General features: G+C 60.1%; 36 protein-coding genes and 1 other RNA gene (1 of these 37 only partly in view). 10 read left to right on the top strand and 27 right to left on the bottom strand.

The genetic code is table 11. From position 1 onward, the window contains the following. Positions 1-162: 162 nt before the first annotated feature. On the bottom strand, positions 163-522 hold the full coding sequence (locus NHU87_RS22895) for a DUF6124 family protein (protein ID WP_253552689.1): 360 nt from the start codon (positions 520-522) through the stop codon (positions 163-165). Between the two features lie 227 nt (positions 523-749). Here NHU87_RS22895 and NHU87_RS22890 point away from each other — a divergent pair, with 227 nt between their 5' ends. The 5 genes from NHU87_RS22890 to NHU87_RS22870 all read left to right on the top strand — a co-directional run bounded on the left by NHU87_RS22890 (position 750) and on the right by NHU87_RS22870 (position 8779). Next, positions 750-1910 carry an efflux RND transporter periplasmic adaptor subunit gene (locus NHU87_RS22890; protein ID WP_253552682.1) on the top strand — a complete coding sequence of 387 codons (1161 nt, stop codon included), beginning with the start codon at positions 750-752 and terminating at the stop codon, positions 1908-1910. Continuing rightward, positions 1907-5008, top strand: a complete 3102-nt coding sequence (locus NHU87_RS22885; RefSeq protein WP_253552681.1) for a multidrug efflux RND transporter permease subunit — start codon at positions 1907-1909, stop codon at positions 5006-5008. The genes NHU87_RS22890 and NHU87_RS22885 overlap by 4 nt, the downstream gene beginning before the upstream one ends. A 10-nt stretch (positions 5009-5018) precedes the next feature. Beyond that, positions 5019-5696, top strand: coding sequence for a heavy metal response regulator transcription factor (locus NHU87_RS22880; protein WP_253552680.1), 678 nt, complete (start codon positions 5019-5021; stop codon positions 5694-5696). Beyond that, complete coding sequence (locus tag NHU87_RS22875; protein ID WP_253552679.1) at positions 5686-7050, top strand: heavy metal sensor histidine kinase; 1365 nt, start codon at positions 5686-5688, stop codon at positions 7048-7050. The genes NHU87_RS22880 and NHU87_RS22875 overlap by 11 nt, the downstream gene beginning before the upstream one ends. Before the next feature lie 232 nt (positions 7051-7282). Next, complete coding sequence (locus NHU87_RS22870; RefSeq protein ID WP_253552678.1) at positions 7283-8779, top strand: sensor domain-containing diguanylate cyclase; 1497 nt, start codon at positions 7283-7285, stop codon at positions 8777-8779. Positions 8780-8972: 193 nt separating this feature from the next. On the opposite strand, the gene lpxC is transcribed toward NHU87_RS22870, so the two are convergent. The 18 genes from lpxC to rsmI all read right to left on the bottom strand — a co-directional run bounded on the left by lpxC (position 8973) and on the right by rsmI (position 28487). Beyond that, entirely contained in the window at positions 8973-9884 is a 912-nt protein-coding gene (gene lpxC, locus NHU87_RS22865; RefSeq protein ID WP_007939852.1) for a UDP-3-O-acyl-N-acetylglucosamine deacetylase, read from the bottom strand. Positions 9885-9996: 112 nt separating this feature from the next. Beyond that, positions 9997-11190 (bottom strand): cell division protein FtsZ, encoded by a 1194-nt coding sequence (ftsZ, locus tag NHU87_RS22860; RefSeq protein WP_095051261.1) that lies wholly within the window; start codon positions 11188-11190, stop codon positions 9997-9999. Between the two features lie 95 nt (positions 11191-11285). After that, a complete protein-coding gene (ftsA, locus tag NHU87_RS22855; RefSeq protein WP_253552676.1) occupies positions 11286-12545 on the bottom strand; it encodes a cell division protein FtsA in 1260 nt (419 codons plus the stop codon). A gap of 15 nt (positions 12546-12560) precedes the next feature. Continuing rightward, positions 12561-13427: a cell division protein FtsQ/DivIB gene (locus NHU87_RS22850; RefSeq protein ID WP_253552674.1), complete on the bottom strand. Its 867-nt coding sequence runs from the start codon at positions 13425-13427 to the stop codon at positions 12561-12563. Positions 13428-13431: 4 nt separating this feature from the next. Beyond that, positions 13432-14391: a D-alanine--D-alanine ligase gene (locus NHU87_RS22845; protein ID WP_253552672.1), complete on the bottom strand. Its 960-nt coding sequence runs from the start codon at positions 14389-14391 to the stop codon at positions 13432-13434. Continuing rightward, entirely contained in the window at positions 14388-15848 is a 1461-nt protein-coding gene (murC, locus tag NHU87_RS22840) for a UDP-N-acetylmuramate--L-alanine ligase (protein ID WP_253552670.1), read from the bottom strand. Before murC ends, NHU87_RS22845 begins: the two co-directional genes overlap by 4 nt. Continuing rightward, a complete protein-coding gene (gene murG / locus NHU87_RS22835; RefSeq protein WP_253552668.1) occupies positions 15841-16911 on the bottom strand; it encodes an undecaprenyldiphospho-muramoylpentapeptide beta-N-acetylglucosaminyltransferase in 1071 nt (356 codons plus the stop codon). The genes murC and murG overlap by 8 nt, the downstream gene beginning before the upstream one ends. Then, the gene (ftsW, locus tag NHU87_RS22830; protein ID WP_253552665.1) at positions 16901-18118 is read right to left on the bottom strand and encodes a putative lipid II flippase FtsW; all 1218 of its coding nucleotides are present in this window, start codon (positions 18116-18118) and stop codon (positions 16901-16903) included. Before ftsW ends, murG begins: the two co-directional genes overlap by 11 nt. After that, a complete protein-coding gene (gene murD, locus NHU87_RS22825; protein WP_253552664.1) occupies positions 18115-19461 on the bottom strand; it encodes a UDP-N-acetylmuramoyl-L-alanine--D-glutamate ligase in 1347 nt (448 codons plus the stop codon). The genes ftsW and murD overlap by 4 nt, the downstream gene beginning before the upstream one ends. Before the next feature lie 5 nt (positions 19462-19466). After that, complete coding sequence (gene mraY / locus NHU87_RS22820) at positions 19467-20549, bottom strand: phospho-N-acetylmuramoyl-pentapeptide-transferase (protein WP_007904350.1); 1083 nt, start codon at positions 20547-20549, stop codon at positions 19467-19469. Then, on the bottom strand, positions 20549-21916 hold the full coding sequence (locus NHU87_RS22815) for a UDP-N-acetylmuramoyl-tripeptide--D-alanyl-D-alanine ligase (RefSeq protein ID WP_253552663.1): 1368 nt from the start codon (positions 21914-21916) through the stop codon (positions 20549-20551). The genes mraY and NHU87_RS22815 overlap by 1 nt, the downstream gene beginning before the upstream one ends. After that, a complete protein-coding gene (locus NHU87_RS22810) occupies positions 21909-23372 on the bottom strand; it encodes a UDP-N-acetylmuramoyl-L-alanyl-D-glutamate--2,6-diaminopimelate ligase (RefSeq protein ID WP_253552662.1) in 1464 nt (487 codons plus the stop codon). The genes NHU87_RS22815 and NHU87_RS22810 overlap by 8 nt, the downstream gene beginning before the upstream one ends. Further along, positions 23372-25111 carry a peptidoglycan D,D-transpeptidase FtsI family protein gene (locus tag NHU87_RS22805; RefSeq protein WP_253552687.1) on the bottom strand — a complete coding sequence of 580 codons (1740 nt, stop codon included), beginning with the start codon at positions 25109-25111 and terminating at the stop codon, positions 23372-23374. The genes NHU87_RS22810 and NHU87_RS22805 overlap by 1 nt, the downstream gene beginning before the upstream one ends. Further along, positions 25111-25404, bottom strand: coding sequence for a cell division protein FtsL (gene ftsL / locus NHU87_RS22800; protein WP_038981628.1), 294 nt, complete (start codon positions 25402-25404; stop codon positions 25111-25113). Before ftsL ends, NHU87_RS22805 begins: the two co-directional genes overlap by 1 nt. Further along, a complete protein-coding gene (rsmH, locus tag NHU87_RS22795; RefSeq protein ID WP_437180850.1) occupies positions 25401-26348 on the bottom strand; it encodes a 16S rRNA (cytosine(1402)-N(4))-methyltransferase RsmH in 948 nt (315 codons plus the stop codon). Before rsmH ends, ftsL begins: the two co-directional genes overlap by 4 nt. Beyond that, complete coding sequence (gene mraZ / locus NHU87_RS22790) at positions 26345-26800, bottom strand: division/cell wall cluster transcriptional repressor MraZ (RefSeq protein WP_003205355.1); 456 nt, start codon at positions 26798-26800, stop codon at positions 26345-26347. The genes rsmH and mraZ overlap by 4 nt, the downstream gene beginning before the upstream one ends. 353 nt (positions 26801-27153) lie before the next feature. After that, positions 27154-27507: RNase P RNA component class A (gene rnpB, locus NHU87_RS22785), an RNA gene on the bottom strand. Positions 27508-27581: 74 nt separating this feature from the next. Beyond that, positions 27582-28487 (bottom strand): 16S rRNA (cytidine(1402)-2'-O)-methyltransferase, encoded by a 906-nt coding sequence (gene rsmI / locus NHU87_RS22780; RefSeq protein WP_162130595.1) that lies wholly within the window; start codon positions 28485-28487, stop codon positions 27582-27584. A gap of 177 nt (positions 28488-28664) precedes the next feature. On the opposite strand from rsmI, the gene NHU87_RS22775 reads away from it, so the two are divergent. The 4 genes from NHU87_RS22775 (at position 28665) to NHU87_RS22760 (ending at position 32111) form a co-directional block, all read left to right on the top strand. Continuing rightward, entirely contained in the window at positions 28665-30476 is a 1812-nt protein-coding gene (locus NHU87_RS22775; protein WP_253552661.1) for a penicillin-binding protein activator, read from the top strand. Beyond that, entirely contained in the window at positions 30476-30838 is a 363-nt protein-coding gene (locus tag NHU87_RS22770) for a YraN family protein (RefSeq protein ID WP_253552660.1), read from the top strand. The genes NHU87_RS22775 and NHU87_RS22770 overlap by 1 nt, the downstream gene beginning before the upstream one ends. 104 nt (positions 30839-30942) lie before the next feature. After that, entirely contained in the window at positions 30943-31536 is a 594-nt protein-coding gene (locus tag NHU87_RS22765; RefSeq protein WP_007904374.1) for a phosphoheptose isomerase, read from the top strand. Further along, on the top strand, positions 31533-32111 hold the full coding sequence (locus NHU87_RS22760) for a BON domain-containing protein (protein WP_095632532.1): 579 nt from the start codon (positions 31533-31535) through the stop codon (positions 32109-32111). Before NHU87_RS22765 ends, NHU87_RS22760 begins: the two co-directional genes overlap by 4 nt. 121 nt (positions 32112-32232) lie before the next feature. Here NHU87_RS22760 and NHU87_RS22755 read toward each other — a convergent pair whose 3' ends face one another. Both NHU87_RS22755 and purL read right to left on the bottom strand, forming a co-directional pair. Next, positions 32233-32544: a Nif3-like dinuclear metal center hexameric protein gene (locus NHU87_RS22755; RefSeq protein ID WP_007905538.1), complete on the bottom strand. Its 312-nt coding sequence runs from the start codon at positions 32542-32544 to the stop codon at positions 32233-32235. Between the two features lie 20 nt (positions 32545-32564). After that, a complete protein-coding gene (gene purL, locus NHU87_RS22750; protein WP_253552659.1) occupies positions 32565-36461 on the bottom strand; it encodes a phosphoribosylformylglycinamidine synthase in 3897 nt (1298 codons plus the stop codon). A gap of 274 nt (positions 36462-36735) precedes the next feature. Here purL and mltF point away from each other — a divergent pair, with 274 nt between their 5' ends. Beyond that, a complete protein-coding gene (gene mltF, locus NHU87_RS22745) occupies positions 36736-38196 on the top strand; it encodes a membrane-bound lytic murein transglycosylase MltF (protein ID WP_253552656.1) in 1461 nt (486 codons plus the stop codon). Positions 38197-38324: 128 nt separating this feature from the next. Here the strand turns inward: mltF and pdxJ are convergent, their stop codons facing one another. The 6 genes from pdxJ to lepA all read right to left on the bottom strand — a co-directional run. Then, on the bottom strand, positions 38325-39071 hold the full coding sequence (gene pdxJ, locus NHU87_RS22740; RefSeq protein WP_008004962.1) for a pyridoxine 5'-phosphate synthase: 747 nt from the start codon (positions 39069-39071) through the stop codon (positions 38325-38327). Positions 39072-39122: 51 nt separating this feature from the next. Next, positions 39123-39812 carry a DNA repair protein RecO gene (gene recO, locus NHU87_RS22735; RefSeq protein WP_253552655.1) on the bottom strand — a complete coding sequence of 230 codons (690 nt, stop codon included), beginning with the start codon at positions 39810-39812 and terminating at the stop codon, positions 39123-39125. A gap of 172 nt (positions 39813-39984) precedes the next feature. Further along, on the bottom strand, positions 39985-40887 hold the full coding sequence (era, locus tag NHU87_RS22730; RefSeq protein WP_008073130.1) for a GTPase Era: 903 nt from the start codon (positions 40885-40887) through the stop codon (positions 39985-39987). Further along, positions 40880-41569 (bottom strand): ribonuclease III, encoded by a 690-nt coding sequence (gene rnc / locus NHU87_RS22725; RefSeq protein ID WP_052966248.1) that lies wholly within the window; start codon positions 41567-41569, stop codon positions 40880-40882. The genes era and rnc overlap by 8 nt, the downstream gene beginning before the upstream one ends. A 184-nt stretch (positions 41570-41753) precedes the next feature. Beyond that, positions 41754-42608, bottom strand: coding sequence for a signal peptidase I (lepB, locus tag NHU87_RS22720; RefSeq protein ID WP_008073129.1), 855 nt, complete (start codon positions 42606-42608; stop codon positions 41754-41756). Between the two features lie 5 nt (positions 42609-42613). Further along, positions 42614-43745, bottom strand: the 3' portion of a protein-coding gene (lepA, locus tag NHU87_RS22715; RefSeq protein ID WP_253552654.1) for a translation elongation factor 4. Its footprint extends 668 nt past the window's final position; only the last 1132 of its 1800 coding nucleotides appear in the window; the start codon falls outside the window, past its right edge; it ends in the stop codon at positions 42614-42616.

Here is a 43745-nt window from a genome sequence, read left to right as displayed (position 1 = left end):
CTTTCTTTCATGGAACCTCCAAATTGGCGAAATCATATCGCCCTTAAGAGGTGTCCGGAATTATTAGGCCAGATCAGCCTTGCCCGCGAAGAGGCCCTCACGAACACCACAAATCTCAAAGCCCGCTGACCGTCACTGGTCCAGCGGGCTTTTTTCATTGTGCTACCCCTGCGGATCCACCTGATCCAGTACCCGGTTCACCGACAGTTCCGCCAACGAAATCATCTGCTGAATGCCCAAGGCCAGATTGCACGCCGGCCCAGTGAGATCGAACGCCAACTCACTGGCCATGACATTCGCCGAAGCCAGGGTTTCACAGGCATGGGCCAGCAGGGTTTCGGAATCTACGTTGGGCGCGACGACGAAGATCGTGCTTGGACGCTGGTCGGCTTTGGCCTTTTTCTCGGATGATGGAGCGAGATAGTGATCGAGTGCACGGATTGCGGCGTCGTGGAGTTGTTTGGAATTGAGGCAGGCGTAGGGGGAAACGGGCCGCCATCGCGAGCAGGCTCGCTCCCACAGTGGATTGGTGTATTTCTGGGGGAGATTGGGCGGCTGTCAGGCCGCCTTCGCGGGCAAGCCTCGCTCTTACAAGTGGGGCAGCGTACATTTGAGAGAAATTGGGCGGCTATCAGGCTCCAAACTGACAGCGCCGTCAGTTACCAGTCACTCTCCTGACGGGCTAACAGGTTTATAAAGGAAGGATAAACCGACAAAACTCCGACCACTCTGCCCGGCGCCCCACTCGCATGCGAATTGAGAAAAAGACCGCCCTGTTCGCCGCCCTTCTGATCATCCTGGCAGCGCTGGGCGTGTGGTACGCCGCCAAACCCGCCACGACCAAACCAGCCACCTCCACCGCCATCCCCGTGCGTGTGGTCAGCGTCGCCGAAAAAGACGTGCCCCGCTACATCAGCGGCATCGGCTCGGTGCTGTCGTTGCACAGCGTGGTCGTGCGTCCACAGATCGACGGCATCCTCACCAAGCTGCTGGTCAAGGAAGGCCAACGGGTGAACAAGGGTGATCTGCTGGCCACCATCGACGACCGTTCGATCCGCGCCAGCCTCGATCAGGCCCGGGCCCAGCTGGGCGAAAGTCAGGCGCAACTGCAAGTGGCTCAGGTCAATCTCAAGCGCTACAAACTGCTGAGCGTCGATGACGGTGTGTCCAAGCAGACCTACGACCAGCAACAAGCCCTGGTCAACCAACTCAAAGCCACCGCCCAAGGCAATCAGGCCTCGATCGATGCCGCTCTGGTGCAGCTTTCCTACACACAGATTCGCTCCCCGGTCACCGGTCGCGTCGGTATTCGCACAGTGGATGAAGGCAACTTCCTGCGCATGACTGACACTCAAGGCTTGTTCACAGTGACCCAGATCGACCCGATCGCCGTGGAATTTTCCCTGCCGCAGCAAATGCTGCCGATCCTGCAAGGCCTGATCAACGATCCACAGCACACGCCGGTCAAGGCTTACATCGGTGCCGACACCGACGGCGAAACCGGCAACCTGCTGGGCGAAGGTCATCTGACCCTGATCGACAACCAGATCAACGCCAACACCGGGACCATCCGCGCCAAGGCCGAATTCGCCAACCCTGCACAGAAACTCTGGCCGGGCCTGCTGGTAACGGTAAAGATTCAGACAGCGCTGGATAAAAATGCGCTGGTGGTGCCGCCCACCGTCGTACAACGTGGCCTCGATCAACATTTCGTTTACCGGGTCAATGGCGACAAGGTCGAAGCCGTTCAGGTGCAGATGGTTTATCAAGGCAGCGGCCAGGACATCATCAAAGGCGTGAAACCGGGCGATGTGCTGGTCAGCGACGGCCAGTCGCGGCTCAAACCTGGCTCGACCGTGCAAGTAGTGACCGACCCACCGCAAGTGGTGCAATCGGAGCCGAAACCATGAAGGGCCATGGCTCTGTTTCCGCGTGGTGCATCGATCATCCGGTGGCGACGGTCCTGCTGACCTTTGCCTTGGTGCTGCTCGGTGTCATCGCCTTTCCGCAACTGTCGATTGCGCCACTGCCGGAAGCGGAATTCCCGACCATCCAGGTGGCCGCGCAACTGCCCGGCGCCAACCCCGAAACCATGGCCTCGTCGGTGGCCACGCCACTTGAAGTGCAATTCAGCGCCATCCCCGGCGTGACCCAGATGACCTCGAGCAGCGCGCTGGGCTCGACCATTCTGACCCTGCAATTCACCCTCGACAAAAGCATCGACACCGCCGCGCAGGAAGTCCAGGCCGCGATCAACACCGCCGCTGGCAAACTGCCCAAAGACATGCCGAACCTGCCGAACTGGAGAAAGGTCAACCCGGCCGACAGCCCGGTGCTGATCCTCAGCATCAACTCGCCGCAACTGCCCGGCACCGAAGTCAGTGACCTGGTGGAAACCCTGCTCGCCCGTCAGATCAGTCAGATCGACGGCGTAGGCAATATCAACATCACCGGTCAGCAACGTCCGGCGATCCGCGTGCAGGCGTCGGCGGACAAACTCGCCGCCATTGGCCTGACCCTGGCGGACATTCGCCTGGCGATCCAGCAGACCAGCCTCAACCTGGCCAAGGGTGCGTTGTACGGCGAGTCGAGCATTTCGACCTTGTCCACCAACGACCAATTGTTCCACCCCCAGGAATACGGTCAGTTGATCGTTTCCTACAAGGACGGCGCACCGGTTCATCTCAAGGATGTGGCCAAAGTCGTCAACGGTTCGGAAGATGCCTACATCCAGGCCTGGGCTGATGGTCAGCCGGGGGTGAACCTGGTGATTTTCCGGCAACCGGGGGCCAACATCGTCGAGACCGTCGACCGTATTCAAGCGGCCCTGCCGACGCTGGAGGCCATGCTGCCGGCCTCGGTGCAGGTCAAGGTGTTGATCGACCGCACCCAGACCATCCGCGCTTCGTTGCATGAAGTGGAAATCACCCTGCTGATCGCGATTCTGCTGGTGGTGGCGGTGATGGCGCTGTTCCTGCGGCAGTTGTCGGCGACCCTGATCGTGGCGTCGGTGCTCGGTGTGTCGCTGATCGCCAGTTTTGCCCTGATGTACATCATGGGCTTCAGCCTGAATAACCTGACGCTGGTGGCGATCGTGGTGTCCGTCGGGTTTGTGGTAGACGATGCGATTGTGGTGGTGGAAAACATTCACCGCCATCTGGAGGCCGGCGACGGCATGCGCGAGGCGGCGATCAAGGGCGCCGGCGAGATCGGTTTTACCGTGGTCTCGATCAGTTTCTCGCTGGTGGCGGCGTTCATTCCGTTGCTGTTCATGGGCGGTGTGGTCGGCCGGCTGTTCAAGGAATTCGCCCTGACCGCCACCTCGACCATCATGATTTCCGTGGTGGTGTCCCTGACGTTGGCGCCGACCCTGGCCGCGCTATTCATGCGCGCGCCGGTGCATCACGCCCACGACAAACCGGGTTTCGGCGAACGCTTGCTGGCGCTGTACGAGAAAGGCCTGCGCCGGGCCCTCGCCCATCAGAAATTGACGATCGGGGTGTTCGGCCTGTCCCTCGGCCTGGCGGTCGCCGGGTACATTTTCATACCGAAGGGTTTCTTCCCGGTGCAGGACACCGGTTTCGTTCTCGGCACCACCGAAGCAGCGGCGGACATTTCCTACGGCGACATGGTGAAAAAACACCTGGCGATGGCCGAAATCGTCGCCGCCGATCCCGCCGTCGAGACGTTCTCCCACTCGGTTGGTGTTTCGGGCAGTAACCAGACCATCGCCAACGGACGCTTCTGGATTTCGCTGAAAGAACGTGGCGACCGTGATGTGTCCGCCAGCCAGTTCATCGACCGGATTCGCCCGCAGCTGATGAAAGTCCCGGGCATCGTTCTCTATTTGCGAGCAGGCCAGGATATCAACCTCAGCTCCGGCCCGAGCCGCGCCCAGTACCAATACGTGCTCAAGAGCAACGACGGTGCCCTCCTGAGCACCTGGACCCAGCGCCTGACGGAAAAACTGCGCAGCAACCCGGCGTTCCGCGACATTTCCAACGACCTGCAACTGGGCGGCAGTATTACCCACATCAGCATCGACCGCAGCGCGGCGGCGCGTTTCGGCCTGACCGCCAGCGATGTCGACGAAGCGCTGTACGACGCCTTCGGTCAGCGGCAGATCAACGAATTCCAGACCCAGACCAACCAGTACAACGTGATTCTGGAACTGGACACCAAACAGCGCGGCAAGGCTGAAAGCCTCAACTATTTCTACCTGCGGTCGCCGCTGAGCGGGGAAATGGTGCCGCTGTCGGCCCTGGCGAAATTCGATGCACCGACCATCGGCCCGTTGTCCATCGCTCACGACGGGATGTTTCCGGCGGCTAACCTGTCGTTCAACCTGGCGCCCGGCGTCGCGTTGGGCGATGCGGTGATCATGCTCAATCAGGCCAAGACCGACATTGGTATGCCGACAGCCATCAGCGGTAATTTCCAAGGCGCGGCCCAAGCGTTCCAGAGTTCACTGGCCAGCCAGCCGTGGCTGATTCTGGCGGCCCTGGTGGCGGTGTACATCATTCTTGGCGTTCTGTACGAGAGCTTCGTGCACCCGCTGACGATCATCTCGACCCTGCCCTCGGCGGGGCTCGGGGCGGTGATCATGTTGTGGATCTGCGGCCAGGACTTCTCGATCATGGCGCTGATCGGGTTGGTGTTGCTGATCGGCATCGTCAAGAAAAACGGCATTCTGATGATCGACTTCGCACTGGACGCCCAGCGCAACCGTGGCCTGGCGCCGGAAGAGGCGATCTATGAGGCGTGTATGACGCGCTTCCGCCCCATCATCATGACCACCCTCGCCGCGCTGCTCGGCGCCCTGCCGCTGATGCTCGGCTACGGCACCGGCGCCGAACTGCGCCAGCCATTGGGCATCGCGGTGGTAGGCGGTTTGCTGGTGAGCCAGGCGCTGACGCTGTTCACCACTCCGGTCATATACTTGTGGCTCGAGCGGCTATTCCATCGACCTAAACCAGCACCGATGTCGGTGCAGGCGACCACAGACTGAGGCGGGGGGCATGCGCGTTCTGATTATCGAAGACGAACAAAAAACCGCGGACTATTTGCATCGCGGCCTGACGGAACAGGGCTACACCGTGGACCTGGCTCGCGAGGGCGTCGAAGGCCTGCACTTGGCGCTGGAAAACGACTTCGCGGTGATTGTCCTCGACGTCATGCTACCGGGCCTCGACGGCTTCGGCGTACTGCGGGCGCTGCGGGCGCGCAAGCAAACCCCGGTAATCATGCTCACCGCCCGCGAGCGGGTTGAAGACCGCATCAAAGGCCTGCGCGATGGCGCCGACGATTACCTCGGCAAACCGTTTTCCTTCCTCGAACTGGTGGCGCGCCTGCAAGCGCTGACCCGTCGCAGCGGCGGCCACGAACCGGTGCAAGTGAGCATCGCCGACCTGTGGATAGATTTGATCAGCCGCAAGGCCACCCGTGCCGGCACACGCCTGGACCTGACCGCCAAAGAGTTTTCGCTGCTCAGCGTGCTGGCGCGAAGGCAAGGGGAAATTCTCTCGAAAACCGCCATCGCCGAGATGGTCTGGGACATCAATTTCGACAGCGACGCCAACGTGGTCGAAGTCGCGATCAAGCGCCTGCGGGCCAAACTCGACGGGCCGTTCGAAGAGAAACTGCTGCACACAATTCGAGGCATGGGTTATGTGCTGGAGAGCCGTAGTGTCCAGTAACTCGATCGCGCTGCGCCTGAGCGGGATGTTCACGCTGGTGGCGCTGCTGGTGTTCCTGTTGATCGGCGGTGCGCTGTATCAACAAGTCGACAAGGGTTTGGGCCTGCTGCCCGAAGCTGAGCTGGATGCGCGTTACAGCGTGCTCGAGTCGGCGCTCAACCGTTACGGCACGCCCGAGCATTGGGTGAAGATCAACGCCAAACTCAAGCTGCTGAGCGAAGAAGACAAGCGCATCCGCTTTTGGGTAGTCAGCGGCAATCCCGCTTATGAATACGGCCAACCCGACGCGCCGATCCGAGCTTTCGCCCAAGGCCCGTTGGGCATGCGCGACATGGAATTGCCCGACCATCCATACCCGCTGAAAGTGCTGGTCACTGAGTTGCCAGCCAAGGACCAGCGGCCGCCGTTGCGCTTCATGATCGGCATCGATACCGAAACCTTTTACGAGACGCAGCACCACTTGCTGATCGCCCTGATCAGCCTGGCGATCGTGGGCGTATTGCTGGCCTCGCTACTCGGTTACTGGGTGGCGCGGATCGGCCTCAAGCCGCTGATCAAATTGTCGCAGGAAGCCCAGCGTCTGGCGCCACCGCGACTGTCCGGGCGCCTGCAACTGTCGCCATTGCCACCGGAACTGAATCAGTTCGTCAGCTCGTTCAATGCCACGCTGGAGCGGGTCGAACAGGCCTACTCGCGACTGGAATCGTTCAACGCCGACGTGGCCCATGAACTGCGCTCGCCGCTGACCAACCTGATTGGCCAGACCCAGGTTGCGCTGACCCGCGGGCGTTCGGCCGAACACTATTTTGAAGTGCTGCAATCGAATCTCGAAGAGCTGGAACGGTTGCGCTCGATCATCAACGACATGCTGTTCCTCGCCAGCGCCGACCAGGGCAGCAAGGCCACCAAACTGACGTCTACCTCACTGGCAGACGAAGTGGCGACGACGCTGGAGTATCTGGATTTCATTCTTGAAGATGCACAGGTTCAGGTCCAGGTCAGTGGCGATGCACAGGTGCGGATCGAGATCGCCCATTTGCGCCGGGCATTGATCAACTTGCTGAGCAACGCGGTACAGCACACCGAGCCCGGGCAAGTGATTCAGGTACGGATTGAAGTCGAAGAGCATCAGGTCAGCATCGGCGTCGCCAACCCCGGATCGCCGATTGCCAATGAGCACCTGCCGCGATTGTTCGAGCGCTTCTACCGGGTCGATGCGTCGCGCAGCAACAGCGGCAACAACCATGGTCTGGGGCTGGCAATCGTCAAGGCGATTGCGCTGATGCATGGTGGGGATGTGTTTGTGCGCAGTGATCATGGGATGAATACGTTCGGGATTCACTTGCCGGTCTGACTGGCCTCAAAAGATCGCAGCCTTCGGCAGCTCCTACAGGGGGGATGCATTCCAATTATCGACTACCCGCTGAATGTCTTCTAAGCTTTCATTAGCAAATGGCCAGCATGTTTTGCTGGCCTTTTTTTTATCCGCCATTTATATAGGCGCTCTGGACGCGACCGGTTCCTGGGACTCTGCCCGATTCTTGTAAAAGAACTTTCATAACGCCTTATTTGCAGAAGTCAGAACCATGAGTGTGAGCAGTGCGAAATCTCAACATCCGGTCCGTTCGACACGATCGGAACGGCTTCTGGTTCTCGGCAGTGTGCTGTTGGTGATCGCGATACTGAGCATCGTGGCGTTCCTGCTGATCCGCGAACGCGCCCATGCCGAATTGTCCGCCGCTCGTGCCGCCAACAATATCGTGCAATTGATCGATGCCGACGTGCTGCGTAATGTCGAACTCTATGACGTGTCGCTGCTGGGGTTGATCGCTGCCTCCCAGCGAGAAGACCTCAAGAGCGTTTCTCCAGCCATTCGCCATCTGGCCTATTTCGACCGCGCCACTGCCGCGCCGTACAAAGGCAACATTTTGTTGCTCGACAATAAGGGCGACGTGATCGCCGACTCGGCCTCGGTGGAGCCCAGGCAGGGCAACTATGCCGATCGCGAATACTTCCAGTCTCACGTGAATAACCCGGACCTGGACATGTTCATCAGTCCCCCCTTCAGAGCCAGGCCGCCCGAACAGGATTGGCGCATCAGTTTCAGTCGGCGGGTGAATGGCCCCCAAGGTGAGTTTCTGGGGGTTGCCGAAGCTGCCATGCGGCTGAGTTATTTCGATCAGTTGTTCAACAGTTTGAGCATCGGCCGTGACAGCACGGTCAATCTGATCAGCAAGGACGGGACGCTTCTGGCTCAGCAACCACGTCTGGCCGAAGAGCTGATCGGCAAGAACTTCAGTAACCGTCCCAATTTCCAGCGCATCGTCAAAGAAGGCAACGGCAGCTTTACCAGCATGTCCGATCGCTACCAGGACAAGCGTTTGTACACCTTCTCCAAGGTCGGAAATTTGCCGTTGATCGTTATCGTCGCGTTGTCCAGTGATGAAGTCTTTGCGGCCTGGAAGCGAACCGCAGTGGTGGTCAGCTCTGCAACCATGGCCCTCTGCGTGAGCCTGTTATGGCTGACCTGGTTGCTCCGCCGAGAATTGCGTCGGCGCCACAGTGCCGAGCAGGAGCTGGCACAACTGGCCGCTACCGACGCCTTGACCGGTCTGGCCAACCGGCGAAGCCTGGATCAGGCCCTGCGCCATGAATGGTTCCGCGCCCAACGTTCCGGTCTGCCACTGTCGTTGTTGATGGTTGATGTCGATCACTTCAAGGCGTTCAACGATCGCCATGGCCACCAGGGCGGCGACGATGCCTTGCGCTTGGTGGCTAAAGTGATCAGCAGCCATGTTCGACGACCGGCGGATCTGGTCGCCCGTTATGGTGGCGAGGAGTTTTCGGTGATCCTGGCTGAAACCGACAGTGCCGGCGCGCAACAGATTGCCGACAACATCCGCGCCGCGGTGGAGCAGTTGCCATTGGTGGGGAGCGATGTGTCGCCGATTACTGTCAGTATCGGTATCAGCACCTGGACGACGGCAACCGACATCAGTCTGGAGCAGTTGCTGTTTGCGGCGGACAAGGCGCTGTATCAGGCCAAGGAAAGTGGGCGGAATCGGGTGGTTGCAGCAGCCTGAGATCTACGGTGTGGCGGCCGGCTCTTCGCGGGCAAGCCTCGCTCCTACAGGAACGAAGTGTATTTAACTTCCACACTCTGTAGGAGCGAGGCTTACCCGCGAAGAGGCCATGACAGACACCACACCACTTTCCCGCAGCCATAAAAAAAGGCCACCCGAAGGTAGCCTTTAAAAAACTAGAGAGGTTTTTTGCTTACACGGCCGCAACAGGACGCATGTAAGAGATCGGTGCAGTGCTGGCGTCTTCGAAAGTCACGACTTCCCAAGCATCTGTCTGCTCAATCAACTTGCGCAGCAGCTGGTTGTTCAATGCATGTCCGGACTTGAAGCCCTTGAACTCACCAATCAGGCTATTGCCCAGCAGGTAGAGGTCACCAATTGCATCGAGGATCTTGTGCTTCACGAATTCGTCTTCATAGCGAAGGCCGTCTTCGTTCAGTACACCATCCGCGTCGACCACAATAGCGTTTTCAACGCTGCCGCCGAGTGCGAGGTTGTGCTTGCGCAGATACTCGATATCACTCATGAAACCAAAGGTACGGGCGCGGCTGACTTCTTTTACGAACGAAGTGCTGGAAAAATCCACGCTTGCACTTTGTGTGCGGTCACGGAAAACCGGGTGATCGAAATCGATCTCGAAGCTCACTTTGAAACCTTCGAAAGGGACGAAAGTGGCGCGCTTGTCGCCGTCTTCCACTGTCACTTCCCGCAGGATCCGGATGAACTTCTTGGCGGCGTCCTGTTCTTCCAGGCCGGCCGATTGAATCAGGAATACGAAGGGTCCAGCGCTACCATCCATGATCGGGACTTCGGACGCGGAGAGCTCGACGTAGGCGTTATCGATGCCCAGGCCAGCCATGGCCGAGAGCAGGTGCTCCACCGTGTCCACTTTGACGTCACCGTTAACAAGCGTGGTCGACATAGTGGTTTCGCCAACGTTTTCCGCGCGGGCAGGAATCTGCACCACAGGGTCGAGGTCAGCACGACAAAACACAATGCCGGTGTCGACGGGCGCTGGCTTGAGGGTCAGGTAGACCTTCTCCCCGGAGTGCAGGCCGACACCTGTGGCACGGATAATATTCTTCAGGGTGCGTTGTTTTATCATGGCATGGGCCGCTTCAGCGCAAATTGCGAACTGGTATCAACAAAGGCTGGCGATGATAGCAGACCAGACCTTTGCTGAACACCAATCACCCTAATACCCCTGATACATTTCATCAATCGGCCTGACGACGCAGGAAAGCCGGGATGTCCAGGTAGTCCAGGTCATCTTGCGGGTTCATCTTCGCGGCAGTCGCAGCACCGGCCTGAGCCTGGTTGCGCATGACGGTCGGACGGTCCAGGTCACGGTAGTTCACCGCAGGCTGTTCTTGACGAACAGGGGCTTGTTGTTGTGGCTGGGAGGCCATCGAGGTGTGAACGGTATTGTCGATGACCTTCACAGGCTTCTCGATTTTAGCGCCTAAACCGGTGGCAACAACAGTCACGTGCAGCTCGTCGCGCATGTCCGGATCGATAACGGTACCGACCTTGACCATCGCGTGCTCGGAAGCGAAGGCTTCGATGATGCTACCCACGTCGGAGTACTCACCCAGGGACAGGTCAGGACCGGCGGTGATGTTCACCAGGATGCCGCGTGCGCCTTGCAGGTTCACGTCTTCGAGCAACGGGTTGCGAATGGCCGCTTCGGTGGCCTCGCGTGCACGGTTCGGACCGCTGGCGCAGCCAGTGCCCATCATCGCCATGCCCATTTCGCTCATCACGGTACGCACGTCGGCAAAGTCGACGTTGATCATGCCCGGACGCTTGATGATGTCGGAGATACCGCGAACGGCACCGGCCAGTACATCGTCGGCCTTGGCGAAAGCCGACAGCAGGCTTGCGTCTTTACCGAGGATGGTCAGCAGCTTCTCGTTGGGAATGGTGATCAACGAGTCGACGCTTTCAGACAGCAGACGAATACCTTCGTCGGCCAGCTGCATGCGCTTGCGGCCTTCGAACGGGAACGGACGGGTCACCACTGCAACGGTGAGGATCCCCATTTCCTTGGCCACTTCGGCAATGATCGGCGCAGCACCGGTACCGGTACCACCGCCCATGCCAGTGGTGATGAACACCATATTGGTGCCCTGCAGGACTTCGGCAATGCGCTCACGGTCTTCGAGAGCGGCCTGACGACCTACTTCAGGGTTGGCGCCGGCGCCCAGACCTTTGGTCACGCCGGTACCCAGTTGCAGGATGGTCCGCGCGCTGATGCTTTTCAGCGCCTGGGCATCAGTGTTGGCGCAGATGAATTCAACGCCTTCAATGTTGCTCTTGACCATGTGATTGACAGCGTTGCCGCCGCCACCGCCAACACCGATAACTTTAATTACCGGGCTTGCGGGGATGTTGTCTACGAGTTCGAACATTTTCCCTCTCCTTACGTTCTCTAGTTTTTTTCGCCTACTGCGTTTTGCTGCCTTTACCGCTTGTCGCTTGAAACTTGTCGCTTGAAACTGCTTTGTCAGAAGTTGCCTTGTACCCAGCTCTTGAAACGATCGAGCAGGGCAGCTTTGGGTTCTTCATTGCTGTAGCTGTCGCGGCTGCCGATGCCCGAGAACGAAATCCCGTCGGACTGCTTCTGCAGGCCGTACATCAACAGGCCAACGCCAGTGGAATAGATCGGGTTGCGAACCACGTCGTCCAGGCCCTTGACGCCATGCGGCACGCCCAGGCGAACCGGCATGTGAAAGATCTCTTCGGCCAGCTCGACCGCGCCTTCCATCTTCGACGTACCACCAGTCAGCACGATGCCGGCCGGGATCAGGTCTTCGTAGCCGCTGCGACGCAGCTCGGCCTGGATCAGGGTGAACAGCTCGTCGTAACGCGGCTCGACCACTTCGGCCAGGGCCTGACGGGACAGCTCGCGTGGTGGACGATCGCCGACACTCGGCACCTTGATGGTTTCACCGGCACCGGCCAGTTTGGCCAGGGCGCAGGCGTAGCGAATCTTGATTTCTTCGGCGTACTGGGTCGGGGTACGCAGCGCCATGGCGATGTCGTTGGTCACCTGATCGCCCGCAATCGGGATCACCGCGGTGTGACGGATCGCACCTTCGGTGAAGATCGCGATGTCGGTGGTGCCGCCGCCGATGTCCACCAAGCACACGCCCAGCTCTTTCTCGTCGTCGGTCAGGACCGAATACGCGGAAGCCAACTGCTCGAGAATGATGTCGTCGATTTCCAGGCCGCAGCGGCGCACGCATTTTTCAATGTTCTGTGCGGCGTTGACGGCGCAGGTGACCACGTGAACCTTGGCTTCCAGACGCACGCCGGACATGCCCAGCGGCTCGCGAACGCCTTCCTGGTTATCGATCACGTAATCCTGCGGCAGGGTATGCAGCACGCGCTGGTCAGCCGGGATCGCCACAGCCTGGGCAGCATCGAGGACGCGCTCAAGGTCGGCGGAACTGACTTCGCGATCACGAATCGCCACGATGCCGTGGGAATTCAAGCTGCGGATGTGATTGCCGGCCACGCCGACGAACGCCGAGTGGATCCGGCAACCGGCCATCAGCTGCGCTTCTTCGATAGCGCGCTGGATCGACTGGACGGTGGACTCGATGTTCACCACTACGCCTTTTTTCAGGCCGCGGGACGGATGCGTACCGATCCCGACGATTTCGAGCGTGCCGTCGTCCGCGACCTCGCCTACCAGCGCCACCACCTTGGAGGTGCCGATATCGAGACCGACGATCATTTTGCCGCTTTGCACGTTTGCCATGGGGTCCTGCCTCTCTTAATTCTTCGCGACAGCGGGTTGAGCTGTCGTGGGCGCTACAGGTTCCCGCCAGCCAACAGCGAGGCCGTTGGCATAGCGCAGATCGATGCGCGCAATGTTCGTAATCTGCTCTTTGAGCGTCTTGTCATAGATGGCAATGAAGCGGCGCATCCTTTCCACCAGCTTGCCGCGTCCCAGCAGCAGTTCGATCCCCGGGCCCGCGCTGCCGGCGCCGGTGGTCAGGAACCAACTGCCTCGTTCACGCAATTCCAGGCGTGCAATCGAGAAGCCCAATGGCCTGAGCATCTGGCTCAGCACCTGGTATTGCTGCATCACTTGCTGCTGAGCCCGCTGCGGACCGAACAGCTGTGGCAAGTGTTCGTAGTTCGCTAGCTCACGCGGGGTGAACGCCTGTCCCTGGTTGTTCAACAGCGACTCATCGCCCCAACGGGCCACCGGCAGTTGTTCTTCCAGGCGAATCACTACTTGATCCGGCCATACCCTGCGCACTTCGGCGTGGGCAATCCATGGCATCTGTTCAAGCTCGGTGCGCATGCCCGCCAGGTCGATGGTGAAGAAGCTCGACGCCACGTAAGGGGCGATCCGCTGCTGCACCGCTTGCTGACTGATGTAACTCAAGTCGCCCTGAACCGCGATCTTGCTGATCGGCCGGTCGGCGTACGGCAGCAAACGCTGTGCGCCTTCATAAGTGCCGAACCCCAGCGCGACCAGCAGCACGGGCCAGAACAGACTTTTCAGAAAACCAAAGTTGGCTTTCGGCAGGCGCGCGGACATCGGCTCTTTGGCCACCATTCGGCTGGCACCCCGCGGCACCGGCTTGCGGCCGGGTGCGGAAGGCTGATGTCTAAGCTGTGCGCCTTGCATCGTCTTAACCTCTAGCTTCTTCAACACTGGCGGCCAGAATGGCCAGAACCAGTTGCTGGAAATCCAGGCCGGCGGCACGGGCCGCCATCGGCACCAGACTGTGATCGGTCATGCCCGGTGCGGTGTTGACTTCCAGGAACCAGAACTGCCCATCGGCGTCCTGCATCACGTCTGCCCTGCCCCAACCGGCGATACCCAGCGCCTCACAGGCTTTGGCCGTGAGGTCCATGAGTTGTTTTTCTTTGTTGCTGTCCAGGCCACACGGAATCCGGTACTGGGTATCGGAAGCCACGTACTTGGCGTCGTAGTCGTAGAAGCTGTGGGTCGTGCCTAGGGCGATTGGAGGCAACACCTGGTCACGCAGGGTGGCGATGGTGAACTCCGGACCTTGAATCCATTGCTCGACCAACACTTGCGAATCGTAGGTACTGGCCGCTTTCCACGCGTCGATCAATTCCGACGCGGAAGTCACTTTGGCCATCCCGATACTGGAACCTTCATGGGCCGGTTTGACGATCAAAGGGAAGCCCAGTTCCGTGGCCGCCGAAATACAATCGGCCTCGCAGCTCAGTACCGCATGGCGTGGCGTCGGAATACCGAGGCTGTGCCAGACCTGCTTGGTGCGCAGTTTGTCCATGGCCAGTGCCGAGGCCAGAATGCCGCTGCCGGTGTACGGAATGCCCAGGCATTCGAGCAAGCCCTGCATGCTGCCGTCTTCACCGCCACGACCATGGAGGATGATGAAAGCGCGATCGATTTTTTCGTTCAGCAGACGCTGCAGCAGGTCATCGCCCACATCAAGACCAAAGGCGTCCACGCCGGCGCTTTGCAATGCTTCGAGCACCGCGTTACCCGATTTCAGGGAGACCTCACGCTCGGCACTCTTGCCGCCGAACAGCACGGCGACACGGCCGAAGTCTTTCGGCGCGACAGTGGAGACGAGGTTGGCGTAAGCAGCAGTCATTTCAACTTCCCCACGCTTGGCGCGGCAACCGCGCCAGCGAACAACGGACTGTTCAATAGTTTCGGTGCGAGACCGCCGATATCACCGGCGCCCTGGCACAGCAGAATGTCGCCGGCACGCAGCAGCGGCTTGACGATCGGTGCGAGGTCGACACCACGCTCGATATAGATCGGATCGAGCTGACCGCGCTGGCGAATGCTGTTGCACAGCTTGCGGCTGTCAGCGCCCGGAATCGGCTCTTCGCCGGCCGGGTAGACTTCCATCAGCAGCAAGACGTTGGCGTCGGCCAGCACATTGACGAAATCGTCGTACAGGTCGCGTGTGCGGCTGTAACGGTGCGGCTGGTAAACCATCACCAGACGGCGCTCCGGCCAGCCACCGCGCACGGCTTTGATCACGGCCGCAACTTCGGTCGGGTGGTGACCGTAGTCGTCGACCAGCATTACGTTGCCGCCTTCAACCGGCAGTTCGCCGTACACCTGGAAGCGCCGGCCAACACCCTGGAACCCGGACAGGCCCTGGACGATGGCTTCATCGCTGACGCCTTCGTCGGTGGCGATGCAAATGGTCGCCAGCGCGTTCAGCACGTTGTGGTTGCCCGGCATGTTTACCGACACATCCAGCGGCTCGCGATCAGGGCGCAGCACGGTAAAGAAAGTCTGCATGCCCTGCTGACGCACATTGATCGCGCGCACGTCGGCGTCTTCGCCGAAACCGTAAGTGACCGTCGGACGTTTCACCTGCGGGAGGATCTCACGCACCACCGGATCGTCCAGGCACACCACCGCCAAACCGTAGAACGGCAGGTTGTGCAGGAACTCGACGAAAGTTTTCTTCAGTTTGTTGAAGTCGCCGTCGTAGGTCGCCATGTGGTCGGCGTCGATGTTGGTGACCACGGCCACCAGCGGCTGCAAGTGCAGGAAGCTGGCATCGCTTTCGTCGGCTTCGGCAATCAGGTAACGGCTGGTGCCGAGCTGGGCATTGGTGCCCGCGGCATTCAGACGACCACCGATAACAAATGTCGGGTCCAGGCCACCGGCGGCGAACACCGAAGCGATCAGGCTGGTGGTGGTGGTTTTGCCGTGGGTACCGGCGACGGCGATGCCGTGGCGGTAGCGCATCAGCTCAGCCAGCATCTCGGCACGCGGCACCACCGGAATGCGGCGCTCCAGGGCGGTGGCGACTTCCGGGTTGGAAGTGTTCACCGCGCTGGAGGTGACCAGCACATCGGCGTTCGCGGCGTTCTCGGCACGGTGGCCGATATAGATGTGAGCACCGAAAGATTCCAGACGCTCGGTCACCGGCGATGCTTTCAGGTCGGAACCGGACACTTCATAGCCCAGGTTCAGCAACACTTCGGCGATGCCGCACATGCCCACGCCGCCGATACCGACGAAGTGGATGCGACGGATGCGGCGCATTTCCGGGTGCGGCATGGCTTTCTTGTGTTCAACCATGGGCCACCTCCAGGCAGGTATCGACCACGTTACGGGTGGCATCGGGTTTGGCCAGGCGGCGTGCCGCGGTGGCCATGTCGTTGAGTCGTTGCGGTTGCATCAAGACCTCTGTCAGGCGAGCGGCAAGGTCCGCTGCGCCAGTCGTTCCTTGCGGCATCAGGAAGGCAGCGCCTTCGCGGGCCAAATAATCGGCGTTGCGGGTCTGGTGATCGTCGATCGCGTGGGGCAAAGGCACCAGCATCGAGGGCAGACCGGCAGCCGCCAGTTCACTGATGGTCAGCGCGCCTGCGCGGCACACCACCAGGTCGGCCCAGCCATAGGCTTGGGCCATGTCTTTGATGAAAGGCTGCACTTGCGCCTCGACGCCAGCCGCGCGATAGCGCTCTGCAGTCACTTCATCGTGGTTTTTGCCGGCCTGATGAAACACGTCCGGGCGCAGATCGGGGGCGACTTGCGACAAGGCTTCAGGCAGCAACTTGTTCAACGGCTCTGCGCCCAGGCTTCCGCCCAGGATCAGCAAACGCGCCTTGCGACCGGCCAGAGCAGGTCGCGGTGTTTCGAGGAACAGCTCGGTGCGCACCGGGTTACCGGTGGTCCGGCGGTTGTTCGACAGGGTAAAGGTGTCGGGGAACGCTTCACAGACCCGGGCGGCCAACGGCACCAGCAACCGATTGGCGGTACCGGCCACGGCGTTCTGCTCATGAACGATCACCGGCACGCCGGCCAGCCTGGCTGCAACGCCGCCGGGACCGGTCACAAAACCACCAAAACCGACCACGCAGACTGGCTGCAGTTGACGAATGATCACCCGCGCCTGCCAGATCGACTTGAGCAACATGAACGGTGCCATGAGCAGGGACAATTTGCCCTTGCCGCGCAAACCGCTGGCGTGGATCCGATGCAATTGAAGACCGGCCGCCGGCACCAGATCGTTTTCGATCCCGCGCGGCGTGCCGAGCCAGTGCACGGTATAACCGCGGGCCTGGAATTCGCGAGCGCAGGCCAGTGCCGGGAACACGTGGCCCCCGGTGCCGCCTGCCATGATCAATACGTTAGCGCCCATGGTTCGGCTCCTCGGCGAAGTCGCTCTCATGGAACTCCATCTCTTCACTGCCCAAATGGGTTCGACTCTCCCACTCGATGCGCAGCAACAAGCCAAGACAGGCACAGCAGATCACCAACGAACTGCCGCCATAACTAAGGAATGGCAGGGTCAGGCCTTTGGTTGGCAGCAGGCCGACGTTCACCCCGATGTTGATCAGGAACTGACCGATCCACAGGAACGACAAGCCGTACGCGATATAGGCGGCGAAAAACTGTTTGGCCTTCTCGGCCCAATAACCGATGTACATGCCACGAATACAGACAAAGACGAACAGCGCCAATGTGCACAACGAACCCACGGCACCCAGTTCTTCGGCCAGGACCGAGAACACGAAGTCGGTGTGGGCTTCCGGCAGGTAGAACTGTTTCTGCACGCTGTTGCCCAGGCCAACGCCCAGCCATTCGCCGCGACCGAAAGCGATCAACGCTTGAGACAACTGATAGCCAGCACCGAACTGGTCAGCCCACGGGTCCGCAAAGTTGGTCAGACGCGCCATTCGATACGGCTGCATTTGAATCAACAACACCACCGCGCCGACAGCCAGCACAACCATCAAGGAAAAACGGAACAGCCCGACCCCGCCGAGGAACAGCATCGCCGCCGCAGCTCCCATCATCACGACGGTGGCACCGAAGTCAGGTTCCATCAGCAACAGGCCCGCCATCGGCAGCAGAACGATGAATGGCTTGAAGAAGCCCATCCAGCTTTCGCGCACTTCTTTCTGGCGACGCACCAGATAACCGGCGAGGTAGATCACCACGAATACCTTGGCAATCTCGGAAGGCTGGACGTTGAAGAAACTGAAGCCGATCCAGCGCATCGAACCGTTCACTTCACGCCCGATCCCGGGGATGATCACCATCACCAGCAAACCGAACGCACCAATCAGCATCAACCAGCCCAGGCGTTGCCAGGTAGCGATCGGAATCATCATGCTGACGATGCAGGCAGCAAGGCCCAGCACCACATAGATCAGGTGGCGAATCATGTAATACAGGGCACTGCCCGACTGCACCGCCGCCACTTCGGTGGATGCCGATGCAATCATCACCAGCCCAAGACCCAGCAGCGCCAGGCAACCGGCGAGCATCGGGAAATCGAGGTCGATGCCGCGCCCGGTGATGATCGGCGACGGGTACGGCTTGATGATATTCAGGAGGCTCATGCCAAGCCCTCCACGGAGCGGACAAACTGGTGACCGCGATCTTCGTAGTTCTTGAACATGTCGAAACTGGCGCAGGCCGGCGACAGCAGCACCGCGTCGCCCGGCTCGGCGATGGCGCGGCATTGCGCGACGGCTTCGTCCAGCGAGTTGACGCGAATCTGTGGAACGGCATCGCCGATGGCCTGGGCGATCAACTCGGAGTCCCGGCCCATCAGCACCACGGCACGGCAGTTGGCCGCGACCGGATCACGCAGGTCCTTGAACTCGGCACCCTTGCCATCGCCACCGGCGATCAGCACAAGTTTGCCGTCGATGTCTGCACCCAGACCTTCGATGGCGGCCAGTGCGGCGCCCACGTTGGTGGCTTTGGAATCGTTGTAGTAGCTCACGCCATTGAGGTCGCGAACCCATTGGCAGCGATGCTCAAGACCGGCGAAAGTTCGCAGGCTCGAGAGCATGGCATCGAATGGCAGCCCCACGGCGTGGCCCAGCGCCAAGGCAGCCAGGGCGTTGGACTGGTTATGCGCGCCACGAATCTTCAACTCGCGCACCGGCATCAGGTTCTGGAATTCGAAGGCCAGGTACTTCTCGCCATCTTCTTCCCGAATACCAAAGGCCTTGAAATCGGGTTTGCTCAAACCGAAGGTCCAGCAGGGCTGACCTTCACCCATCAGCGGACGGCTCAGGGCATCCTGACGATTAACCACAAACTGCCTGGCGCCCCGGAAGATCCGGTGCTTGGCCAGGTGATAAGCCGGCAGGCCGCTGTAGCGGTCCATGTGGTCTTCGCTGATGTTGAGCACGGTCGCCACTTCGGCGTTGAGTTGATCGGTGGTTTCCAGTTGGAAACTCGACAACTCCATCACGTACAACTCGACGTCATCGCTGAGCAAATCCAGCGCCGGCGTGCCGAGGTTGCCGCCGACGGCAACACGCTTGCCGGCCGCTGCGGCCATCTCACCCACCAGCGTGGTGACGGTGCTTTTGGCGTTGGAACCGCTGATGGCGACAATCGGTGCCTTGGCGTTACGCGCGAACAGCTCGATGTCGCCGGACAACTTCACGCCACGGGCGGCGGCAGCCTGCAGGGCCGGGGTCGCCAGCGCCAGGCCGGGGCTCACGTAGAGCTCGTCGGCACGGCACAGGAATTCGACGTCCAGCTCGCCACAACGCACTTCCACGTGCGGATAGTCACGCTTGAGCGCGGCCAGTTCCGGTGGATTTTCCCGCGTATCGGCGACAGCAAACGACACGCCCCGGTTCGCCAGGAAGCGAACCAGGGACATGCCGCTCTTGCCGAGGCCGACAACGATGCGGAAGTGGTCAGAAGCGATCAGAGACACTCGTTCTACCTCAGCTTCAGGGTGGCAAGGCCGACCAGTACCAGAATCACGGTGATGATCCAGAAACGGACGATCACGCGCGGCTCGGGCCAGCCCTTGAGTTCAAAGTGGTGGTGTATCGGTGCCATGCGAAACACACGGCGACCGGTCAACTTAAAGGAGGCGACCTGGATGACAACCGACAGGGTCTCCATCACGAACACGCCGCCCATGATGAACAGAACGATTTCCTGGCGGACTATCACCGCGATGGTGCCCAGGGCCGCGCCCAGCGCCAGTGCGCCGACGTCGCCCATGAACACTTGGGCCGGATAGGTGTTGAACCAGAGGAACCCCAGGCCCGCACCGATCAAGGCGCCGCAGAACACAATCAACTCGCCCGCGCCCGGTACGTAAGGAATCAGCAGGTATTCAGCGAATTTCACGTTACCCGACAGGTAGCAGAAGATCCCCAAGCCGCCGCCGACCATCACGGTAGGCATGATCGCCAGACCGTCGAGGCCATCGGTCAGGTTGACCGCGTTGCTCGAGCCGACAATCACGAAATAGGTCAAGACGATGAAACCCGCGCCAAGCGGAATGCTGTAGTCCTTGAGCATCGGCAGGATCAGAGTGGTTTCTACCGGCGTCGCGGCAGTCATATAAAGGAAGATCGCCGCGCCCAGGCCGAACACCGACTGCCAGAAATACTTCCAGCGGCTCGGAAGGCCGCGGGAGTTTTTCTCGATGACTTTGCGGTAATCGTCGACCCAGCCGATGGCACCGAACAGCAGGGTCACCAACAACACGACCCACACGTAACGGTTGGCCAGGTCAGCCCAGAGCAAGGTACTGACGCCAATGGACGAAAGAATCAGTGCGCCACCCATGGTCGGGGTGCCGGATTTGGACAGGTGCGATTGCGGGCCGTCGTTACGAACAGATTGACCGATCTGACGGTTCTGCAAGGTGCGGATCATCCACGGGCCATAGCACAGCGACAAGACCAGCGCGGTCAGCACACCGAGGATCCCGCGCAGGGTCAGGTACTGAAAGACCGCGAAGCCTTTGTAGAACTGTTGCAGATACTCCGCTAGCAGCAGCAGCATTAATGTTTCTCCAGACGGGTCCCGCACAAAGCGGCGACGATGTTTTCCATCGCGGCGCTGCGCGAGCCCTTGATCAAAATGGTGGTGTTTATGTCCTGCTCGGCTTCCAGGGCCTTGATCAGCTCAGCCTGAGTGCTGAAGTGAAAAGCCTGCTCGCCGAAAGCGTTTACCGCGTGGGTCATCATTGGCCCGACCGCGTAAAGCGCGGAAACCTTGCCGCGGGCGTACTCGCCCACATCGCGGTGCCCCTGCTCCGCCCAATCGCCCAACTCGCCGATATCTCCGAGCACCAAAACGGTGCGACCGGAAAAGCCGGCGAGTATATCAACGGCGGCGCACATGGAGGTGGGGTTTGCGTTGTATGTGTCATCGATCACGCGCATACCGTTAGTTGCCAGTTGCGCGACGGTGCGGCCCTTGACCGGTTGCACGGCGCCGAGACCGGTGGCGATGCCGAACAGCGACACGCCCAAGGCATGCGCGGCAGCGGCGGCGGCCATGGCATTGGCGACGTTATGGGTGCCAAGCAGATTCAGCTGAACCCGCTCCACACCTTCAGGGCTGTGCAGGTTGAACGCCGGGCAACCGCGGGCATCGCGATCCAGATCGCTGGCGTAGAAGTCGGCGCTGACATTATTCAGAGCGAAGGTCAGCACTTTGCGACCGGCGGCGCGGGTTTTCCAGATGTCAAAAGCCTTGTCGTCGAGATTCAGCACGGCGACGCCATCGGCATCCAGCCCTTCGAGAATCTCACCCTTGGCTTCAACAATTTTTTCCGGCCCGCCGAACTCACCGACGTGGGCGGTCCCGGCGTTGTTGATGATGGCCACGTGGGGTTTGGTCATGGCGACGGTGTAAGCGATTTCACCGATGCGCGAAGCGCCAAGTTCGATCACTGCAGCGGTGTGCTCCGGCGCCAGTTCGAGCAAAGTCAGCGGAGCACCGAGATCATTATTCAGGTTGCCACGGGTCGCCAACACTGGACCCCGTGTGCGCAGGATGCTCGCCAGCATTTCCTTGACCGTGGTCTTGCCGCTGGAACCGGTGATGGCCACGACCGGCTGAGTGAATGCCGCACGGTTCATCGCGCCCAATTGGCCGAGGGCCTGGCGGGTGTCCTGGACCAGCAGTTGCGGCAGCGCGCTGTCGGCAACTTCGCGCTCAACCAGGGCAGCCGCGGCGCCTTTGGCGGCGACGTCATTGAGATAGTCATGGCCATCGAAACGCGGGCCGGCCAAAGCAATAAACAGTTGGCCGGGCGTGATCGCGCGGCTGTCGATGCTAACGCCGTCGAAGCTGGCATCGCTGGCAATCAGACGGCCATTCAATGCGCTGGTCAGTTCGCTCAGTTTCAAGGCTTTAAGCATGGGCCACCTCCCACGCGGTCAGGGCGTGATCGGCCTCGACCAGATCGGAGAAAGCGTGGCGCTCGCCATTGATTTCCTGATAGTCCTCGTGACCTTTACCGGCCAGGACAATCACGTCATCCGCCGAAGCGCTGGCGATCAATTGGGCAATCGCCTGGCCACGGCCGGCGACGAAGGCAACTTTATCCTCGGCTGTGAAACCGGCGCGGATGTCGTCGAAAATCACGGTCGGGTCTTCGGTGCGCGGATTGTCATCGGTCACCAGTACGCCATCGGCCAGACGCTCGACCACTTCCGCCATCAGCGGACGCTTGCCGCGATCGCGATCACCGCCGCAACCGAACAGGCACAGCAACCGACCTTTGGCGTGAGGACGCAGGGCCATCAAGACTTTTTCCAGCGCGTCCGGTGTGTGGGCGTAATCGACCACCACCAACGGCTGAGTACCGCCGCCCAGGCGCTGCATGCGACCGGCCGGGCCTTCGAGTTTCGGCAGCACTTTGAGGATTTCGTCCAGCGCGTATTCCAGCCCGAGCAAGGCGCCGACCGCGGCCAACACATTGCTCAGGTTGAAACGACCGAGCAAGGTGCTGCGCAAATGGTGCTCGCCTTGTGGCGTGACCAATGTGGCGCGCACGCCTTCGTCGTCGAACTGCGCTTCGCGGCAATACAGGTAGGCGCTGGAATCTTCCAGGCTGTAAGTGATCAGTCGCGACTCGCCTTTATCGGCAGCCAGTTGCCGACCGAAATCGTCATCCAGATTGACCACCCGACACTTCAGATCATTCCAGGCAAACAACTTGGCCTTGGTTTCGCCATAGGCCTGCATGGTGCCGTGATAATCCAGATGATCGCGCGACAGGTTGGTCATCACCGCCACATCGAAAGCCAACGCAGTCACGCGGCCCTGATCCAAACCGTGGGAAGAGACTTCCATGGCCACGGCTTTGGCGCCGGCCTTTTTCAGGTCGGCGAGGGTCGCTTGCACCGCAATCGGGTTCGGCGTGGTGTGCAGACCGCTTTCCAGCGCGCCGTAGAAACCGGAGCCCAGAGTGCCGACGATACCGCAGTGCTGACCAAGCAGGTCGAGCGCCTGGGCGACCAGTTGGGTCACGCTGGTTTTACCGTTGGTGCCAGTCACGCCGATCAGATTCAAATGACGGCTCGGGTCGCCATAAAAGCGCCCGGCGATGTCCGACAGCTGCGCCGCCAGGCCTTTGACCGGAATCAACGGCACCTCGGTGATCGGCAGCACAGTTGCGCCTTCGACTTCATAAGCCACGGCGGCAGCACCGCGTTGCAAGGCGTCGGCGATGTGCGCACGCCCGTCGAACTTGCCACCAGGAACCGCGAGAAACAGATCGCCTGCTCGTACGTTACGGCTGTCCAGCGCCAACTCGCGGATCAACAGATCGCGGCCGGCGTGGGCGAAAATCTTGTTCAGGCTCAGCGACATCAGCCGCGCCCTCCATTAGCTTTCAGCGGAACGACCGGTGCGGCGTTCGCTTGTTGAGTGGCAGGCAGGTTGTCCGGGGTGATGTTCATCAGACGCAAGGTCCCGGACATCACTTTGCTGAACACCGGCGCCGATACCAGACCACCGAAGTAACCAGCCTTGGTCGGTTCATCGATCACCACCACGATTGCATAACGCGGATCGCTCATCGGGCCGAAGCCGGCGAACAGCGAGCGGTAGGAATTCTCGGCGTAGCCCTTGGTGCCGACCGACGTTTTACGCGCGGTACCCGACTTGCCGCCCACGTGATACGCCGGCACCTGCGCACGGAATACACCGCGCGGGGCTTCGATCACTTGTTGCAGCATGATTTGCATGGTTTTCGCGACGGCTTCCGGCAATACCTGTGTGGTTTGCGGTGCCTTGTCGGTTTTGATCAGGGTCAGCGGCGCGAGTCGACCATTGTTGGCCAGGGCCGAGAAGGCATGGACCAACTGGATCGCAGTCACGGAAATACCGTAGCCGTAGGACAGCGTGGCGGTTTCAGCCTTGCGCCATTCGCGGTAGTTCGGCAGGTTGCCGACGCGCTCGCCCGGGAAGCCGAGACCGGTGTCCTGGCCGAGGCCGACTTTCTGCGCCAGGCGGAAAATCGTTTCGCCGCCGATATCGAACGCGACCTTACTCATGCCCACGTTACTGGAATTGATCAGGATACCGGTCAGGTCGAGCACCGGGCCTTCACTCTTGGATACGTCCTTGATGGTGTACTTACCAATCTGCAAGGTGCCTGGATACACCTCGACGGTATCGGTCGGCTTCCAGCGCCCGGTTTCAATCGCGGCGCTCATGGAAATCGCTTTCATGGTCGAACCCGGCTCGAACACGTCGATCATCGCGCGGTTGCGCATCATCGCCGGTTGCAGGTTGCGACGGTTGTTCGGGTTGTAGGTCGGCTGGTTGACCATGGCGAGGATCTCGCCGGTCTTCACGTCCATGATCACCAGGCTGCCGGCCTTGGCGCCATTCTCGATGATCGCGTTGCGCAGTTCACGGTTGGCCAGGTATTGCAGACGCAGGTCAATGGACAACGCCAAGGGCTTGCCGGCCTTGGCGTTTTTGGTGACCTGGACATCTTTGATCAGCCGGCCGCGCCGGTCCTTGATCACTTGTCGTTTGCCGGGGACGCCGGCCAGCCATTCGTCGTAGGCCAGTTCGACGCCTTCGCGCCCGTGGTCATCGATGTCGGTAAAACCAACCATGTGGGCGGTGACTTCACCGGCCGGGTAGAAACGCCGGAATTCTTCGATGCCATAAACGCCCGGCACTTTCAGATCGAGCACAGCCTGGCCCTGCTCGGGGGTCAGCCCGCGCACCAGATAAATGAATTCTTTGTTGGCCTGGGCTTCGAGACGTTCGGCCAGGGCTTTCGGGTCCTGCCCCAGGGCAGCCGCCAGTGCTGGCCACTTCTCTTTGGCCGTTTGCATTTCCTTGGCGTTGGCCCACAGGGTGGTGACCGGCGTACTCACGGCCAAAGGCTCGCCGTTACGGTCGGTGATCAGACCACGGTGAGCCGGAATCGGAATGTGACGAACACTGCGGGCATCGCCCTGACCTTTAAGGAAGGCACGGTCGACCACTTGCAAATCGATGATGCGCCAGGCAATCGCCGCCACCATGATGCCGAGCAACCCGACCACCAGACGGAACCGCCATGGGAAGAGCGCGCCTTCGAGTTTCATCATGGCGCCACCATCTGCACTTCAGCGGCGCCGGGAATGCGCATCTTCAGTTGCTCGGTGGCCAGGACTTCGATACGGCTATGGGCGGTCCAGGTGCTCTGCTCGAGAATCAACCGGCCCCACTCCGCCTGCGCCTTGTCGCGCACGCTCAATTCGCCGTACAGCGAGTTCAATAGTTGACGGTTCCAGTGCGCGCTATAGGACACGCCGATGGCCGACACAAGCACACCGACAAACAACAGCAGCATGAAAAAGCTTCCGCCGGGAAGTGGCTTGGCGAAAAGCTTGCTCACCGCAGCTTCTCCGCGACACGCATGATGGCGCTACGGGAACGTGGGTTGGCTTTGAGTTCGGCCTCGGAGGCGGACTGCGCTTTGCCATGGATTCTGATTTTCGGTTCGAAAGCGACGTGACGGACCGGCAGGTTGCGCGGCAGGTTATCGGCTTCGCCTTTCACCAGTTTGCGCATGAACAGTTTGACGATGCGGTCTTCCAGCGAGTGGAAGCTGATGACGACCAGACGGCCGCCGACTTCCAGGCATTCCAGCGCGGCTTCGAGGCCGGTTTCCAGATCGCCCAGTTCGTTGTTGACGTGAATACGCAGACCCTGGAATGCACGGGTGGCCGGGTTCTTGCCCTTTTCCCATGCCGGGTTGGCGACTTTCAACACTTCAGCCAGATCGCCAGTGCGCTCGAACGGCTTGATGTCGCGACGCTCGGCCACGGCGCGTGCCATGCGACCGGAGAAACGTTCTTCGCCGTATTGCTTGAACACCCGGGCGATTTCTTCCACCGGCGCGGTGTTGACGAACTCGGCGGCGCTGATCCCGCGGGACGGGTCCATGCGCATGTCCAGCGGGCCGTCGTTGAGGAAACTGAAACCGCGCTCCGGGTCGTCGAGCTGCGGCGAAGACACGCCAAGATCGAGCAGAACACCGCTGACCTTGCCGGCCAGACCGCGTTCGGCGACTTCCGAACCGAGCTCGGCAAAGCTGCGCTGCACAACGACAAAGCGGCCGTCTTCGGCCGCTAGCGTTTGCCCGGTGGCAATCGCTTGAGGATCTTTGTCGAATCCGAGCAACCGGCCATCAGGCCCGAGCTGGCTGAGGATCAACCGACTGTGCCCGCCACGTCCGAACGTACCGTCCAGATAGCAGCCATCAGGACGTACGGCGAGAGCCTCGACGGCTTCGTCAAGCAGTACGGTGATGTGGTTAAAGCCGCTATCAATAGTCACAGGATTAAATCACGCAGTTCATCAGGCATGGCGCCCGGTTGTTGAATAGCAGCCAGGTCAGCGGCAGAAACCGCATTCCAGGCATCCTCGTCCCACAATTGGAACTTGTTCAGTTGGCCTACCAACATCGCGCGCTTATCCAACTTGGCATATTCGCGAAGACGTGGCGGAACCAGAAAACGACCACTGCCATCGAGCTCGAGGTCGACGGCATTACCAATCAGTAAACGTTGCAGGCGGCGGTTCTCTTCGCGAAGAGAAGGCAGTGCGCGCAGTTTGGTTTCGATAATTTCCCACTCATCGAGGGGATAAACACACAAACACGGATCAACGGCATCGATGGTGACGATTAATTGACCGGAACTACGCGAAACCAGCTCGTCACGGTACCGGCTCGGCATTGCGAGACGGCCCTTTGCATCGAGACTGATAGCGTTAGCTCCGCGAAACACGTCAGCGTTTCTCCAAATATTAGCGTTTTACGCTCAAAAAACCCACTTCATGCCACTTTCCGCCACTTGCGCACACTATAGGAATGCGCCCACCACACCGTCAAGGCGCGGATTAAAGGAAAAGCCTTACAGAACGGAGATTTAGGCGCGTAAAAGGAGGGTTAACGGGAATCTGACAGATGAATTCACTCAATAACTTGAATCAGCACAGAAGGCTGCGTTCAGAAGTTAAAGTAGTTTGTTAAGAGTAAGATTTTTTCGGTATTACAAAAGCGCTTCTGCTATTGATTCAGCAGGGAGGGAAATTGCCATTACGCACATCCCTGCCAAAGATTCAGCAGAGAGGGAAAAAGGTGGAGAGTCGATCTGTAAGCCGGGTTCTGTCTTGAACAGTCATTCGTCTACGATGGCCATCACTGGACATCTTTAGCAACCTACCCGGTCCCAGCGCGGGCCACGCCTTGGGACCCTATTTGGTCTTGCTCCAAGTGGGGTTTACCTAGCCACGAACTGTTGCCAGACGTGCGGTGCGCTCTTACCGCACCTTTTCACCCTTACCGGCGCCGAAGCGCTTAGGCGGTTATTTTCTGTGGCACTTTCCGTAGGCTCACGCCTCCCAGGCATTACCTGGCACTTCGCCCTATGGAGCCCGGACTTTCCTCCCCCCCCTAATTTTCATAGAGGGCAGCGACTGTCCGATCGACTCTCCGCCGCGAAGGTTAACGGCAGAGCGGCCGAAGAACAAGCGCTAAAAGCCTCTGGCCGGCGCTGCACGTCGGTTTTACTCGCCCTTCTGTTTATCCAGCGCGACCTGATAGAGCACATTCTTGCGTTCGCCGGTAATTTGCGCGGCCAATGCCGCCGCACGCTTGAGCGGCATCTCTTCGAGCAGCAGGTTGAGAATACGCATGGCTTCACTGCTGACAGCGTCTTCGGTCTCGGGGGCCGTCCAGCCTGCCACCAGCACGACGCACTCGCCACGCTGCTGATTGCTGTCCGATTCAACGAACTCACGCAACTCGGCCAGCGGCAAGCCTTTGAGGGTTTCGAAGGTCTTGGTCAATTCGCGCGCCAGCAATGCCGGACGCTCGGCACCGAATACCAGCTCCATGTCTTGCAGGCATTCGAGGATGCGATGCGGTGCCTCATAGAAAATCAGCGTGCGTGGTTCTTCTTTAACGAGCTCCAGACGAGCACGTCGACCGACAGCCTTGGCCGGCAAAAAACCTTCGAAGATGAAACGGTCGGACGGCAGCCCCGCCGCCGACAATGCCGCAATCAAGGCACACGCCCCCGGCACCGGCACCACATTGATTCCCGCGGCACGAGCCTGACGTACCAGGTGATAACCCGGATCGGAAATCAGCGGCGTGCCGGCGTCGGAAATCAACGCCACATCGTCGCCCGCCAGCAGACGCGTGATAAAGCGGTTACCCTCCTCCCGCTCGTTATGTTCGTGACAGGCCGCCAGCGGCGTGGGAATACCGAAATGCTGCATCAATCGCTGGGAATGGCGAGTGTCTTCGGCCGCGATCAAGGCGACCTCGCGCAGGATCTTCAGCGCACGCGCACTGATATCGTCCAGGTTGCCGATGGGCGTCGCCACCACATAAAGCGAGCCAGCAGCGGAATTCAAAGCACCTGGAGCAGTCAAAGCGCACACCTCATGATCGGTAAAAGGCGACATTGTAGCGCGTAGCGGCGCTTGCGATACGCCTCACCCTCCCCGGGTTTTCCAGCCTTTTGTGCAGTACCGTAACATTTGCACGAGCTAAATTGATCGATTCACGCCAGTAACATCGCGCCCCGGCCAGCGCTTGGGTACAATTCCACGCTAATTTGATCGAGTATCAGGAACACTTACATGATCGCTTGCCTGCGGCTGCTCACTGCCCTCTGCCTCGCTGCCTTGCTGGCGGCTTGCGCCAGCTCGCCCTCTTCCAGCCTTGGCGAACTTCCACGGACCCCGGACGCCAGTATCGAGCAACTGCTCGAACAGGCTACTCAAAGCAAAGATCCGGAAAAAGCCGCCCTGTTGCGCTTGAGCGCGGCAGACCTGGCTTATCGTCAAGGCAATGCCGGCCAGTCCGCGCAAATCCTGCAACAGGTGCCAGTGGAACAACTCAAGCCAGGCCAACAAGTCTTCGCCAGTACCTTGGCGGCTGAACTGGCCATGGTCCGCAATCAGCCCAAAGCGGCGCTGACTGCCCTGAGTCATCCGAGCCTGCAACGCCTGGGCGAACTGCCCGTCGAACAGCAGGTTCGCACCGGCACCGTTCATGCCCGCGCCCTTGAGGCCGACGGCCAGACCCTGGCCGCCGCACGGCAGCGCATCTTTATTGCGCCGATGCTTGAAGGTGAAGCAGCCAGCAAAAACCACGAAGCGATCTGGACCCTGATCGCTTCGCTGCCAACCGATCAATTGCAGCCGACCACCGACGATGACCTCGGCGGCTGGATCCGTCTGGCGCTGGCGGTGAAAACGGCCGGCACCCTGGAACAGCAGCAAGCCGCGATCGACAACTGGCGCGAACAGAATCCAAAGCACCCGGCTGCCATCCAGCTGCCGTTGCCCCTGACCAAACTCAAGGAACTGGCCAGCCAGCCCCTGAGCAAGATCGCCCTGCTGCTGCCACAAGACGGCCCGCTGGGTCCGGTTGGCAAAGCCCTGCGCGAAGGCTTCATGGCCGCTCACTACCAGGCGCAACAAGCCGGGCAGAAACCGCCAGCCATCGAGTTCTATGACAGCTCGCGCCTGACCTCCCTCGACGAGTTCTATCGCAAGGCCCAGGCCGATGGCGTGCAACTGGTGGTCGGCCCGCTGGAGAAGCCACTGGTCAAACAGCTCAGCGCGCGCCCGCAACTGCCGATCACTACCCTGGCGCTGAACTACAGCGAAGGCCAACAAGGTCCGGCCCAACTGTTCCAGTTTGGTCTTGCCGCTGAAGACGAAGCCCGCGAAGTGTCCCGCCGTGCACGCGCCGACGGCCTGCATCGCGCCGCGATCATGGTGCCGAAAGGCGAATGGGGCGACCGCGTACTCAGGGCGTTCAGCCAGGATTGGCAAGCCAACGGTGGCAGCATCGTCGCTACCGAGCGCGTCGACCAGCCGGTGCAACTGGCCCAGCAGATTGCCGACATGTTCCAGCTGCGCCAAAGCGAAGGCCGCGCCAAAAGCCTGCAAAGCACCGTTGGTTCGCAGGTTGCCGCACAACCTTCGCGTCGTCAGGACATCGAGTTCATCTTCCTGGCCGCAACACCGCAACAGGCTCAACAGATCAAACCGACCCTGAACTTCCAGTACGCGGGTGACGTGCCGGTTTACGCCACCTCCCACGTATTCAGCGCCAGCGGCGACCAGAACCAGTACAACGACATGAACGGTATTCGCTTCTGCGAAACCCCATGGCTGCTGGATGCCAATGACCCGCTGCGTAAACAAGTCACTGCACAATGGCCGCAAGCCGGCGGCAGCCTGGGCCGTCTGTACGCGATGGGCGTTGACGCCTATCATCTGGCACCGCGCCTGGGCCAACTCAAGGCCTTGCCGGACAGCCGCATCCAGGGTCAATCGGGCAGCCTGGGCATGACTCAGAATCAACGGGTCGAGCGTCAGTTGCCATGGGCCGAGTTCACAAACGGTCAGATTCAACGCCTGCCGGACACCTCGCGCTGATGCCTGACAGGTCACGCCAGCAAAGCGGTAAAGATGCCGAGCGTCATGCGCTCGAGCATCTTCAACAACAAGGTCTGCGCCTGCTGGCGCAGAACTGGTTGTGTAAACGCGGCGAGCTTGATCTGGTCATGCTTGATGGCGATACAGTAGTATTCGTCGAAGTCCGTTATAGAAAAAACACCCAATGGGGTGGCGCGCTCGATAGCATCGATGGGCGTAAACGGCAGAAACTGATTTTTGCCGCGCAGTTTTTTCTTCAGCGCGAGTCGCGTTGGGCCAATTCCCCCTGCCGCTTCGACGTGGTTGCCATCGACAGCAACCTTGATCAGTTGAACTGGTTGCAGAATGCCTTCGACAGCTGATCACTTGCGTCCCGAACCGGACACCTTCACCCAACACTTTTGCTCTTTGCTTTGCGGGCTGCACATTCATGTGCCGAGTAGCCGCGCTAATTAAGGTCACACAGATGGACATGCAATCGCGAATTCGCCAGCTTTTTCAGGCCAGTATCGACACCAAGCAACAGGCGATGGACGTACTTGCACCGCACATCGAGCAAGCCAGCCAGGTCATGGTCAACGCCCTGCTCAACGAGGGCAAAATGCTGTCCTGCGGCAACGGCGGTTCCGCCGGTGACGCACAGCACTTTTCGTCCGAGCTGCTCAACCGCTTTGAACGCGAACGCCCGAGCCTGCCCGCCATCGCGCTGACCACCGACAGCTCGACGATCACCTCGATCGCCAACGATTACAGCTACAACGAAATCTTCTCCAAACAAATTCGCGCCCTGGGCCAGCCGGGTGATGTTTTGCTGGCGATTTCCACCAGCGGCAACTCGGCAAACATAATTCAAGCGATCCAGGCCGCACATGATCGCGAAATGATTGTCGTAGCATTGACCGGTCGTGATGGCGGCGGCATGGCGTCACTGTTATTGCCTGAGGACGTCGAGATTCGCGTACCGGCCAACGTCACCGCACGTATTCAGGAAGTCCACCTGCTGGCGATCCATTGCCTCTGCGATTTGATCGACAGCCAACTGTTCGGGAGTGAAGAATGACCCCTAATCGCCTAGGCCTTCTGGCCTTGACCCTGTGCCTTGGCATCAGCGGCTGCACCTCGGTGGTTAACGCCAGCCGTGAAGCACCGATCGATGATGACCGTGGCACACGCACCTTCGGCAGCAAGATCGACGACTCCCTGATCGAAACCAAGGCAGGTGTAAACATCGCCAAGGCCGATCCGGACCTGGACAACAACTCGCACATCGTCGTCACCAGCTTCAACGGTGTGGTGCTGCTCGCCGGGCAAACCCCTCGCGCCGACCTCAAGGCCAAGGCCGAACAGGTTGCCGCCTCCGTTCAGCGGGTAAAGAAGGTGCACAACGAGCTGCAAGTACTGCAACCGTCCTCGCTGCTGGCGCGTCAGAACGACACCTGGCTGACCACCAAAATCAAGACCCAGATGCTCGCCGACGCCTCCATTCCAGGGTCACGCATCAAGGTTGTGACCGAAAACGGTATCGTCTACTTGCTGGGTCTGCTGACCAAGCAGGAAGCGGCCCAGGCAACCAATCTGGTCCAAGGCGTTTCCGGCGTGCAGAAGATCGTGAAGCTGTTTGAGTACATCGACTGATCGGCTTGTAGGCGTCTGCGCAAAACGGTGGAACCCTCACCCAGGATTGCGCACATGCCGGGCGCACAAAAAAACCCGCTGAATTACTTCAGCGGGTTTTTCATTTCAGCGGCCAGGAAGATCAGAAATCCTCCAACCGCCATACCTCATAAGCCGGCGTCTCATAGGGATGACTCTCTTTCAGAGCCACCACCACCGCCCGAATCAACTCATCGCTGACCACAAGCTCAACCTTCCATTCCTCGACTTGCTCGACCTGCCCCGCCTCACCAATAAACGGCTGACTGCCATCCAGTGGACGAAACTGACCCAACCCGAACACCTGCCACGCGCAGTGATCATAAGCCCCGATCCGCCCGCCACCGGCAGCGAACACAGCACTCTTGACCACCTCGACATGACTGGCCGGAACAAAAAAACCGAGCTTGTACACGGCAATCAGTTCCTCCGTTCTTAGTTAACCCACACGCGAGCATTACGGAACATACGCATCCAAGGTGCGTCTTCGTTCCAGTCTTCCGAACGCCACGAGTTCTGCACGGCGCGGAATACACGCTCCGGGTGCGGCATCATGATGGTCACGCGACCGTCACGGCTGGTCAAACCGGTGATCCCGCGCGGCGAACCGTTCGGGTTGGCCGGGTAGTTCTCGGTGACCTTGCCGTGGTTATCGACGAAACGCAGCGCCACGCAACCCGACAGATCGGCTTCCAGCAACGCTTCTTCGCTGGCGAATTCAGCATGGCCTTCACCGTGCGCGATGGCGATCGGCATGCGCGAACCGGCCATGCCTTGCAGGAAGATCGAGTTCGACTCCTGAATCTGCACCATCGCCACACGAGCTTCGAACTGCTCGGAACGGTTGCGCACGAAGTGCGGCCAGAACTCGCTGCCCGGGATCAGCTCGTGCAGGTTGGACATCATCTGGCAACCGTTGCACACGCCGAGGGTGAAGCTGTCGTTACGTTCGAAGAAGCCCTGGAAGGCATCGCGAGCGCGGCTGTTGAACAGCGCGGACTTGGCCCAGCCTTCGCCGGCACCCAATACGTCGCCGTAGGAGAAACCGCCGCAAGCGACCATGCCCTTGAAGTCGTTCAGGTCGACACGGCCGGCCAGAATGTCGCTCATGTGCACGTCGATCGCGTTGAAACCGGCGCGGTCGAACGCGGCCGCCATTTCCACCTGACCGTTGACGCCCTGCTCACGCAGCACGGCAACCTGTGGGCGAATACCTTTTTTGATGTAAGGCGCGGCGACGTCCTGGTTGACGTCGTAGCTGAGCTTGACGCTCAGGCCCGGATTGTCTTCTTCCAGCAGCACGTCGAATTCTTGTTCGGCGCAGTCGGCGTTATCACGCAGACGCTGGATCTGGTAGCTGGTCTCGGCCCACTGACGTTGCAGCAGACGACGCTGACCTTCGAACACCGTGTCGCCGTTGAAGGTGATGCTGATTTCGCCGTTGTTCATCGGCTGACCGATCACCGACACGCAGTCGCCCAGGCCGGCAGCGCTGAACTGCGCGAGGATGTCCGGGGTAGCGTCCTGGCGAACCTGGATCACGGCGCCCAGTTCTTCGTTGAACAGGATCGCGGCGATGTCGGCGGAAGTTTCTGCCAGACCGTCGAGGTTCAGGCTCAGACCGCAGTGACCGGCAAAGGCCATTTCCACCACGCTGGTCAGCAAACCACCGTCGGAACGGTCGTGATAAGCCAACAGGTGACCGTCGGCGTTGAGGCCCTGGATCACGGCGAAGAAGGCTTTCAGGTCTTCGGCGTCATCGACGTCCGGTGCCTGCTTGCCGAGTTTGCCGTGAACCTGAGCGAGGATCGAAGCGCCCATGCGGTTCTGGCCGCGACCAAGGTCGATCAGGATCAGGTCGGTGGTGCCCTTGTCCATGCGCAGTTGCGGGGTCATGGTCTGACGGATGTCAGTCACTGGCGCGAAACCGGTCACGATCAGCGACATCGGCGAAGTCACAGTCTTGTCGACGCCTTCGTCATTCCAGCGAGTGGCCATGGACATCGAGTCCTTGCCCACCGGAATGGTGATGCCGAGGTCCGGACACAATTCCATGCCGACCGCTTTCACGGTGTCGTACAGACGCGCGTCTTCACCCGGGTGGCCGGCGGCGGACATCCAGTTCGCCGACAGTTTGATGTCGGAGATTTTGGCGATGCGCGACGCCGCGATGTTGGTCAGGGTTTCGCCGATGGCCATGCGGCCCGACGCCGGAGCGTCCAGCAGCGCCAGCGGAGTACGCTCCCCCATGGCCATGGCTTCACCGGTGTAGACATCGAAGCTGGTGGCGGTGACGGCAACGTCAGCCACCGGAACCTGCCACGGGCCGACCATCTGATCACGGGCCACGAGGCCGGTGATGGTGCGGTCGCCGATGGTGATCAGGAAGCTTTTGCTGGCCACGGCCGGGTGATGCAGAACGCGCTCGACGCAGTCGGCGATCTCAAGGGTCGACGGATCGAAATCGTCGCCCAGCTCGTTTTCGCGAACGGCCGAACGGTGCATGCGCGGGGCTTTGCCCAGCAGCACTTCGAGCGGCATGTCCACCGGGCTGTTGCCGAAGTGGCTATCGGTGACAGTAAGCTGCGGTTCGGCAGTGGCTTCGCCGACCACGGCAAACGGGCAACGCTCACGTTCGCAGATCGCCTGGAAGCGTTCGAAGTCCGCCGGACCAACCGCCAGAACGTAGCGTTCCTGGGATTCGTTACTCCAGATTTCGTGCGGGGCCATGCCCGGCTCGTCGTTTGGAATGTTGCGCAGTTCGAAGCGACCGCCACGGTTGCCGTCGTTGACCAGTTCCGGGAAGGCGTTGGACAGACCGCCCGCGCCGACGTCGTGGATGAAGCTGATCGGGTTTTTGTCACCCAACTGCCAGCAACGGTCGATGACTTCCTGGCAGCGACGTTCCATTTCCGGGTTTTCGCGCTGTACGGATGCGAAGTCCAGATCCGCCGAGCTGGTGCCGGTGGCCATGGAAGAGGCAGCACCGCCGCCCAGGCCGATGAGCATTGCCGGGCCGCCAAGAACGATCAGCTTGGAGCCAACGGTGATCTCGCCTTTCTGTACGTGTTCGGCACGGATGTTACCCATGCCGCCAGCCAGCATGATCGGCTTGTGGTAACCGCGAACTTCGTCGCCACGCGGGGTGGTGATCGATTGTTCGAAGGTACGGAAGTAACCGGTCAGGGCCGGACGACCGAATTCGTTGTTGAACGCGGCGCCACCCAGTGGGCCTTCGATCATGATGTCCAGCGCGGTAACGATGCGCTCAGGTTTGCCATACGGCACTTCCCACGGCTGTTCGAAGCCCGGGATCTGCAGGTTGGACACGGTGAAACCGGTCAGGCCAGCCTTTGGCTTGGCGCCGCGACCGGTTGCACCTTCATCGCGAATCTCACCGCCGCTACCGGTGGATGCGCCCGGGAACGGGGCAATCGCGGTCGGGTGGTTGTGCGTTTCGACTTTCATCAGGATGTGCACCGGCTCCTGCACCGCGCCGTACTGGCGGGTTTCAGGGTCCGGGAAGAAACGGCCGGCAACGGAGCCGACGATCACCGAGGCGTTGTCCTTATAAGCCGACAGAACACCTTCGCTATGCATCTGATAGGTGTTCTTGATCATGCCGAACAGGCTTTTTTCCTGGCTCTGACCGTCGATGTCCCAACTGGCGTTGAAGATCTTGTGACGACAGTGCTCGGAGTTCGCCTGGGCAAACATCATCAGTTCGATGTCATGCGGGTTGCGCTTCAAGCCGACGAAGGCTGCGACCAGATAGTCGATCTCGTCTTCGGCCAGGGCCAGGCCCAGCTCGGTGTTGGCTTTTTCCAGCGCGGCGCGGCCGCCACCCAACACGTCGATCGCGGTCAGGGGCTTGGGTTCGGCGTGGCTGAACAGGCCGGCGGCTTGTTCAAGGTTGTCCAATACGATCTGGGTCATGCGGTCATGCAGTGCGCCTGCGATGAGCTGCGCTTCGGCGTCGCTGAACTGGCCGGCGACGTAGAACGCGATGCCGCGCTCCAGGCGCTGGACCTTGGTCAGGCCACAGTTGCGAGCGATGTCGCTGGCTTTACTGGACCACGGCGAGATAGTGCCGAAACGTGGCAACACCAGAAACAGACGACCGGTTGGCTCTTGTACTGGAACGCTTGGGCCGTACTTCAGAAGGCGCGCGAGCACCTGCTGTTCGTCGCCGGTCAGGACGCCGGTAACTTCGGCGAAGTGAGCGAATTCAGCATACAAGCCGCTGACAGCCGGAACGCATCGGCTCAGTTGCTCAAGGAGTTTGCTGTGGCGAAAGGCAGAAAGGGCAGGAGCGCCGCGCAGGATCAACATCTTCGGGACAGCCTCGGGAAGGGGTGTGCTTTGAGGCCGTGCATTCTAGCCTAAACCGCTCGCGACAGCACCCGAAACGGTACGCACGGCTGCACCCGAACGTCGGGCCGAGTATTCGGGCTCTGAACAGCCGCGCGCCGAGGGTTATTTTTTCTGTCACAAAATGCTGTTTGGGCCCATTCCTGCGGGCTCCAAGCGGGTTTCAGACTCTCTAGCAGACAAGCCCTTCGCTGTCGAGATATGGCGCTCGTGGTCCTTTGCGTATACTGCGCAGATGTTTTCCCCAACGGCTTTGCGTCCGCGGTACGCCAAATGGCTGATCGCAACCGGACTCTTCCTGGTGCTCGGTGGCTGTGTTGATAAACCCAACACGCTGGAGCGCGTAAAGGAGGATGGCGTGCTGCGGGTGGTTACCCGTAACAGTCCCGCCACCTACTTTCAGGATCGCAACGGTGAAACCGGCTTCGAATACGAGCTGGTGAAGCGCTTCGCCGACGATCTGGGGGTCGAACTCAAGATCGAAACCGCCGACAACCTCGACGACCTGTTCAATCAGGTAGGCAAGCCCAATGGCCCGGTGCTGGCTGCTGCCGGTCTGGTCAGCAGCCAGCAACGTAAACAGCAGGTGCGGTTTTCCCACTCTTACCTCGAAGTCACCCCACAGATCATCTACCGCAACGGCCAGTCGCGGCCGACAGACGCAGGCGATCTGGTCGGCAAGAAGATCATGGTGCTCAAGGGCAGCACCCACGCCGAGCAATTGGCAGAGCTGAAAAAGAAGTATCCCCGCATTGAATACGAAGAGTCCGACGCGGTTGAAGTCGTCGACTTGCTGCGCATGGTCGACGAAGCCCAGATCGATCTGACCCTGGTCGACTCCAACGAAGTCGCGATGAACCAGGTGTACTTCCCCAATGTGCGGGTCGCTTTCGATCTCGGTGACGCCAGCAATCAGAGCTGGGCCGTGGCCGCCGGCGAAGACAACAGCCTGCTCAACGAGATCAACAGCTACCTCGACAAAGTGAAGAAAAACGGCACCCTGCAACGGCTCAAGGATCGCTATTACGGGCACGTCGACGTGCTGGGTTACATGGGCGCCTACACCTTCGCCCAACATCTGCAACAGCGGTTGCCCAAGTACGAACAGCATTTCAAGACATACGCCAAGAAAGAGAAAGTCGACTGGCGCTTGTTGGCCGCGGTCGGTTATCAGGAATCGCTGTGGCAAGCGGCGGTCACGTCCAAGACAGGTGTGCGCGGATTGATGATGCTGACCCAGAACACGGCGCAAGCCATGGGCGTGTCCAATCGCCTGGACCCCAAACAGAGCATCATGGGCGGAGCGAAGTACCTGGCCTACATGAAAGAGCAACTGGATGAGTCGATCCAGGAGCCGGACCGTACGTGGTTCGCGCTCGCCGCCTACAACGTTGGCAGCGGTCATCTGGATGACGCGCGCAAACTGACGGCCAAGGCAGGGCTGAATCCGGACAAGTGGCTGGACGTGAAGAAAATCCTGCCGCGCCTGTCACAGAAACAGTGGTACAGCAAGACTCGTTACGGCTACGCCCGGGGTGGCGAGCCGGTGCATTTCGTGGCGAACATCCGTCGCTATTACGACATCCTGACGTGGGTCACACAGCCGCAGCTTGAAGGCAATCAGGTCGCCGAGGGCAACCTGCATGTGCCGGGGGTCGACAAGACCAAGCCGAGCCAGGAAACCCCGCAGCTTTAAATCTCCGATGCCTTCAAAGACGCCATCGCGGGCAAGCCACGCTCCCACAAGTCCGCGTCGAGTACATAGTTGTCGTTCAACTCGGACCTGTGGGAGCGTGGCTTGCCCGCGATGGCAGCGCCGCCGATCTAACCTTTCAACGCAGCTGCCAGAATCAGCGCTTTCATCTCCGACACCGCCGACTTGAACCCGACGAACAACGCATGGGCCACCAGCGCATGGCCGATGTTCAGTTCGTTGATGCCTTTGATCGCCGCAACAGCCTCGACGTTGTGATAGTGCAGACCGTGACCGGCGTTGACGATCAGGCCCTGGGCCAGACCAAATGCCACGCCATCGGCCACGCGCTTGAGTTCTTCCGCGACTTCGGTTGGCGTCTCGGCGTCCGCATAACGCCCGGTGTGCAATTCAATGGCCGGTGCACCGACACGACGGGACGCTTCGATCTGCCGCTCGTCTGCGTCGATGAACAGCGACACTTCACAACCGATCTTCGCCAGGCGATCCACCGCCGCCTTGATTCGCGCCTCCTGCCCTGCCACGTCCAGACCGCCTTCGGTGGTCAGCTCCTGACGGGTTTCCGGAACCAGGCAAATGTGCGCCGGGCGGATGCGTTCGGCGAACGCCATCATTTCTTCGGTGACGCCCATTTCGAAATTCATGCGGGTTTGCAGCACGTCCTTGAGCAGCAGCACGTCGCGCTCCTGGATGTGCCGGCGGTCTTCGCGCAGGTGCACGGTGATGCCATCAGCGCCCGCCTCTTCCGCGTCCAGTGCTGCCTTGACCGGATCGGGGTAACGAGTACCTCGGGCCTGACGCAGGGTGGCAACGTGGTCGATGTTCACGCCAAGAAGAATGCGATTGCTGGTGGTCACGGAAGCGCTCCTGAAGATGGGAAAGTTCGGTGCACAGCATACACAAGGAATTTACGGCTTTCGAAACAACTCTCGGGAAACCAGAGGACGACCACCCAGATGAACGGCCAATGCCTGACGCATCAAGCGCTTGGCGGCGGACAGCGCACCGGACGCGGACCAGTCGGCTTCGGCCATGGCCAACAGTTCGGTGCCGTTGAACAGGCCGGGTTGCAGCAGATAGACCCGCTCCAGGCCTGCGTCCACTTGCAAGCGGTAGAGGCCGTCCGGTGCGATGGGATCGCCATGAATGTCGGTGTTCAACGCAAAGCCGTAGCCGAGGTCGTCGAGCAAACGCCATTCGAAAGAACGCAGCAACGGCTCCAGCGGACGGCCTTCGGCCAGGGCGAGCAAGGTCGCGGCGTAGTGATCGAAAACCGCGGGATGAGGGTCTTCGGCGGGCAGCAGGCGGATCAGCAATTCGTTGAGGTAGAGGCCGCTGAACAGCGCCTCGCCATTGAGCCAGGTGGAAACACCGGCGCTTTCCATGCGACCGACGTTTTTCAACTCGCCCCGGCCACGAAACTCGACTTCCAGCGGCACGAACGGCCGCGCCAACGTCCCGGCCTTGCCCCGCGCGCTACGCAACACCGCCCGCAGCCGACCTTGCGGCGTAAGGAAATCCACCAGCGCGCTGGTTTCGCGGTAGGCGCGGGAGTGGAGGACGTAGGCGGGTTGGCCAATGGGTGGGGTTTGCGACATGGAAGTCAGCGTTCTCAATGAGTCAGCACAGATTTACAAACTACCCCAAACCAATGTGGGAGCGAGCTTGCTCGCGATGAGGACCCGACATTCAACATTGATGTTGACTGGCAGACCGCTATCGCGAGCAAGCTCGCTCCCACAGGGTACTTCGGTGTAACAGGAACCGGTGTTACAGGTCGCCGTAACCCAGCGAACGCAGCGCGCGCTCGTCATCGGACCAGCCGCCCTTAACCTTGACCCACAGGTTAAGCATGATCTTGGAGTCGAACAGCAATTCCATATCCTTGCGCGCCTCGGTGCCGATGCGCTTGATGCGCTCGCCCTTGTCGCCAATGATGATTTTCTTTTGACCGTCACGTTCGACGAGGATCAAGGCATGAATGTGCAGGGTTTTGCCCTGCTGCTTGAACTCTTCGATTTCCACGGTGATCTGGTACGGCAGCTCGGCGCCCAATTGGCGCATGATTTTCTCGCGCACCAGTTCGGCGGCGAGAAAGCGGCTGCTGCGGTCAGTGATCTGATCTTCCGGGAAGAAGTGATCGTTTTCCGGCAGGTGCTCGGCGATCACTCGTTCCAGCGCGTCCAGGTTGTGCCCGTGCTGGGCCGAGATCGGCATGATCTGCGCGTTCGGCAGCTGTTCCTGCAACCAGCTCAGGTGCGGCATCAGCTCGGATTTGTCTTCGATACGGTCGGTCTTGTTCAGCGCCACGATCAGCGGGCCGGTCACGTACTGAACGCGTTCGAGGACCATCTGGTCTTCATCGGTCCACTTGGTGCGGTCAACCACGAAGATCACCACGTCGACGTCTTTCAACGCCGCCGAAGCGGTCTTGTTCATGTAACGGTTCAGAGCCTTTTCGCCGCCCTTGTGCATGCCCGGGGTGTCGACGTAGATCGCTTGAACGGCGCCCTCGGTCTTGATGCCGAGCATGTTGTGACGGGTGGTCTGCGGCTTGCGCGAGGTGATCGCCAGCTTCTGACCCAGAATGTGGTTCAGCAGCGTGGACTTGCCCACGTTGGGACGGCCGACGATGGCAACATAGCCACAGCGAGTTGCGGTTGAATCAGTCATGGCCATTCTCCACGCCCAGGGCAATCAGTGCTGCGGCCGCCGCTACCTGTTCGGCAATACGACGGCTCACACCCTGACCTCGGCTTTTTTCATTCAGTAAGATGATTTCACATTCGACGAAGAACGTCCGGCAATGCGGCTCACCCTGGATATCCACCACTTCGTATCGTGGCAGCTCACAACCACGGGACTGCAAAAATTCCTGCAGGCGGGTTTTCGGATCTTTGTTGGTGTCGACCAGCGTCAGGCCTTCGAACTCTCCGGCCAGCCAGGCCAGCACACGCTCGCGCGCCATGTCCATGCCGGCGTCCAGGTAGATCGCACCGATCAGCGCTTCCAGGGCATCGGCCAGAATCGACTCGCGACGGAAACCGCCGCTTTTCAATTCGCCGGAGCCCAGGCGCAGGTATTCACCCAGGTCGAAACCACGGGCCAGTACGGCCAGGGTCTCACCTTTCACCAAGCGTGCGCGCAAGCGCGACAATTGGCCTTCGCGGGCCAGCGGGAAGCGATCGAACAGCGCCTCGCCAGCGACGAAGTTGAGGATGGCATCACCGAGGAACTCCAGGCGTTCGTTGTTGCGCCCGGCAAAGCTGCGGTGAGTCAGGGCCAGGACCATCAGCTCCTGGTCTTTGAAGGTGTAGCCGAGCTGACGCTCTAGACGGCTTAAGGAGACGCTCACGGTTTACCCACGCTGAGTTCGTGGCTGGATTCCACCGCCATCGCCGTGGTGCGGCGCAGGCTTGGGACAATTAACGCTGTGTTCAAAAATAACGTCCTGAATATCGTTGTTTTCATGCTTCTGTCGCCGATTATGCCGGTTCCAGAAATGCATTCGGCGCTGTGTTCAACAGCGCCGTGTGTGATTACTTGATCAGGCCAACCCGCGAGAAATTCGGCAGGTGACTGAGTTTGGGTTCCGGCCAGCTCATCCAGACTGCGAAGGCCTTGCCGACGATATTCTTGTCGGGAACCATGCCCAGCAGATTCTTGGGAATACTCGGATCATCCCAGTAGCGACTGTCGTTCGAGTTGTCGCGGTTGTCGCCCATCATGAAGTAGTGCCCGGCAGGCACGGTCCACGAACGATCCGGCGCTGCGCGGTAGCGGCTCATTTCCTTGCGGATAAGGTGCTCGGCGATGCCGAGTTTTTCCTTGTAGAGCTCGGCGCTGCCCAGCGTGCCCGGCTCGGAGCCGACCAGTTGCTCGGCGATCGACTCACCGTTGACGAACAGACGTTTGTCGGCGGTGTAACGAATCTGGTCACCCGGCAGGCCCACCACACGCTTGATGTAATTGACGTTCGGGTCGCTCGGGTAGCGGAACACCATCACATCGCCGCGCTGCGGATCACCGACTTCGATGACTTTCTTGTCGATCACCGGCAAGCGGATCCCGTAAGAAAATTTATTCACCAGAATGAAGTCGCCGACGTCCAGGGTCGGTTTCATCGAGCCGGAAGGAATCTGGAACGGTTCCACCAGGAACGAACGCAGCACCAGCACGATAAACAACACCGGGAAGAACGACTTGCCGTATTCGACCAGCAGCGGCTCTTTGTTCAGTTTCTCGACCACCACCATGTCAGCCTGGCTGACGCTACCCTGGTAAGAGTTAATGGCAGCCCGGCGCCGTGGCGCCAGGAACAGCAGATCGAGCAATGCCAACAGGCCGCAGACGAACACGGCGATGACCAGCAACAGCGGGAAATTTAGTGACATAGGACCTAACTATCCAACCTGAGCACTGCAAGGAAGGCTTCTTGTGGAATCTCCACGTTACCAACCTGCTTCATGCGTTTTTTACCGGCCTTTTGCTTTTCCAACAGCTTGCGCTTACGGCTAACGTCACCGCCGTAGCATTTGGCCAATACGTTCTTTCTGAGTGCCTTGACGGAAGTCCGCGCAATGATCTGCCCGCCGATGGCGGCCTGGATCGCGACGTCGAACATCTGGCGCGGAATCAGTTCTTTCATCTTCTCGGTCAACTGGCGACCTTTGTAGTGCGCATTGTCGCGATGCACGATCAGCGCCAGGGCGTCGACCTTGTCACCGTTGATCAGCACATCCAGTTTCACCAGATTAGCTGATTGATAACGATCGAAATGGTAATCCAGCGAAGCATAGCCACGGCTGGTGGATTTCAGACGGTCGAAGAAGTCGAGGACCACTTCGTTCATCGGCAAATCGTAGGTCACTTGAACTTGCGTACCGAGGAACAGCATGTCGTGCTGCACGCCACGTTTTTCGATACACAGGGTGATGACGTTACCCAGGTGCTCTTGCGGCACAAGGATATTGGCCCGCACGATCGGCTCGCGCATGTCTTCGATCGATGACAGGTCCGGAAGCTTCGACGGGTTATCGACGTAAATCGTTTCACCGGTTTTCAGCAACAGCTCGAAAATGACCGTCGGTGCCGTGGTGATCAAGTCCAGGTCGTACTCGCGCTCCAGGCGCTCCTGGATGATTTCCATGTGCAGCATGCCGAGGAACCCGCAACGGAAGCCGAAGCCCAAGGCGTCGGAGCTTTCCGGGGTGTACTGCAAGGACGAGTCGTTGAGCGTGAGCTTTTGCAGCGCTTCACGGAAATCTTCGAAGTCGTCGGAGCTGACCGGGAACAGACCGGCATACACCTGCGGCTGAATGCGTTTGAAGCCTGGCAGCACGTCAACGTCGGGCGTGGAGCTCAAGGTCAGGGTGTCGCCGACCGGTGCACCGTGAATGTCCTTGATGCTGGCAATGATGAAGCCCACTTCACCGGCCTTCAGGTCAACGGTAGGAGTGTGTTTCGGGTTGAATACACCGACGCTGTCCACCAAGTGGATCTTGCCGGTGGATTTGACGAGGATCTTGTCG

It is taken from the genome of Pseudomonas mandelii, assembly GCF_024138395.1.
In the GTDB taxonomy this organism is placed as follows: domain Bacteria; phylum Pseudomonadota; class Gammaproteobacteria; order Pseudomonadales; family Pseudomonadaceae; genus Aquipseudomonas; species Aquipseudomonas mandelii_E.
Note: the sequence above shows the minus strand (reverse complement) of the source record. Positions and strands in the feature narration are given on the sequence as shown.

Bases quoted from the DNA above. Each gene is read 5' to 3' on its own strand.
- NHU87_RS22890 (WP_253552682.1), top strand. From the start codon at position 750: ATGCGAATTGAGAAAAAGACCGCCCTGTTCGCCGCCCTTCTGATCATC.
- NHU87_RS22885 (WP_253552681.1), top strand. From the start codon at position 1,907: ATGAAGGGCCATGGCTCTGTTTCCGCGTGGTGCATCGATCATCCGGTG.
- NHU87_RS22880 (WP_253552680.1), top strand. From the start codon at position 5,019: ATGCGCGTTCTGATTATCGAAGACGAACAAAAAACCGCGGACTATTTG.
- NHU87_RS22870 (WP_253552678.1), top strand. From the start codon at position 7,283: ATGAGTGTGAGCAGTGCGAAATCTCAACATCCGGTCCGTTCGACACGA.
- lpxC (WP_007939852.1), bottom strand. From the start codon at position 9,884: ATGATAAAACAACGCACCCTGAAGAATATTATCCGTGCCACAGGTGTC.
- ftsZ (WP_095051261.1), bottom strand. From the start codon at position 11,190: ATGTTCGAACTCGTAGACAACATCCCCGCAAGCCCGGTAATTAAAGTT.
- ftsA (WP_253552676.1), bottom strand. From the start codon at position 12,545: ATGGCAAACGTGCAAAGCGGCAAAATGATCGTCGGTCTCGATATCGGC.
- NHU87_RS22850 (WP_253552674.1), bottom strand. From the start codon at position 13,427: ATGCAAGGCGCACAGCTTAGACATCAGCCTTCCGCACCCGGCCGCAAG.
- NHU87_RS22845 (WP_253552672.1), bottom strand. From the start codon at position 14,391: ATGACTGCTGCTTACGCCAACCTCGTCTCCACTGTCGCGCCGAAAGAC.
- murC (WP_253552670.1), bottom strand. From the start codon at position 15,848: ATGGTTGAACACAAGAAAGCCATGCCGCACCCGGAAATGCGCCGCATC.
- murG (WP_253552668.1), bottom strand. From the start codon at position 16,911: ATGGGCGCTAACGTATTGATCATGGCAGGCGGCACCGGGGGCCACGTG.
- ftsW (WP_253552665.1), bottom strand. From the start codon at position 18,118: ATGAGCCTCCTGAATATCATCAAGCCGTACCCGTCGCCGATCATCACC.
- mraY (WP_007904350.1), bottom strand. From the start codon at position 20,549: ATGCTGCTGCTGCTAGCGGAGTATCTGCAACAGTTCTACAAAGGCTTC.
- NHU87_RS22815 (WP_253552663.1), bottom strand. From the start codon at position 21,916: ATGCTTAAAGCCTTGAAACTGAGCGAACTGACCAGCGCATTGAATGGC.
- NHU87_RS22810 (WP_253552662.1), bottom strand. From the start codon at position 23,372: ATGTCGCTGAGCCTGAACAAGATTTTCGCCCACGCCGGCCGCGATCTG.
- NHU87_RS22805 (WP_253552687.1), bottom strand. From the start codon at position 25,111: ATGAAACTCGAAGGCGCGCTCTTCCCATGGCGGTTCCGTCTGGTGGTC.
- rsmI (WP_162130595.1), bottom strand. From the start codon at position 28,487: ATGTCGCCTTTTACCGATCATGAGGTGTGCGCTTTGACTGCTCCAGGT.
- NHU87_RS22775 (WP_253552661.1), top strand. From the start codon at position 28,665: ATGATCGCTTGCCTGCGGCTGCTCACTGCCCTCTGCCTCGCTGCCTTG.
- NHU87_RS22770 (WP_253552660.1), top strand. From the start codon at position 30,476: ATGCCTGACAGGTCACGCCAGCAAAGCGGTAAAGATGCCGAGCGTCAT.
- NHU87_RS22765 (WP_007904374.1), top strand. From the start codon at position 30,943: ATGGACATGCAATCGCGAATTCGCCAGCTTTTTCAGGCCAGTATCGAC.
- NHU87_RS22760 (WP_095632532.1), top strand. From the start codon at position 31,533: ATGACCCCTAATCGCCTAGGCCTTCTGGCCTTGACCCTGTGCCTTGGC.
- purL (WP_253552659.1), bottom strand. From the start codon at position 36,461: ATGTTGATCCTGCGCGGCGCTCCTGCCCTTTCTGCCTTTCGCCACAGC.
- mltF (WP_253552656.1), top strand. From the start codon at position 36,736: ATGTTTTCCCCAACGGCTTTGCGTCCGCGGTACGCCAAATGGCTGATC.
- recO (WP_253552655.1), bottom strand. From the start codon at position 39,812: ATGTCGCAAACCCCACCCATTGGCCAACCCGCCTACGTCCTCCACTCC.
- era (WP_008073130.1), bottom strand. From the start codon at position 40,887: ATGACTGATTCAACCGCAACTCGCTGTGGCTATGTTGCCATCGTCGGC.
- lepB (WP_008073129.1), bottom strand. From the start codon at position 42,608: ATGTCACTAAATTTCCCGCTGTTGCTGGTCATCGCCGTGTTCGTCTGC.